We start from the raw sequence: 57,671 nt of genomic DNA, 5'->3' as shown, positions 1-57,671 counted from the left end.
TGATGCTGGATGATGCCGACCAGATCGAATGGTGCAACGATGTGGCCGAGCAGCATTTGGGCCTCAATGCGCGGCGCGACGTGCGCCAGCGCATCACCCACCTGATCCGGCGGCCGGAATTCGTCCAGTACCTGCACTTGCAGCGTTTCGATGAACCGCTGGTGATGCGCGACATGGGCGAGCACAAGCGCAGCGTGATCGCTGTGCAGATCCTGCCTTACGGCGAAAGCCGCAAGCTGGTGCTGACACACGACATCACCAAGCTGGAGAACACCGAGGCGATGCGCAGGGATTTCGTCGCCAACGTCTCCCACGAACTGAAGACGCCACTGACGGTGCTGACCGGCTTCCTGGAAACCGTGCGCGACCTGCCCGTGTCGGAGCAGGATCGCAACCGCTACCTCGACATGATGCTGGTGCAGTCCATGCGCATGCAGCACCTGGTCGAGGACTTGCTGGTGCTGGCCAAGCTGGAAAGCGACGAGCAGCCGCCGAGCCAGGACCGGATCGACCTGGCCGAGCTGGTTGCGCATCTCGTGCACGACGCCGAGGCGCTGTCCCAGGGCGGGCACCAGATCTCCGCGCAGATCGATCCGGCCGTCACGATCCGCGGTGCGGAGCGTGAACTGCTGTCGGCCTTCGGCAACCTGGTTTCCAATGCGGTGCGCTATACGCCGGAGGGCGGGCGCATCAGCATCGCGCTGAGCTACGAGAATGAGCACGCCATTTTCTCGGTCACCGATACGGGCCTGGGCATTGCCGCCGACCATATCCCGCGCCTCACCGAGCGTTTCTACCGGGTCGACCGCAGCCGTTCGCGCGACACCGGTGGGACCGGCCTCGGGCTCGCCATTGTCAAGCATGTGCTGTCGCGCCACCATGCCGACCTGCGCATCACCAGCGAAGTGGGGCGCGGCAGCGTGTTCCGCGTGGTCTTCCCGGTTGATCGCAGCGGCTATATGCCTAGCGCCTTGCCGCGGCCAGGACAGTCGCCGCAGAAGGCGGCCTGAGCGAGCCACCCGCTCGCGGCGGCGTGCATGGCACGGCGCACGCGAGGCGCGCCGTGCCGACCTCACCACCCTCAGGCGCTGCCGAACAGGGCCAGCAGGTCGTTCTGGCTGACGTGCGGCTGCTTGGACTTGGTGTGCTTGCGGATGTAGCTGCCGTCGGACTGCATGATCCATGCGGAGGCATTGTCGTGCAGATGCACCCGCAGGCTCTCCTTGATGACCCGTGCCTTCAGTACTTTGTCCAGCACCGGGAATGCCACCTCGACGCGACGGAACAGGTTGCGGTCCATCCAGTCCGCGCTGGACAGGTAGACCACCTCCGTGCCGCCGGCCAGGAAGTAATAGACCCGGTGATGCTCGAGGAAGCGCCCGACGATGGAGCGCACCGTGATGTGCTCCGACAGGCCCGGCACCCCTGGGCGCAGCGCGCACACCCCACGGATGATCAGGTCGATCTTCACGCCAGCGCGCGATGCCTTGTACAGCTCTTCGATGATGGATGGTTCCAGCAGCGCATTCATCTTGGCCATGATGCGCGCGGGCTTGCCGGCACGGGCGTTGCGGGCCTCCGCGCGGATATGCTCCACCAGATTGCTCTGCATGGTGAACGGCGACTGCCACAGGTGATTCAGGCGGATGGTGCCCGCAGTGCCCGTTAGCAGCTGGAACACATGCTGGACGTCCTCGCAGATCTTCTCGTTGGCGGTGAGCAGGCCGAAATCGGTGTATAGCCGCGCGGTGCGCGGATGATAGTTCCCGGTGCCCAGGTGCGCGTAGCGGCGCAGCTTGAACTGCTTGCTCTTGGCGCCTTCCAGTTCGCGGCGCACCATCAGCAGCATCTTGGCATGGCACTTGTGGCCAACCACGCCATAGACCACATGCGCGCCGGCGGATTCGAGCCGCTCGGCCCAGTTGATGTTGGTTTCCTCGTCAAAGCGCGCCAGCAGTTCCACCACCACCGTGACTTCCTTGCCATTGCGCGCCGCGGTCATCAACGCCTCCATCACCGGCGACTCGTTGCCGGTGCGGTAGACGGTCTGCTTGATGGCTACCACGGCAGGGTCGACGGCGGCCTGCTGCAGCAAGTCGAGCACCGAACTGAAGCTCTCGTAGGGATGGTGCAGCAACACGTCCTGCTGGCGGATCGCGTCGAACATCGAAGCGCCGGGCGCAAACACCTTGACCGGCGCCGGCACGTGCGGCGGGTACTTGAGGGCGGGGCGGTCGACCAGGTCGGGGATCTGCATCAGCCGCACCAGGTTGACCGGGCCGCTCACGCGGTACACGTCCTGCTCGCCCAGGCCGGATTCGAGCAGCAGGCGGCGCGCCATGGCCGGCGGGGTATCGGACGAGATTTCCAGGCGCACGGTGTCGCCGAAGTGGCGGGTCGGCAGCTCACCTTGCAGTGCCTCGCGCAGGTCCGTGATATCGTCCTCCGACACGAACAGGTCAGAGTTGCGGGTGACGCGGAACTGATAGCAGCCGTTGACCTTGATAGCGGGGAACAGCTCATGCACGAAGGCTTGCATGAAGGACGACAGCAGCACAAATCCGTAGGGATAGCCCGAGAGTTGCTCAGGCATCCTGACTACGCGCGGCAGCGCGCGGGGCGCCTGCACGATGGCCAGGTCGGCCTCCCGGCCGAAGGCATCCTTGCCCGATAATTCAATGACGAAATTCAGGCTCTTGTTGAGCACCCGCGGGAAGGGGTGGGCCGGGTCCAGCGCGATCGGCGTCAGGACCGGGCCGAGTTCGCGTGTGAAGAAGCTGCGAGCCCATTCGCGCTGCGCCTCGTTCCAGGTGGAGGCGAGGTGAAAGAACACCCCTTCTTTCTCCAACAGGGGGAAAATCACGTTTTGCAGCATGTCATACTGCATGGTCACCAGCTTTTGCACGCGCTCCGTGACAATCTGGTATGCCTGCTGCAAGGAAAGGCCGTCGGGTGTGATGCCGGAAGGATTGTCACGCATCTGCTCCTTCAAGCCGGCCATGCGGATCTCGAAGAACTCGTCCAGATTACTTGAAACAATACAGATGAATTTCAGACGTTCGAGCAGTGGCACGCTGGCGTCAGCTGCCTGTGCCATGACTCTCGTATTGAATTCCAGAATGCCCATTTCGCGGTTGAGCAGCGTGCCGGGTGGGCTTGTCGACATAGGCATGACCTTCTTTTGGTAATGCGGCGACTTTTTCATAGAATCATGTCAAATTGATGACAATGTGATTTTGTCACGATGCAGACATGATAAAGACATATTTTCTACGGTTGGGCGAACCTGACTGCCCGACACCGTTATTTATGCCGCGGCTTGCGGCTTTTACCCACATTCCCCTACCGCGATGAACCAAACCCCTCGCTTGCTGGCCGCCGTCGACATGGGCTCAAACAGCTTCCGCCTGATGATCGGGCGGGTGGATGAGAGCTTGACCGCATCCGGGCCGGCCAGCCAGCTATTCCAGGTCGATGCGCTGCGCGAGCCGGTGCGACTGGCCGCGGGCCTGACGCCGGACAAGTACCTGGACCAGCCTGCCCGCCGGCGTGGCATCGACGCCTTGCGGCGTTTCGGCGACCGACTGCGCGATTTCTCCCCTGACCAGGTGCGGGCGGTGGCAACCAATACGCTGCGGGTAGCCAAGAACGCGTCGGAATTCCTGATCGAGGCCGAACACGCGCTTGGATTCCCGATTGAGGTGATTGCCGGGCGCGAAGAAGCGCGGTTGATTTACCTGGGCGCCTCGCACGATGCGCCGGCCTGTGCGGGCAACCGGCTGGTGGTCGATATCGGTGGCGGCTCGACCGAGTTCATCATCGGCAGCGGCTACACGTCCAAGCTGATGGAGAGCCTCTATATCGGCTGCGTCTCGCACAGCCGCCAGTTCTTCCCCAGCGGCAATGTCGATGACTACGCGATGAAGCAGGCGGAACTGGCCGCGCGCAGGGAGATCCAGGTGCTCGTGCGCCAGTACCGGGCGGCCGGCTGGCAGCAGGCGGTGGGTTCGTCGGGTACGGCGCGCGCGCTGGCCGAACTGATCGAGCTCAACGGCATGAACGACAACCCGGCCGAGCACGGCATCACCCGCGAAGGGCTGGAGCGCCTCAAGCGCGCGCTGGTCAAGGCCGAGAACGCCAACCGCGTCAAGCTGGTGGGCCTGAAGGCGGACCGTATCCCCGTGCTGCCAGGTGGTCTGTCGATCATGCTCGGCGTGTTCGCCGAGCTCGACATCGATCGCATGGACGTCACCGATGGCGCGCTGCGCCTGGGCGTGCTGTACGACCTGCTGGGCCGCACGCACCACGAGGACATGCGTACCATCACCGTGGATCAGTTCATGCGCCGCTATGGCGTCGACCGCGCGCAAGCCCAGCGCGTGCGCCAGGCGGCGCTGGGTTTGCTGGCGCAGTTTCCCGAGCCGCGCAATGAGCGCCGCGACGACAATCTGGCACTGTTGGGCTGGGCCGGCGGGCTGCATGAGATCGGCATGACCATCTCGCACAGCGGCTACCACAAGCACTCGGCGTACATCGCTACGCACGCCGATATGCCGGGCTTCTCGAAGACCGACCAGGCACGGCTGGCAACGCTGCTGCTCGGGCATGCCGGCAAGCTGGGCAAGCTTTCCGGCAGCGGCAAGTTTCTGGACTGGCGGATGCTCTTCAGCCTGCGCCTGGCGTTCGTGCTGTGCCGGCGCCGTGCCGACGAGCCGCTGCCCGAGATCACCGTGGGCCAGCGTTCGGATGCGCTGGACGAAGGTTTCGAGGTGCGCTTGCCCAAGGCCTGGATCGAGGCCAACCCGCTGGTCGAATACAGCCTTGCGCAAGAAGCCGATGAGTGGGAGCGCATCGGCAAGCGCTACAAGGTGGTGTACGCCTGAGCCAAGCGCGGGGGCGGCCAGATGGCGGCCCCCGCTTCGATCAGCAGGCCAGGCAAATGCGGGCGGCGAGCGCCCGCACAGGCTCAGGCGTCGCGGTTCAGCCCAAGGAAGTGGCGCGCATAGCGGGGGTTCATGTCGTTGACGCGCAGCAGCGTGAGGAAGTCCGCCACGTTGAAGTCGGGATCCCACGCCGGCATGCCGCAAATTCGCGCGCCTAGCCGCAGGTAACCCTTGATCAGCGCCGGCGGCTCTACGTCCAGCGTCTGATTGAGTTCGTCGATCGGCAGAGGCAGGCGCGGGAACGCGTGATATTCGATCGGCGCCAGGGCGCGCTCGGCGAATACCCGGTACAGGCTGGCCGCATAGTGGCCGCCATCGCTCATCGGCACGCTGGCGCATCCCAGCATCGACTCGATGCCCCAGCGCTGCAGGTACTCGCCCAGGCCACCCCACAGCGCCATGATCACGCTGCCCGAGCGGTAGTCGCGGTGCACGCACGAGCGGCCCAGTTCCACCATCTTGGGCTTCAGGTGAGCCAGGCGCACCAAGTCGAATTCCGACTCGGCATAGAGGCAGCCAATGCGCTTGGCCTGGTGGGGCGCCATGACGCGGTAGGTGCCGACCACCTTGAGCGTGGCCGTATCGCGCACGATCAGGTGGTCGCAATAGGCGTCGAACATATCCACGTCGAGTTCAGGCCTCGACGGGTTCAGCCTTGCGCCCATTTCTTCGGCGAAGACCTTGTAGCGCAGGCGCTGCGCTTCTTCTACTTCATCCTGGTGGCGCGCCCACGCCACGCTGAAAGCAGGCTGGTCATGCGCTTGTTCATGTGCTTGTGCAGGTTGCTGGCGATGAAGACGCCTCCGCGCCGAATGGCCTGACAGGCCACTGGGCAGGGAATCGAACAACGGCTGGGTGGGCGTCGGGAGCTCTCGCATCAGTATGTCCTTTCGGTGACGAAACTGTTGCGGTCGAATGTAGAGATGGCAGGTGACAGTGCCGTGAAGCAGTCGTGACGGTTCGGTGACGGCAGCCCGGAAAGCCAAGCCGCGCCGTTGCGGGGTGCCAAAAAATGCTAGAGAAATTCCGGATTGATGACAGCGCGCAACACGACCTGCGATTCACTTTCGCGCGTGCGCCCCGACAGCCACCAGATGCCGCTCTTGCGCACGCTCCAGTTCATTTCCGAGCCTGCCAGCAGCAGGCTGGCAAGTTGGCCAAGCCAAGGCTGGTGCCCGACCAGCACGGTGTGCTCGGCGCCTTGGGGCCAGTCGACCGCGGCCAGCACCGCGCTGACATCGGCACCCGGGGCAAGCTCGGGCAACACCTCTGCGTTCTCGCGCAGGGCCGCGGCGGTTTCGCGCGTACGCAGGGCCGGGCTGCAGACCACCCGCGTACCGGGAGGCAGATGGCTGCGCAACCATGCGGCGGAGGCATCCGCCTGCTTATGTCCGCGTTTGGTCAGGGCGCGTTGCAGGTCGGCATTGCGGGAAAAGCCAAGCGCGCCAGACAACTCCTCGGCTTCGGCATGACGCCACAGGATCAGGTTCATGAGAGCGGTGTGCTCAAGCTAAAGGGGAAAAGGGAAGGGGGGAAACGGGAAATGGATATGTCGAGTATGGCCACGCGCGCAGGTGCGTGCAAGACGGGCAAACACCGGGCGGGAACGCAGCATGGCACTGCCAAATGACACGCATGTTGCGAGCCATACATGGCGGAAGCTGCGGCAGCCTGGGGTGAAGCGATTGGGGTGCGATGGCCGGCAAGCCATCGGCATCGACCAGTGCTCCAGGCCTGAGGCGTCAGGATGGAATAGCCATCATGATTGTTTCACTGGAGCCGCGTATGCACGATGCGCGCAGGTGGCAATGGCCAGATGTTTCCCAGGGCGGGACCGCCGCGATGCGGTGCCCTGGAATGCGGTCTGGCGCAACGCTCGCCGGGGGGGGGGCGAGTGTGGAAGACGATCAGACTTTGTGGCGGAAGTTGATGCGGCCCTTGGTCAGATCGTAGGGCGACATTTCCAGCGTCACGCGGTCACCAGCCAGAATGCGGATGCGGTGCTTCTGCATCTTGCCCGAGGCATAGGCCCAGATTTCCACGCCGTTTTCCAGCGTCACGCGGTAACGATTGTCCGGCAGGGCTTCCGAGACAACACCGCCAAATTCGATAAGTTCTTCCTTAGCCAATCTTCTTCCTTTGCGGCAGCCTTGGGCTGCATGAATTTAGGTAAATCCGGTGAGGCGAGCGCCGGCATGCCGGCATGCCTGCATGCTCGCGAGGTCCGGGTGCCAGCAGTGACAAGCGCCGGCTTGCTTGGTTGCGCCTTGAAGTTGCGGGAGGCAAGCTGACCCGGACCGGCACGGCAAAAAAGCGCGTGCAAAAAGTCCACGTTAGGGAATCGCCAGGGGGCGCGTCAGTGCCCGGCCGATTGCCTTGCCGGTTGCGGCCCAAGCCAATGCGGCCGTGCTACCGTGATAGGCGCGGGGGCAATGAAGCGGGCAAGATGTTCCCGGTGGCTTGCCGAACCGCGCTGGATACTGCGCTGCAGTGTGATGGCTGCATTTCTCGGCAAGAGCGCCCGGTTACAGGGCATGCTGCATAAACCCCGGGCTAACGCGCGATTATATCATGGGTGTGCAGTTGAGGCGTGGCGCGCGCTCGGTCGCCTTACCCGGATATGGCCGCGAAAACAAGAGAAAAAGCCCGCCGCCGGGTGGGGTGCGGGCTTGAAAGTGGTGCGGGCGGCTCGCGGCCCCGCCCGCTGCCAGTGTCTGTGTTTCAAGCCCGCAGGGGATCCCATATTCATGGCATTGCCATTGGGTTGCGGTGCAGTGAGGTGGGCGCCCGGCGCAGTGGCCGGCACTGGCCCGGACAAATTCAGGCGACAAAAAAAGGCTTAGACCTTACGGTCTAAGCCTTTGATCTTATTGCTAAATACTGGTCGGGGCGACATGATTCGAACATGCGACCCTCTGATCCCAAATCAGATGCGCTACCAGGCTGCGCTACGCCCCGAAGCCGTGGATTGTAGCCTGGCGGCGGGGCCGGGGTCAAATTTTACTTTTGCATCGGCCAAGCGAGGCGCCGCCCGATGTGGGGGGCGCCTCAGCATTTGATGGATAAAAGGTTCGCTTGACTTGGTCGCAAGCGCTGACATAATCCGCACACCGCAGCGGCCAGGCCCCGCGCCCGGTCAGGCGCGGCAATCCGTGCCGCTTGCGGGACTGGCGCCGAACATGAGAATAAGAGTGCCCTCGCCACGATCGCGAGGCCCAGCCCCTGTCCGCCGGGGTGCATGAAGACGGTCAGATGCTTAAAAAGAAAGAATGGCGAAAACCTCGGGTCCGCGCGGGTCCCGGGGCGCATGGTGGCGTGACGGAACGCTGCCTGCCAAGTTGGACGGGGAAATCATGTTTCAGTCGCAGGTTAGTGTGCTGGTCGCCGGCCTATTCGGGTTGCAGATGGCGGTGGTGTTCGCAGTCTTGCAGCGCACACCCGGCATGGGCCGCGCCGGTTTGAATTCTTGGGTGGCCGGCGCGTTGCTGGTCACCGCAGCCACCGTCTTGCTCGCTGCGCAGGACTATTTGCCGGAATGGCTTACGCTCAATCTGGTGGATCTGGTCATGACGGCGGCTTTGTCCTCGATGGTCTACGGCACGCGCCGCTTTTTCGGCAAGCGCGGGGGTGCGGTTGCGCTCTGCTTGCTGAACCTTGCCGTGCTGGCCAACGCCGCCTACTTCGATTGGGCGGGCGTGTCGCCGGCAGAACCGGCGCTCGTCTTTATCCTGGCCAATACCTATCTTCCGCTGTTGTTGCTGCGCGTGGTGGCGCCGCAAGTGCGCGCCAAGCGCGGCACCGGCCGCCTGGCGGCGCTGTCGCTCGGGCTGATCGCGCTCGCTTGCGCGGCCATGGGCCTCTATCAAGCCATTGACCTCAGGCTGCTTCCCGCTGGCCTTGCCTGGCTGGCAAAGCGCCCGTCCCGGGAAACCTTTGCCGTCCTGCACGCCTTTGGCATTGTCAGCCTGGCCGTGAGCTTTGCGCTGCTTGCCCACGATAGCCTGCGCCGGCGTCTGGAGCGCCGCGCCAGCTATGACGACCTGACCGACGTCCTGTCGCGCGGGCCCTACTGGGAGGCGCTGGAAGAGGCCTGCAAGCAAGCGGACCGCCAGCAACGCCCGCTGACCGTGGCGTTCATCGACCTGGATCATTTCAAGGCCATCAACGATCTCTATGGCCATCTGGCCGGCGACAGCGTGCTGCGCCATTTCAGCGGCTTGCTGCGCAAGACCGTGCGCGCGGACGATTTCGTCGGCCGGTTGGGTGGGGAAGAGTTTGGCATCGTGATGCCCAACACCGCGCTGGACCAGGGCCGGGCCATCAGCCTGCGCCTGAGCGCGCTGGTGCGCACCACACCGTGCCCGTCCGAGCCGGATGCGATTTCCTACACGGTAAGCATCGGCATGGCAGAGCGGCTGCCGGGGGAGGGGGCGGATACGCTCATGCGCCGCGCCGACAATGCCCTCTACGATGCCAAGACCATGGGGCGCAACTGTGTGTCCACGCAGCCCATCGAGCGGCTTGCCGGCATGGCGACGCCGCCGCGAATGCGGGTTTCGCAGGCATCCTGAGCCGGGATATGCCAGGCCCCACGCCAACACGGTAGGATCGGCTGCAGGGCTGAGGTAGAATACCGGGCTTCGCATGCCAAGCGCGCAGCAGCACGTTCAGCGGCATGCCAAGTCCTCTGCATTTCGGTAGTTCTTCCTGTCCGCCCTTAGCTCAGTTGGATAGAGCACTCGCCTTCTAAGCGAGCGGTCACACGTTCGAATCGTGTAGGGCGGACCATTTTCTCCCGCATTCCCCAGCATTCCCCATCGCTCAGAGGGGCCATCGTCGCATCGCGAACTCAGGCGAGGTGCTGCCTATGGCCGACAGTCCGGTCTAATATTTCGGGGCTGCCGTGGCTTTTTCTGGCTCGGCGCGTTTCCCGAGGCTATTCCCATGGCGAAGTTCAACACAGGTGCGGGCAGGAAGCTGCGTTACTGGCTGGCCGGTGGCGCGTGCCTGTTGATGCTGGCCGCCATTGCACGCCATGTCTTGTTCCTGGTGGTCGAGGAGGATGCGTTCGAGCCCAAGCCGGCCGGCGCGGCCGGTGCGATGACGCCGGATCGCCTGGGCGTCGCATCGCGCCAGTTCGCGTTTGCCAGCGGCGCGCGCATGCTGCGCGCCTCCTGCGTCCTGGCGCAGGGCGGCGACGCCCCCGCCTTGCTGATCTACCACGGCGACGAGGAAAACTTGTCGGACTGGGCCAGCGCGCAGGCGCTGCTCTACCGCGACGGGATCTCGTCCTGCGTGTTCGACTACAGCGGCTATGGCGCTAGCAGCGGCAAGCCCGGCGTGGTCAACCTGCATGAGGACGGCCTGGCCGCATATGGGCAGTTCCTCGCCATGACGCCGCGAGCCAGCCGGCGCTATGTGATGGGTTTTTCGCTGGGTTCCGGGGTGCTGCTGGATGTGATCTCCGCCTTGCGCCCGGCGCCCGCTGGCCTGGTGATTGCCGCTGGCTTCACGTCCGCACGCGAGGCGGCGGTGCTGACCGGGCGGGTGCCGGAGTGGATAGCCAGGCTGCTTCCCGAGCCGTGGGACAACGAGGATCAATTGCGAAAATCAAGGCTGCCGCTGCTGCTTGTGCACAGCCGCGCGGACGAGGTGATTCCCTTCGCGCATGCCGAGCGGCTGGAGCGCGCGGCCTGCGGTCCTCGCCGGCTGGTGGCGCTGTCGGCGCTGCCGCACGATGCGGCGATCCAGTCGGAGCGCCAGGAAGCGTTCTGGGCGCCTATCGTCGCCTATCTGCGCTCGGGCCGACTGGCCGGGGAGGGCGCCGAATAGGCCGCGCGCACGCCGTGCCGCCGGGGGGGCACGAAAAAGGGGCGTCGGCCAAAGCCGCACGCCCCTTTTTAGCGATGGCCGCCGTGAGAGGCGGCCGCGCCGGTATTACGCTTCTTCGGGCAGGCTCGCGCCTACGGTATTGAAGCCGGCGTCCACGTAGGTGATCTCGCCGGTCACGCCGCTGGACAGGTCCGACAGCAGGAAGGCGGCCACGTTGCCAACCTCGTCGATGGTCACATTGCGGCGCAGCGGCGCTGCCTCCTCGATGTGGCCCAGCAGCTTGCCGAAGCCCTTGATGCCGGAAGCGGCCAGGGTCTTGATCGGGCCTGCGGAAATGCCGTTGGCACGAATGCCGCGCGGGCCCACCGAAGCGGCCAGGTAGCGCACGCTGGCTTCCAGCGATGCCTTGGCCAGGCCCATGGTGTTGTAGTTCGGGACCACGCGCTGCGCGCCGAGGTAGGTCAGTGTCAGCAGCGAGGCCTTGTCAGACAGCATGGGCAAGGCGGCCTTGGCCAGAGCGGGGAAGCTGTAGGCCGAGATGTCGTGCGCCACACGGAAGGACTCGCGCGAAAGACCTTCCAGGAAGTCGCCAGCGATGGCCTCGCGCGGCGCGAAGCCGATCGAGTGCACCAGGCCATCGAGCTTGTCCCAGCTCTGGCCGAGCCCGGCGAAGGTGGCGGCAATCTGTTCGTCGTCGCCAACGTCGCATTCGAATACCAGGCTGCTGCCGAATTCCTTGGCAAAGTCGTTGATGCGGTCCTTGAACCGTTCGCCGACATAGGTGAAGGCTAGCTCGGCGCCTTCGCGCTTGCAGGCGGTTGCGATGCCGTAGGCGATCGAGCGATTGGACAGCAAGCCGGTGATCAGGATTCGCTTACCTGCGAGAAATCCCATAACTTCTCCAATGATGTTCGAGGTGGACGGGCACGTTTCGTGCAACGGCGTCCGGGCTGCGGCGCGCACCGCGCGGCGGCTGCTTTGCAGCAGGCTGACGACCGGCAAAACAGCGGTGCCGCATACTGGAATGTCCGGATGGCTGGATGCCGGCCGAACCCATGTAAAATTGTCTCATAACTTGACCGCGCCGCCGAAGGCTGCGGACGATCCGATTCAGGTGGAGGACCCAAACCGGATGCATATTCGCGCACGTAGACCGCTTCAGGCGGCATGGCAGCGCTTCCGCACATTTGCGGCGCTGGGCTGTGGATTCGTAGCCCTGTGTACCGCGGGTTTTCCCTTGTCGGCTGGAGCCGCCCATGGCTTCGCACAGTATGGCGGCCTCAAGTATCCCGCCGATTTCACCCATTTCGACTACGCCAACCCGGACGCGCCACGCGGCGGCACGCTGACGCTCGCCAACCCGGACCGCCGCACCAGCTTCGACAAGTTCAACCCGTTCACGCTCAAGGGTACCTCCGCCCCGGGCGTGAACACGCTGATGTTCGAGTCGCTGTTGATTGCCAGTAGCGATGAAACCGCCAGCGCCTATGGCTTGCTGGCGGACGACGTGACCGTGGCGCCGGACGAACTGTCCGTTACCTTCCACATCCGGCCGCAGGCGCGCTTCAGCAACGGCGATCCTGTGCTGGCCAGCGACGTCAAATACTCCTACGACATGCTGATGAGCAAGGCATCCAGCCCTGGCTACCGCAGCATGTGCACCGACGTGAAAGCCGTCACGGTGGTGGATTCGCGCACGGTACGGTTCGATTTCAGGCAGCGCAACATCGAGCTGCCGCTGATCGTTGGCTCCTTGCCGGTCTTCTCCAGGAAATGGACCGCCACGGTGTCGTTCGACAAGCTGACCTTCGAGGATCCGGTGGCCAGCGGGCCCTACCTGATCGAGCGCTACGATGCCGGACGCGGCATCACCTTCAAGCGCGATCCGTCGTACTGGGGCAAGGACCTGGCGGTGCGCCGCGGCACGTTCAACTTCGACCGGGTGGTCTATCGCCTGTACAAGGACGAGACAGCCAAGCTCGAAGCCTTCAAGGCTGGCGAGTTCGATGCGATCGTCGAGTACAAGGCCAAGAGCTGGGCTAAGAGTTATGAGGGCAAGCGCTTTTCCAACGGCGAACTGATCAAGACCGATTTTCCGCACCGCAACGGAGCCGGCATGCAGGGCTTCGTCATGAATATGCGCAAGCCGATGTTCCAGGACGTGCGGGTGCGGCAGGCCCTGATCCTGGCGCTGGATTTCGAGTGGCTCAATCGCCAGCTGTTCTATGGCGCGTATCGCCGCCTCGATAGCTGGTTCTCCAACAGTGAGCTGGCCGCCAGCGCCACGTTCGACGGCCGTCCCGGCCCCGGCGAGCTGGAACTGCTGGAGCCGCTGCGCGCGCAGCTGGCGCCCGAGGTATTTGGCCCCATCGTGGCGATGCCCACCACCAATCCGCCGCGTTCGCTGCGCGACAACCTGCGCGATGCGCGCCGGCTGCTGGCCCAGGCCGGCTGGACCTTCGAGGATGGTGCACTGCGCAATGCCAAGGGCGAGCCCTTTGTCTTCGAGTTCCTGGACGACGGCGGGGCCATGAGCCGCGTCATCACCACCTACGTGCGCAACCTGGAGAAGCTGGGCATCGAGGTGAACCAGCGCACCACCGATTTCGCGCTGTACCAGAAGCGGCTGGAAGACTTCGACTTTGACATGGTGTCGATCCGTTTCCCGGATTCGCAGAGCCCGGGCAACGAGCTGCGCGACCGCTTCAACAGCGAGGCGGCGGGCACGCCCGGCTCGGACAATCTGTTTGGCCTGAAATCGCCGGCGATCGACCGCTTGGTGGACAATGTCCTGCACGCCCATACTCGCGAAGAACTGGTCAATGCCGGGCGCGCGCTGGACCGCGTGCTGATGCACGGCTACTACATTGTGCCCAACTGGTATAGCGCGTCGCATCGGGTGGCATACCGAAAAGAGCTGGTCTATCCGCAGCGCCTGCCGTACTACTACACGGCGGAAGGCTGGATCCTGAGCAACTGGTGGCGTGCCGATGCCAAGCCAGCCGCTCAATAAGCGCGACAAGGAAACAAGATGCTCGCCTATCTGCTCAAGCGCGTACTGTTGATGATCCCGACCCTGCTCGGCGTCATTACGCTGACGTTTGCGGTGATCCAGTTCGTGCCGGGAGGCCCGGTCGAACAAATGATGCTGGAGCTCAAGGGGCGAGGTGGCGGTGGCGGCGAGGCCAGCGGCGGCGGCGCGGAGTATCGCGGCCGGCGCGGCGTTGACCCCGACAAGATCAAGGAAATCCAGGCCTTGTACGGCTTCGACAAGCCGCCGCTGGAGCGCTATTTCATGATGCTCAAGCGCTTCGCCCGGTTTGATCTGGGGCAGAGCTATTTTCAGCACCGCAGCGTGTGGGAGCTGGTGAAGTCGAAGATGCCGGTCTCTGTCAGCCTGGGCCTGTGGACGTTCTTCCTGACCTACCTGATATCGGTGCCGCTCGGCATATCCAAGGCGATCCGGGCGGGCAGCCGCTTCGATGTCGTGACCAGCATGGTGGTGCTGGTGGGTTATGCCATTCCAGGCTTCGTGCTGGGCGTGTTGCTGTTGGTGCTGTTCGGAGGCGGCACCTTCGTGCAGTGGTTCCCCTTGCGCGGCCTCACGTCGGACAACTGGGACCAGCTCACGCTGATGGGCAAGGTGATGGATTACCTGTGGCACCTCGTGCTGCCGATCACCGCCTCGGTGGTGGGCAGCTTCGCGGTCGTCACTATGCTGACCAAGAACGCATTCCTGGAGGAGATCCGCAAGCAGTACGTCCTGACCGCCCGCGCCAAGGGGCTGGCGGAGCGCCGCGTGCTCTGGAAACACGTCTTCCGTAACGCGCTGATTCCGCTCGTGACCGGTTTCCCGGCTGCCTTCATCGGCGCTTTCTTCACCGGCTCCCTGCTGATCGAAACCCTGTTTTCGCTCGACGGGCTTGGCCTGCTGTCCTACGAGGCGGTGCTGCGGCGGGATTATCCTGTTGTGCTGGGCACGCTCTACCTGTTCACCTTGATCGGCCTGGTGACGCGGCTGATCTCCGACGTTTGCTATGTGATGGTTGACCCGCGCATCCACTTCGAGGCGGTGCACCGATGAAATTCAGCTCGCGCGCGCTCCCCAACGGGCTGCCGCATTCCCTGTCGCCGCGCCAGCGCGCCTGGCAGCGCTTTCGCCGCAATCGCCTGGGCTACTGGAGCCTGATCCTCTTCGTCGCCATTTTCCTGCTGAGCATGGTCGCCGAGACCTTGTCCAGCGATCGGCCGCTGGTGGTGAAGTACAAGGGCGAGTGGTATTTCCCCATCGTCAAGACCTATGCCGAGAGCACCTTCGACGGGGACTTTCCCACCAAGGCGGACTATCTCGATCCGTTTATCCGCGACCGCATCACCAGCAACGGCAATTTCGCCATCTTCCCGCCCAACCGGTACTCGTACGACTCGATCAACTATTTCTCCAAGGAGCCAAATCCGGCGCCGCCTTCCGCGGAGAACTGGCTGGGCACCGATGACCGCGGGCGCGATGTGCTGGCGCGGCTGCTCTATGGGTTCCGCGTTTCGGTGCTGTTCAGCCTGGCGCTGACGTTGATCGGCGTGGTGATCGGCACCTTGACGGGCGCGCTGATGGGTTTCTTCGGCGGGCGCTTCGACCTGATCTCGCAGCGCGCCATTGAGATCTGGAGCTCGATGCCCGAGCTCTACCTGCTGATCATCTTCGCGTCCATTTTCACGCCGAGCCTGGCGCTGTTGATCATCCTGCTTTCGCTGTTCGGCTGGATGGGCTTGTCCGACTACGTGCGCGCCGAGTTCTATCGCAACCGCTCGCTCGACTACGTCAAGGCGGCGAGGGCGCTGGGACTGTCCAATGTGCAGATCATGTGGCGCCATATCCTGCCCAACAGCCTGACACCGGTCATCACCTTCCTGCCATTTCGCATGAGTGCGGCCATCCTGGCCCTGACCAGCCTCGACTTCCTCGGCCTTGGCGTGCCACCCACCACGCCGAGCCTGGGCGAGCTGCTGGCGCAAGGCAAGGCCAACCTCGATGCCTGGTGGATCTCCCTGTCGACCTTTGCCGTACTAGTGGTGACGCTGCTGCTGCTGACGTTCATGGGCGATGCGCTGCGCGACGCCTTTGATACGCGCCTGGGCCTGGCCCAGCTGCGCGGCCGTGTCGAGCCGAAGGCGCCAGAGGGTTCTCCCGCGGCCGAGGCGGCGTCATGAGCGCAATGCAACAAGCCACGCAGGTCACACTGGCCACGCAAGCCAGCGCCAACGATCCAATGCAACCCGTGCAAGCCAAGGGGGATGCCGGCGGCCCGCTGATGTGCATCGAACGCTTGTCAGTCACTTTCGGTCATGGTGAGGATGCCACCCGGGCGGTGCGCGATGTCAGCTTCGACCTGCGTGCCGGCGAGCGCTTCGCGCTGGTGGGCGAGTCAGGCTCGGGCAAGACTGTCACGGCGCTGGCCATGCTGCGCCTGGTGGACGATGCGCGTTACCAGGGCTCGGTGCGCTTCGAGGGGCGCGACCTGCTCAAGGTGTCGGAGCGCGAGATGCGTGGCATCCGCGGCGCTGACATTGCCATGATCTTCCAGGAGCCGATGACCGCGCTCAACCCGCTCTACACGATCGGCAACCAGATCGTGGAGACGCTGGCGTTGCATGAGGGCCTGGACCGCCGCGCGGCGCGTGAGCGCGCCATCGCGCTGCTCGAGCGTACGGGCATCAGCGACGCGGCGCACCGTTTCGACAGCTTTCCCCACCAGCTTTCGGGCGGCCAGCGCCAGCGCGCCATGATCGCCATGGCGCTTGCCTGCCGGCCCAAGCTGCTGCTGGCCGACGAGCCCACCACGGCGCTGGACGTCACCATCCGGGTGCAGATTCTGGAGTTACTGCGCGACCTGCAGGCGGAGTTCGGCATGGCCGTGATGTTGATCACGCACGACCTCAACCTGGTCCGGGCCTTCGCCCAGCGAGTGGGGGTGATGGAGAAGGGCGTGCTGGTTGAGGTTGGCGAGACCGCCTCGGTATTCGCGGCGCCCCAGCATCCCTATACCCGCAAGCTGATCGACAGCCGGCCGCGGCGCGAGGTGCTGCCGCTGGTGCCGCTAGCTCCCGTGTTGCTGGAGGCGCGCGGCTTGTGCGTGAACTATGCGCGCAAGCGCCGTGGCCTGGCAGGATGGTTTGGCCGCGACCAGTTTGCCGCCGTCAAGGACGTGAATTTCTCGCTGCGCGAGGGCGAGACTATCGGCATCGTGGGCGAGTCGGGTTCCGGCAAGACCACGTTGGCCCATGCCGTGCTGAACTTGCAGCGCCGCAGCGCCGGGGATATCCAGTTCCTGGGCAAGAGCCTGGACGAGGTCTCCCGGCGCGAGCGCAGCACCTTGCGCTCGCGCCTGCAGGTGGTGTTCCAGGACCCGTTCGGCTCGTTGTCTCCGCGCATGACCATCGAGCAGATCGTGGGGGAGGGCCTTGCCCTGCACCAGCCTGGCTTGTCGCGTGATGCCATGCGCCAGCGCGTCACCGAGGCGCTGCGAGAGGTTGGCATGGACCGCACCGCCCTGGGGCGGTATCCGCACGAGTTCTCCGGCGGCCAGCGCCAGCGCGTCGCCATTGCCCGCGTCCTGATCCTCAAGCCACAGGTGCTGGTGCTCGACGAACCCACATCGGCACTCGATGTGTCCATTCAGCAGCAGGTGCTGGCGCTCCTGACGCAGTTGCAGCGCAAGTACAACCTGAGCTATCTCTTCATCAGCCACGACCTCGCGGTGATCCGCGCCATGGCGCACCGCGTCATCGTGATGAAGTCCGGCGAGGTGGTCGAGGCGGGCGATACCGAGACCGTCCTGGGTGCTCCGCAGCACGCATACACCCGCAAGCTGATGATCGCGGCAGAAATTGGTGCGAGCGATCCGACACTGCCGCAAATTGGTGCAGGCGCACTCAGGGTGTCACCCGATTGACTCGCGGTTGACATAATCAAACCGAGAAAGCATCTGCGACTTTCGTCGTATAGCCTTGATTGCAAAGCGTTTTATTTGAATTTTGTAACGAACTTTGACATGTGGATGACAACCTTATACCATCCGGCGAGAACTATTTTCGGGGGTGGTTCGCGCGTCGCTTATGCGTGTGGCGAGTGGTTTGCATCACTTGGTCCGCTTTTTGCGTGCGAGTCATCCCATTGATTTCAAGCCCGCCCGGTGCGTTTTCCCGGGGCCGGTCAAGAACGATTCATCAGGAGAACCAATGCAGCGAATGCTTCATTCCCTGGCGCGCGGCGCCGTAGGAATTGCCATTGCCTGCGGTGCCACTCTATCGAATGGAGTGCTGGCTGACACGGTCTTCAAGGATCCCGATGCCCGTATCGATGCACGTACCGAACTGAGTGCGGACCCCCATCCGGAAGGCAAGCGTGGCTTGCTCTCTTCGGTCATGAGTTCCACCAGCCATGTGGCCAGCAAGGCCGGCGACCTGGTCATGAATGCCCTCGGGCTGATTGGCGTGCGCTACCGCTTCGGAGGCAACAGCCCCGAATCGGGCCTGGACTGCAGCGGCTTCGTTCGCTACGTGTTCAATGACACCTTTGGCTTCGTGCTGCCGCGCCGCTCGGTCGAGATGAGCCAGGTCGGCACCACCGTGGCATCCAACGACCTGCGCCCCGGCGATCTGGTGTTCTTCAACACCATGCGCCACACCTTCTCGCACGTTGGCATCTATATCGGCGACAACAAGTTCGTGCACGCACCGTCCACCGGCAGCAAGATCCGCGTTGACGACATGCGTGCCTCGTATTGGGTGACGCGCTATAACGGTGCGCGCCGTATCGACGACGCGCCACAGGACAGCGGCAGCGCCAACAACCTTGGCAATATGGTCGAGACCCTGAAGCGTTTCGATCCGAATGCAGTGAACCGCCCGCTCTACGGCGGCTGACCGGCGCGCGGACGCGGTCCGCGCCAGTCAAGGAAAAAGGACTGCCACGCAGTCCTTTTTTCGTTGGTGCTGCCGGCTCCCTACTGCGCGGCTACGGTGCCGGCGGGCCGCAGCCGCGACTGGGCGAGCTTGTCGCGCAGGTTCGCCATGACGGCGGCGGCGGCTTGCTCGCCGGCCAGGATGGCACGGTTGCGTGAGTTGAAGTCGCTGCCGCCCATGTCCGGCAGGTCGGGGCGGATCACGATGTCGGCCCGCGCCAGCGCCATCTTGCTGATCGACTGCCCCATGATGGCGGTGGTCTGCAGCAATACCCCGCTCTGGCCATTGCTTTTCTGGCTGGAAGGCTCGGCGGAGATATTCACGGCAATCACGAAGTCCGCGCCCATGGTGCGCGCGGAGTCCACCGGCACGGGCTCGACCAGGCCGCCGTCCACATAGTCGTGTCCCTGGATCGAGACCGGCTGGAACACCCCCGGCACGCTACTCGACGCGCGCACCGCCTGGCCTGTGTTGCCGCGCCGGAACAGGATGCCCTGGCCCGTCTTGAGATCGGTGGCGACGATGCCCAGCGGCAGCTTCATGGACTCGATGGGGCGATTGGCGATCAGCTTGTTCACATAGTTCTGCAGCGCCTCGCCCTTGAGCCAGCCGCCGAAGCGGGTGCCGAAGGGCAGGGCCCAGTCGGCGATGGCAGCTTCGTCCATCGTCAGCGCCAGCTTGTTGAGCTGGAAGCCGCTCATGCCAGACGCGTAGAGCGCCGCGACCACCGCGCCAGCGCTGGTGCCGGTGACGAGGTCCGTGTGGATGCCTTGCGCCTCCAGCGCCTTGATCACGCCGATATGGGCGAAGCCGCGCGCGGCGCCGCCGCCTAGCGCCAGGCCGATCCTGATCGGGCGGGGTGGCACCACAGGCACCAGGGTCGGCGCGGCCGGTGTTTCCGGCGTGGCGGAGAGGGTGCCCGGCTTGGGGCCAAAGGAGCAGGCCGCCAGCAGTGCTGCCGCGCCGGCGCCAAGGAAATTGCGTCGTTGCATGGATAACCGAGGGAAGGGAAGTGGCGCATTAGGCGCGGCCAGCGTCGCGACGGCGGGAATGTGCCGTCCGCGCTAGCTACGCGCCCAGCGCGACAGCATTCAGACCGGGCAGAGCATAAATGATTCCGCGCGGCCGGGCACCCCGGCGCCGGGTGGGGCGGGATGCCACGCCCTGCTTGCTATAATGTGGCGATCCTACACCCAGGCCTGCGCGCATTCGTGCGCGGGCTTTTTTGTTTCATTCCTCTATGACACAACAACGCGTCCGCACCCGCTTCGCGCCGAGCCCGACCGGCTTCATTCACCTCGGCAATATCCGCTCCGCGCTCTATCCCTGGGCCTTTGCGCGCCGCATGAAGGGCGATTTCATCCTGCGCATCGAGGACACTGACGTCGAGCGTTCTTCGCAGGAGTCGGTGGACGTGATCCTGGAAGGCATGGCCTGGCTCGATCTCGATATCGACGAAGGCCCGTTCTACCAGATGGAGCGCATGGACCGCTATCGCGAGGTGGTCAAGCAGATGCTGGACAGCGAGCTGGCCTATCCCTGCTACATGAGCACCGAAGAGCTGGACGCGCTGCGCGACGCGCAGCGCGAGCGCGGCGAGAAGCCGCGCTACAACGGGTTCTGGCGTCCCGAGCCGGGCAAGGTCCTGCCGGCGCCGCCGGCCGGCGTGCAGCCGGTGATCCGCTTCAAGAACCCGATTGGCGGCAGCGTGGTCTGGGACGATGCGGTCAAGGGCCGGATCGAAATCTCCAACGACGAACTGGACGACCTGGTGATCGCGCGCCCGGACGGCACGCCGACCTATAACTTCTGTGTGGTGATCGACGATCTCGACATGCGCATCACCCACGTGATCCGCGGCGACGACCACGTCAACAACACCCCGCGCCAGATCAACATTATCCGCGCACTGGGTGGCGTTGCCCCCGTGTACGCGCACTTGCCGACCGTGCTCAACGAGCAGGGCGAGAAGATGAGCAAGCGCCATGGCGCCATGCCCGTGACCGGCTACCGCGACGAAGGCTATCTGCCCGAGGCCGTCCTTAATTATCTGGCCCGCCTGGGCTGGGCACATGGCGACGCCGAGATCTTCTCGCGCGAGCAGTTCGTTGAATGGTTCGACCTGGAGCACCTGGGCAAGTCGCCGGCGCAGTACAACCCGGAGAAGCTGGCCTGGCTGAACAACCACTACATCAAGGTAGGCGACAACGCGCGCCTGGCCGGCTTGACCCAGCCGTTCATCGAGGCGCTGGGCGGCAAGGTGGAGGGCGCAAGCCTGGAGGGTGTCATCGGGCTGGTGAAGGACCGTGCCAATACCCTGAAGGACGTGGCTCAGGCCGCGCTGCTGTTCTACCGTGGCGAGCCGCAGCCGGATCCGGCGCTCAAGGCAGAACACCTCAACGCCGACATCCTGCCGGCACTGCAGGCCCTGGCCACGCGGCTGGCGGCACTCGGCGAGTGGAAGCGCGAGGAGATCAGCGCGGCCTTCAAAGCGGTGCTGGCCGAATTCGGCCTGAAGATGCCCAAGCTGGCTATGCCGGTCCGCCTGCTGGTGGCGGGGCAGTTGCAGACGCCTGCCATTGATGCCGTGCTGGAGTTGTTTGGGCGCGATACGGTGCTGCGCCGCATCCAGGCCGGGCTAGCCTGAAATAATTTGAAGAAATTCCTGACAGGGGCTTGCGCTCCTGTCAGGAATTCAGCATAATCTTGTTCTCCCTGCAGCGCGGACAAAAACCAAGCGGGCAAAACAGATGGAAGCGATAAGAAGTAATCCCGCAGTAATGTGGATCGCAGAAAAAAGTTAAAAAAGGGGTTGCAAAAAAGCAAGGTTGTTTATATAATCTTGTCTTCGCTGAAACGAAGACAACAAACGCGAAACGCTGCGAAAGCAGCGGTAGCAAAAAGAAGTAGGCGGTAACGTAGTACCATGGGGCTATAGCTCAGCTGGGAGAGCGCTTGCATGGCATGCAAGAGGTCAGCGGTTCGATCCCGCTTAGCTCCACCAAAATGCCGGAAGTTTCGAGTGTGATAAATCGAGGCTTCCAGGGTGTTGTGAAGGTCTGGTTGTTGAGATTTTCACAGTGCCAGACGAAATAAGTCGAAAGACAAGTTTCTGTCCCCATCGTCTAGAGGCCTAGGACATCACCCTTTCACGGTGAGTACAGGGGTTCGAATCCCCTTGGGGACGCCAAATAACGAACGTAACCAAACGTTCGAGTTGTCGTCGAAAGCATCGCTGTCGATGATAAGTAAGAGTATGGAGTGGTAGTTCAGTTGGTTAGAATACCGGCCTGTCACGCCGGGGGTCGCGGGTTCGAGTCCCGTCCACTCCGCCAAAACTAAACCCGCATGGTTATGCCATGCGGGTTTTTTCTTTTGCTGTCCAGCATTCTCTCGAGCAGTTTCCGATAATCCCTGCTACTTGATTCAGTTCGCGCGCGATGGTTGCGCGGCGACATTATGTCGGGCCTCGCCTGCTCACCGGGCAGGCATTATCACGCTGTGGCTGGCGGCGGTCCGCCCTTGTTCGGCTATATGCCCTCGTCGCGGCGGAGATAATCCATCCGCTGCGTGTTCCAGGCTTGCTCAGATTGCACGGCGCCGGCTGACTGTGGCGAAGTAGCGCACCAGCAGCGAGCCGGCGATGGCCAGGCTGATGCTGTTAGCCAGCCAGAACCCCGCGGCTCCCCGCGTGAAGGCGGGCAGGGCGTCGATCAGGCCAAAGCCCAGCACGTAACCGCCCCCCAGGCCGACTCCCCAGAGAGACGCCGCGTAGATCAAGGTCGGCACCAGTGCGATCTTGTAGGCGCGCAGGATGAATGCCGTCATGACCTGGACTGCGTCGAATGCCTGGTAGAAGGCGATGAACAACATGAGAGGAAGGGCGGCGCGTACCACTGCAGGATCCTTGGCGTAGGCATGCAGCAGGGGTTCTCGCAGGATCCACAGCAGGCCACCGACCATGATCGCCAGCGTAGCCGCCAGGCAGATGCCGTGGCGGGCAATGCGGCGTGCGCTGTCCTGGTCGCGCGCGCCGATGGACTGCGCTACCAGGGTGGAGGTGGCGATCGCCAGCGACAGCGGCAGCATATAGGCCACCGCCCCCAGGTTGGCAATGATCTGGTGGCCAGCCAGCACCACGGTACCCATGCGCGTGATGAAGATCGACATCAAGGTAAACGAGGTGATCTCGATCAGGTAGGTCAGCCCCATCGGCACGCCCAGGCGCAACAGTGCCCGGATCGGCCGCGCTTGCGGCCACGCCCAGCTGGAAAAGATCTGCAGAGTGCGGTAGGCCGCGTTGCGCCGCAGGATCATGATGCCGGAGATGCACCAGATCCAGCTGATCAGCGCCGAGGCCAGCGCGCAGCCCGGCCCGCCCATCGGCGCCAGGCCGAAGCCACCGTCGATGAACCAGGCATTGAGCGGAATCTTTACCACCAGCCCGACGAGCTGCAGTACGGTCACCATGACCGGGCGCGACAAGGCGTTGTTGAGTGCCGAGTAGATGCGAAAGCCCAGTGCGGCCGGCAAGCCAAAGGCCTGGATATGCAGGTAGTGCGTTGCCTTCTCGACCAGCTCCGGCGGTGCCTGGGCAAACTCCAGCAGCGGGCCGGGGAACAACAGCAGCAACATGCCGGGGATCGCCAGCGCCAGTCCCAGCCAGGCGGCCTGTCTGACTTCATTGCCAATTTCCGCCGCGCGCCCGGCGCCATGGAGCTGACCGGCGATCGGTGCAAGCGCCTGCAGCACGCCCATCAAGCTGATGTAGACCGTGATGTAGATGGACCCGCCCAGCCCCACGGCGGCCAGGTCGATGGCAGAGGCTCGCCCGGCCATGATGGTGTCGATCACGCCAAAGGCGATCACCGCAAGCTGGCCGACCAGGACCGGTGCGGCCAGCACGGAAATGCGGCGGATATCGTGGAACATGTTCATGCGGGCAGGCGTGGCGCCGCCACCTCAGGGGTGGCTTGGCAGCCGACGTCCGGGCAGGCTGGGCCGGGGCGGCGCGACCCGGGACATATCGACCAGGCGATACATGCGAAAACGCTCGTCGCGATCGGAGGGGCGCCGGCCTTCCCAGATCAGGCGCCATTCAAAGTGCGAGATGCTGGTAGGTTCGCCGTAGTCGACCGGGTCGTGGCGCAGCAGGACGTCGCAGCCGTCATCCGGGCCGCCGAAGCGGATATGGCCGAAATAGGCAAACGACGCCAGCTGCGCGTCGCCCATACGAATCGGCTGCACACAGTTATACGCCGTGGGCAGCGCCATCGAGGCGGCCTGGGCCACGTCGCGATAGGTCTTGCCGTAGTTGATCGATGGCAACCACAGCGTCATGGCCAGCACCCACATCAGCGTGGTGCCAGCGGCCGAGATCACCACCGGGCGCCAGATCTGCTTAGGCGCGCGCGACAGGCGCCAGCGCACGATCAGGATCCAGGCTGCCGTCACCAGCAGCGCATAGACGATCGCACTGACGGTGAAGTCCTGCTGGAAGCCCGGCAGCAGGCGGTAGATATTGGCGGCGACGCGCGGAGGCTGGCCCGTCGTCCTGGCGATCCACATGAACCAGACGAAGCCACCGAAGATGGTGAAGAACAGCAAGGCGAACCAGTCGATCGCGTTGATGGCGGCGCGCGTGAGCGTCGGCAACCCGAACGCGGCAAGCACGGCCATCGGCGGCAGCAGTAGGATGAACTGTACGTCGCCCGGCGCACGCAGCAGAAACAGCAGCAGCAGCGGTGGCAGCAGCATCGCCAGGGGCAGCGCCACATGCGGCGCACGGCGCATGCCCGACCAGCTCAGCCAGGCCCAGCAGGCAATTGGCCACACCGGCCAGGTAAACAGCAGCAGGTTGCGTGCGATGAAGTTGAGCGCAGCGGCGTTCGGCGCGCCGTAGGTGCGGCGATCGTAGCGCGACCACTCGCGGATGAAAGTCACGGCGTCGTTGTGGTCGGTCGCGCCGAAGTAGGCGGCGGCCATCCAGGCTGCCACCAGCGCCAGCGCCAGCGGCACGCTTGCCAGCAGCACGCGCGGCAGGGGCAGGGGCTTGCAGGCCAGGCCGCAGATGATGACCGACGCCAGCAAGACCAGCGGGATGACCGGCCCGCTGGACAGGGTCAGTGCGCCCAGCCCGACGCCCAGCCAGATACCACCCTGGATTGGCTTGTCCAGGCTGCGGACCATGCCATACAGGCTCATGGCGACAAAGCAAACTTGCCCAACCTGTGGCGTGGTTTCGTGGCCGCGCATGGCCAGGCCTACGCAGGCCAGGAAGATCAGCAGGGCGCCGTCGGCCAGCGTGCGGCCGTAGTCGCGCGCGTTGGGCTGGCCGCCAAAGACATAGGCGAAAGGCTGCACCTCGGCGCGCCGGCCGAGCAGGTAGGTTGCGTACCAGATCAGTGAGCAGGTGCCGAAGTAAAAGAGTGCCGTGGCGATGCGCGACGCGTCCGGCGCGCCGAGCCAGCCGCCAAACAGGCGGATCATCAGGGCGCCAACCCAGAATACCAGCGGGCCGTCTTCACCATAAGGGCGGCCCACGATATTGGGCATCAGCCAGTCCTGGGTGCCGCCGGTGGCCAGTTGCCACATTACGCCGAAGCCAGCCGCATCCTCGTTTTTCCACGGATCGCGGCCGAACAGGCCAGCCAGGCCGTAAATGATGCAGATGGCCAGCAACAGTGCGCGCGGAAGCGTACCGGTGGCGGCTGCGGTCAGGTGGACACGGGAAGTCTTGGCTGCGCTCATTGATTGGAGGGTCTAGGGGGCCGCCGGGGCGGGGCGCTCCCGGTTAGCTGCGTCCGGAGGGCGCCGGTTGGTGCCGATCGCGCGGAGGCTGCAAAAGCAAAGAGGCAGCCGATGCTGCCTCTTTGCTTGGGTGCGCGGCGCCGGAGCATTTTGTCCGAGGCCATGCAGCGAGCGGGCTCGCGGCGAATTACTTCGCGGTGAGCTTGTTCAGCTTGCTGCCGAACTTCTGGCGGAACTTCTCGACGCGGCCGGCCGTGTCCATGATCTTCTGGGTGCCGGTGTAGAACGGGTGCGATTCCGACGACACTTCGATCTTGGCCAGGGGGTATTCCTTGCCGTCGCGGGTGATCGTGTCGCGCGTCTGGATGGTCGAGCGGGTCACAAAGCTGAAGTCGTTCGACACGTCGAGGAATACGACTTCGCGATAATTCGGGTGAATGCCTTCTTTCATGGTGTTTCCTTTCAGGTTGGGTAGCCAGTCCGTTGTTTGCCGTGCTGCTGCTGCTGCCATTGCCAAAAGCGCGAAAAAAAGCGCCAGAAACTGGATGCGCTGATTGCACTGGCAGCGTTGCGGCGAACGAACCACTTGCCGATAACGGACAATCCGGGATTATCGCAGAAAAACAAAAAGCTGGGCAAGTTTTGAGTGCGCGATGCGCACGGCGGCCGAGGGTGGCGAAAGGTTGGTCTTCGATCACATTGAGGCCGGATCCTGGCGATAAAACGCCGCGAGTGAATCATAGAGAACCGGCCAGTGCCTGCGAAGGCCGGTCGGCTCGACAAAGAAGGTCTCCGAGGCCACGGCGAAGAACTCGCTTGGCGCCTCGCAGCCATATGGGTCGATCACCCGCAGCGCCGGCGGCAGCCGTTCCGGATGGTCCCAGGCATGGTCGGACTGCTGCTCGCAGGCGTCCGCGAAGCGGTCGTACTCGGTAAGGAAGGACTCGGCCCATTGCTCGCGGTCGATGCCCGGATGGAGCACGCGTGAGAAGGGCGGCACGCCGTCCGGCTCGCCGTCGAGCATGTCGAGCTTGTGGGCGAACTCGTGGATGACTACGTTGTAGGTGTCATCGGGGTGGTGGGCATGGCGTGCATTCAGTCCGGCGCCGGGGGTCTGCACATCAGGCCAGGAAAGGATGACCGGTCCGTGTTCCCAGGCTTCACCACTGGCTTCCTCGACCACGCCATGCACCAGCCCGATCTCGTCCTCGACGGTGCGGCGGATGACGAAGTCACCGGGGTAGAGCACAATGCCGCGCCACCCGCGATACCACTCGATGCCCAGCTTGAGAATGGGCACGCAGGCTTGCAGCGCGACGCTCGTCACCATCTCGTCGGTGAGCGGCAGGTCGTGCGCGGTTGAGTATTCCTTGTCGGCGATGAACAGGGTGGCGAGCTCGCGCAAGGTGGCGAGATCGGCGGCGCCATAGCGCTGCACGAACGGCAGCGTGGCCACCGTGTGCGCCCACAGCGCATCGGGAATGGCGTAGTGTTCGAGTTTGCGCACGCGCGAGCGCGCACGCAGGAAGTGGCTCAGTCGGCCGAACATGGGACTCCTGCAGGCACGGGGCGGAAATGCAAAAGGGCGCGCCGAGGCGCGCCCTTCCAGTGCATTGCCAGCGCGCGAACCGCAGCGCGCGGCATAGCGAACGATCAGCCGCCTCTGCGCATCATATCGAAAAACTCGGCGTTGTTCTTGGTCGCCTTCATCTTGTCGAGAATGAACTCCATGGCCTGCACTTCATCCATGTCCGAGATGAACTTGCGCAGCACCCAGACCTTTTGCAGGATCTCGGGCTTGATCAGCAGTTCTTCGCGGCGCGTGCCGGACTTGTTCAGGTTGATCGACGGATAGACGCGCTTTTCCGCCAGGCGGCGTTCCAGGTGCACTTCCATGTTGCCGGTGCCCTTGAACTCTTCGTAGATCACGTCGTCCATGCGGCTGCCCGTTTCGATCAGCGCGGTGGCGATGATGGTCAGCGAGCCGCCTTCTTCCAGGTTACGCGCAGCGCCGAAGAAGCGCTTGGGGCGTTGCAGCGCGTTGGCGTCCACACCACCAGTCAGCACCTTGCCCGAGGCCGGCACCACCGTGTTATAGGCACGTGCCAGGCGGGTGATCGAGTCCAGCAGGATCACCACGTCGCGCTTGAGTTCGACCAGGCGCTTGGCCTTTTCGATCACCATTTCAGCGACCTGCACGTGGCGGATGGCGGGTTCGTCGAAGGTCGACGCCACCACTTCACCGCGCACCGAGCGCATCATTTCGGTCACTTCTTCCGGGCGCTCGTCGATCAGCAGCACGAACAGGTCCGCTTCCGGATGGTTGTTCGCAATCGCGTGGGCGATGTGCTGCAGCATCACGGTCTTGCCGGACTTGGGCGAGGACACCAGCAGGGCGCGCTGGCCACGGCCAATCGGCGCGATCATGTCGATGATTCGGCCGGTGATGTTTTCCTCGGCGCGGATTTCGCGCTCCAGCGTCAGCGGCCGGTTCGGGTGCAGCGGCGTCAGGTTCTCGAACATGATGCGGTTCTTGACCGCTTCAGGCGCTTGACCGTTGACCTTGTCCACCTTCACCAGTGCGAAATAGCGCTCGCCGTCCTTGGGGGTCCGTACTTCGCCCTCGATCGTGTCGCCGGTATGCAGGTTGAAGCGGCGGATCTGCGAAGGGCTGATGTAGATGTCGTCCGTGCTTGCCAGGTAGGAGGTCTCGGGCGAGCGCAGGAAGCCGAAGCCGTCCGGCAGGACTTCCAGGGTGCCGTCACCAAAGATGATTTCGCCCAGCTTGGCGCGCTTCTTCAGGATCGCAAACATCAGCTCCTGTTTGCGCATCCGTTGTGCGTTGTCGATCTCGAGGGTCGCGGCCATTTCGAGAAGCGCAGACACGTGAAGCGATTTGAGTTCTGTCAGGTGCATAGACGAGGGGTACAGAGGCGCCCGGACGGGCTGGACCTAAAGGAGGGGGAGGAAATGAGCGAACGCTCGGGGAAGTTGTTGATGCCATCTTAGCACAATCCGGACGGTGCGCCAGGGAAGGCGCACGCACGTCGGATTGTGGCTACACCGGGGGAGCGCCTGATGGCGCCGCGCCCCGGGCCGGCGTATTACAGATTGCCGTCGAGGAATGCGGTCAGTTGCGACTTGGACAGCGCGCCGACCTTTTGCGCGGCAACCGCGCCATTCTTGAACAGGATCAGCGTGGGGATGCCGCGAATGCCGAACTTGGCCGGCACTTGCTGGTTCTCATCGACGTTGATCTTTGCGATCTGCAGCTTGTCGCCGTAGTCTTTGGCCACTTCGTCCAGGATTGGGGCGATCATCTTGCAAGGACCGCACCATTCTGCCCAGAAGTCGAGCAGGACAGGCTTGTCGGACTGGAGCACGTCTGCGTCGAAGGAGGCGTCGCTCACATACTTGATTTGTTCACTCATGGCGGAAAACCTCTGGTTTCGCTCTGTTTAATTTAAAGGCGGGATTTGCCGAACCGCTACATTACACGAGTTTGCGCCTACCCGTAGGCGGGCGCCTTACCCGGTGCGGGCTTGTCCCGAGCGACGGGACAGCCATGACTGGCGGGATGTTGCTCATATATTACCAGTTGATGGGAATTCAATACCCTGCTCATCAACCTCACGGTGCGCTGCCGTACGCGGAGATGAAACCCGGCCGATGCGGCTGCGTGTAGCGCCATTCTGCCCGCGAATCCAAGCCTGGTGGGTTCATTGTATTAATCGGCGCAAGAGCTTTTATCAATCGGGGGCCGCGCCGAAGTTCGCCGAGAGGTGCTCGATGTGTGACTTATAGGTAACGCCATTTATGCTTCGACATGCGGCGCGAGGGCTTTGCGCAAACGCAATCCAATGCGATGCAAAGGTCGCGCGGCGCCCCCGGGCGCGTAGAATGGAATCATGCGCCCGGCCTCGGCCCGGCGCCTTCCCGCGCAACAGACAAGGCTACAGACCATGACGCCAGACACCCCTTCCAAGCCGGATCCGCAGCAACCCCCCGAAGTGGAACACTTGAGCGACGCGCTGGAGCACATCAATGCGGCAGTCGAGCAGGAGAGCATTGCCGGCGGCGCTGCCAAGGGCCTCCTTTACAGCGTCATAGAGACCCTGGGCGCGCTCGTGGGCGACCCCGACCTGCCAGAGCACGCACGCTCCGGCTACCAGGGCCTGCTGGAGACCGCGCGCGAAATCCGCTCGCGCCTGGAGGCCGGCAGCCACTGAAGGTTCTCCGGGCTCTGAGGGCATCGCGCATCCCGTGCGCGATGCCCGGCTGTGCGCGCTGACCGGCGCGCGCTTTCTCGCCATGGCATCCGATCCGGCCGTCACTCTCGCTTCATGACCTCGCTGCAATTTCGTCCCGGCCCCGACTTCCTGCCGCAGGCCGCCGCCGCGGCCTGGTATTTCCTCGACCATTGCGGGGAGCAGCAAGCCGCCGCGCATGTGGTGGTGCCCACCGCGGCGCAGATCCCCGGCGTGCGCCAGGCGCTGGATGCCGCCGCGCGCGCGGCCGGCAAGCCGCGGCTGCTGCCGCGGGTCGTCACCATTGGCCACTGGCTGCTCGACTTGCCGCCCGACCCGATCCCGGTGCGCAGCCATGCGGCGCGGCTGCTGGCCGTGCAGCAGGCCATCCGTGCGCAGGACTGGCTGCGGCGCGCATTTGGCGCGCAGACCGAGGCCGCGGCGTGGGGGTTGGCGCAGACGCTGCTCGCCATCAGCGATGAACTGAGCGCGCGCTGGCTCGACGATGACGCCATCCGCGATGAAGACGTCGATGGGGACGATCGCGCGGCCCTGCTGCAGGGCGCGCTGGAGCGGACCTACGCGCATCTGTCTTCCCGCTTCCTCGGTGAGGAGGCGCGCATCGTGATGGCCTTCTGGCAAGCCTTGTCCGGCCCGGACGATCCGCTGCCCGCGCGCCGGCGCGCGCTGCACCGGCTGGCCCAGCACCTGGACGGCCCGGTCATCTGGCTCGGGCCAACGCCGCCCCAGCCGATCGAGGAAGCGTTCCTGCGGCAGGCCGCCGAGCTCGTGCCGGTGATCCGCATCGGCTACGACTGGACTGCGCAGTCCGCGCAGGCGCCGAGCGGCGCGCTTGATGCCGGTTTGGGCGATGAGGACGGGGAGCCCGACTGGTACGACACCTTGCTGGCACTGTGGCCCGAGGCGCGGCTGCCTGGCCCGAATGAAGCTGCCGCGCGCCGCGCGCCACGCAGCCTGCCGGCCGAGCGCCCGCGCGTGCGCGTGATCGGCAGCGCGCGCTTCGAGGACGAGGCCGGCGCTGCCGCCGGGCAGCTGGTGCAGTGGCTCAACGAAGGCCGCCGCCACGTGGCGCTGGTGGCGCACGATCGCGTAGTGGCGCGGCGCGCGCGCGCGTTGCTGGCGCGTGCCGGCGCGCCGGTGCGCGACGAAACCGGCTGGAAGCTCTCGACCACGCGCGCCGCGGCTGCGCTGATGCGATGGTTCGACCTGCTCAACCAGGACGGCGATACCTCTGCCCTGCTCGACCTGCTGAAGAGCCCGTTTTGCCTGCCAGACTTTGCATTGCGCGGGGAGGCCATTGCCGCGCTGGAGCGGCAGATCCGGCGAGACGGCATCAGCGGTGGCTGGCGCCGCTTGCAGCAGCGCTTCCGCCCCGATACGGCTGACCAGGCCAGCGGCGATGGCAATGCCGGCGACGCCGCGCAAGACGACGCGCGCCGCGCCGCCCGGCAGGCCGCTTGCGAGCTGGTGCAGCACCTTGCGGCCGAAGCCGGCGCCTGGCCGCGCGGCAACGCACAGCACCCGGTCTCGACCTGGCTGGAACGCCTCGATGCCACGCTGGATGTGCTCGGCATGCGCGAGGCCTTGTCTGCCGACGATGCGGGCACACAACTGCTCGATGCGCTGGCGCGTCTTGCCGACCTGCCGCAGGACGAGACCGGTGCGCTGGCCACACTCGATCTCGGCGAATTCCGCTCCATGCTGTCAGCCTTGCTAGAGTCGGTTGCCTACAAGGAGCCCTCGGCCAGCGGCGCCGCGCGCATCACGATCCTGCCGCTTAACGGCGCGCGCATGCGCCGCTTCGATGGGGTCGTGGTGGTGGGGTGCGATGACACGCAGCTTCCCTCCAGCGCGGCCGAGCTGATGTTCTTCTCCAACCAGATGCGGCGTGAGCTCGCACTGGAAGACCGCGAGGTGCGCTTCGCCCAGCAGGCGCGAGACCTGGCCGAGGTCCTGCTGAACAACGACGACGTGGTGCTCACCTGGCAGCGCCTTGGCGCGCGTGGCGAGCCCAAGCATGTGTCGGGCTGGATCGAGCGGCTCAGCGCGCTGTGCGCGCGCGCGGGCGCGCCGATCGAGGCGAGCGCGTTGCCGGTGCTGCACGAGACCTTCGCCGAGGTGGACGGCATGCCCGCGCCGGCGGCATCGGAGCTGGTGCCTTCGCGCTGGAGCGCGCAGGCGTACAACATGCTGCGCCGCTGCCCCTACCAGTTTTTTGCCGGCCGCATGCTCGGGCTGGCGGGGCTGGAAGTCGTCAGCGACGACCTGGAAAAACGCGACATCGGCGAGCTGCTGCACCGCGTGCTGCTGCGTTACCACCGCGAAGCCTCGCAGGACGGCTTGCGCCGTGAAGATGCTCGGCTGGCGCGCCTGCGCGAGATTTCCGATCACGAGTTCGGCGCGCTGATGAAGGAAGACGGCAACGCCATCGGCTACTACCGCCGCTGGTGCGAAGTGCTGCCATCCTACGTGGCATGGCAGGCGGAGCGCGAGGCGCAGGGCTGGTTCTGGGACGATGGCGAGCTCGATGCCACTGTCGACCTGCCCATGCCCGACGGCCAGCCGCTGCGCGTCAATGGCCGCATCGACCGGCTGGATCGCGCGCGCGACGGCAGCCGCGCGGTGCTTGATTACAAGACCCAGACCGTGCTGCGCTTGAAGCGCAAGGTCGGGGACGTGGAAGAGGATTGCCAGTTGCCGTTCTATGGATTGCTGCGCGCCGACGTTGCCGCTGGCAGCTGGGTGGCGCTCGAAGGCGCGAAGGACGGGCCGCCGGCGCCACAGCGCGAAGTGAGCCTGCCTGACTTCGACGCCGCAGTGGTGTGGCTCGAACAACAATTGCGCAGCGACGTGATGCGCCTGCGCCAGGATGCGCCGTTGCCGGCCTTCGGGGACGCCAGCGCGTGCACCTACTGCACCGCCCGCGGCTTGTGCCGCAAGGGCTTCTGGGAAAGCACGGCGTTGCCGCCGGGGATAGGGGGCCGCGCATGAGCATCCACGCCTATTTGCGCGATGGCCAGCCGGTGGCCGAGGCCGAGTTCACGCGCGCGGCCTGCGACCCCGCCAGTTCCGTGGTGGTCGAGGCTTGCGCGGGCAGCGGCAAGACCTGGCTGCTGGTGGCGCGCCTGCTGCGCCTGCTGCTGGCCGGCGCGGCGCCGCACGAGATCCTCGCCATCACCTTCACGCGCAAGGCCGCGGAGGAAATGCGCGAGCGCTTGCTGGAAGTGCTCGCGCAGCTCGCGCGCGACGATGACGACGCGGTGATCGCCGCGCTCACGCAGCGCGGGCTGTCGCCCGATGCCGCACGCGCCGCGCTGCCGCGCGCGCGCGGCCTGCATGCACAGGTGCTGGCCGCGCCCGGGCGCATGGCCATCGATACCTTCCATGGCTGGTTTGGCACGCTGCTGCGCGGCGCGCCGCTGGCGTCGGGCATCGTGCCGGGCGCCACGCTGCGCGAAGATGCACTGCGCATGAAACGCGAGGCCTGGGCGCCGTTCTGGCAGGCCCTGGCCACGCCGCCGTATGCCAACCTGCGCGCAGCCTTCGAGCGGCTGGTGGATGCCATCGGTGAGTTCCAGGCGCGGGCCTTGCTCGACGCCATGTTCCATGCCCGCAGCGAGTGGTTTGCGTTCCGCGAAAGCGCTGATCCCGCCGAGGCGCTCGCCGCGGACCTGGGCGAGGATGCCCAGGTCGACGTGCTGCTGGACGTGCTGGCCGATGACGGCTGGCTTGACGCTTGCCAGGGCCTGGCGTCGCAACTGGGCCGGGGCGGCAAGACCGAGCAGGCTCACGCTACGCGCCTGGCCGATGCGATCCTGGCGATCCGCGCGTGGCGCGAGGCGGGCGCCGAAGGGGGCGAGCCGGCCGAGCGCACCTTCGCGATATTGCGCGACGCGTTTTTTACCGCCGCCGGCAAGCCGCGTTCGCTACGCGCCACCACGGCGCTGACCAAGGCACTGGGCGGCGAGGCGATGGTCGATGCGTTCCTCGCCGAGCACGGCGACATGTGCGCCGCGCTGGAGCAGGTCGCGCAACGCCGCTGCGAGGCCGCGGTGCTGGCGGTCAACCTGGCGCTGTACGAACTGGGCGATGCGCTGCTCACGCGTTACCAGCACCATAAGTCCGAACAGCGCGCAATGGACTTCGCCGACCTCGAGTGGCTGGCCGCGCGGCTGATGCGCGACGAAGAGACCGCGACCTACCTGCAGGTCCGGCTCGATGCGCGCTACCGCCACCTGTTGCTTGACGAGTTCCAGGACACCAACCCGCTGCAATGGCGCATCCTGCAGGGCTGGCTGGCCGGCTACGCAGGCCTGGGCGAGCGGCCCACGGTATTCCTGGTGGGCGACCCCAAGCAATCGATCTATCGCTTCCGCCGCGCCGATGCGCGCCTGTTCCAGGCCGCCGGCGAGATGCTGCAGTCGGGTTTCGGTGCCACCGTGCTGCGGACCAACCGCACCCGCCGTAACCGCCCGGAAGTGCTCGATTGGGTCAACGCGGTGTTCGACACCGCGCGCGCCGACGGGCGTTATGCGCTGTTCGAGACGCAGACGACCGCGCTGGACGAGCCCGGCGGCCCGGTGTGGCTGTTGCCGCTGGTCGAGCCCGAGGCGGAGCCGGCACCGCAGGACGATGCGGCTAGCGATGACGATACGGCCGCGCGGGATCCCGCCACGCACCGCGATACGCTGACGCAGCCGCGCCAGCACGAGGGCGATTCGCTGCGGCTCGAAGAGGGCCGGCGCGTGGCGGCCTGGCTAAAGCATGTCCGCGCCACGGTGCCGGTTGCCGACAGCGATGGCCCGCGGCCCGCGCGCTGGAGCGATGTGCACTTGCTGGTGCGCCGCAAGACCCATCTGGCGGAGTACGAGCGCGCTTTCCGCGAGGCTGGCATTCCCTGCCTGAGCCCGCGCCGCGGCGGTTTGCTAGCCACGCTGGAAGCGCTCGACCTGTCCGCGCTGCTGGCGTTCCTGATGACGCCGGAGTCTGACCTGGACCTGGCCCATGTGCTCAAGAGCCCGCTGGTGGGCGCGACCGACGAGGACCTGATCGCCATCGCGCAGATGGCCCAGGCGCGCGAGCCGCGGCCAGGCTGGTGGGCCTGCCTGCGGGAGCAGGGGCTGCCGGAGTTCGGCAGCCCGGCACTGCGCGATGGCGTCGCGCGCCTGCGCCACTGGCTGGAGGTGGCACCGCATCGGCCGGTGCATGACCTGATCGACCACATCTACCATGGCGGCGAAGTGCGCCGGCGCTATGCCGAGGCCGCGCCGGCCGAGATCCGCGACCAGGTACTGGCCAACCTCGATGCCTTCCTCAAGCTCTCGCTCGACCTCGATGGCGGGCGCTACCCGAGCCTGCCCAAGTTCATCGACGAGTTGCAGGAAATCCGGCGCGGCGAAGAAGGCGAAAGCCCGGATGAAGGCGGCATGGCCGATAGTGCCGAAGACGCGCAAGGCGAGGCCGATGCCGACGACGCCACCGACAATGCGCTGGACGCGGTCCACATCCTCACCGTGCACGCCGCCAAGGGGCTGGAGGCGCCGTTCGTCGTGCTGCTGGACGCCAACCACAGCGACGCCGCCGCGGACCGGAGCGGCATCCTGATCGACTGGCCGCCGTCCTCGGCCGTGCCGGTGCATTTTTCCGCCTATGGCAAGCGCAGCACGCGCGGGCTCGCTCGCGCGCCGTTGTTCGAGGCTGAGGCTGCCTTGGCCGAGCGTGAGAACTGGAACCTGCTCTATGTAGCGATGACGCGCGCGCGCCAGGGGTTGCTGGTGAGCGGCGTCAAGGGGCGCGCATCGCGCAGTGCCGACAGCGCCGAGGGTAACCGCGAGATCGCCGGTAGCTGGTATGCGCGGCTGTTGGCAGCCGGGGTCGGCGCGGAAGTCGAGCCGTTCCCGGCGGCGACCGCGCAGGACGTGGCGGATGCCGCCGCCAGCCATGATGCGCGCGTGCGCTTTACCGATTTTCGGCAGCGTTACCGTGAGGCGGCCGAGAGCCTGGCGCCGGTGCTGGCGTGGGAGGACGAGGAAGCGGAGCAGGGCGCCGCCACGGGCGAGGACGGCGACCACACGATCGTGTTCGATGCCGACGCGGCGCGCCATGGCGAACTGCTGCACGCGCTGCTGGAACGCGTGACGCGCTACCCGGAGGCGTTCGAGGGCCTGCCTACGCCCGAGGTGGTGATGCGCTGGTTCCCGCTGGCAGGTGCCGGCACGGCGCAGGCGCGCACGCTGTGGCGGGAGCAGGCGCATGCCGCGGTCGAAGGCGCGCGATTGATGCTGGAGGCGCCGGCATTGCGGCCGTTGCTGTTCCCGCAGGGCGCGCTCAGCGCCCGCAACGAGGTCGAGCTTTACGATGCGCGCGGCCGCCTGCTGCGGATCGACCGCCTGGTGGAGTTTGCCGATCGGGTGGTGATCATCGACTACAAGCTGCGCCTGCTGCCGCAGGAGCACGCGGCCTACGCGCAGCAGCTCGCGGGCTATGTGGCAGCGGTCAGGCCCATGTTCCCCGGGCGGCGGGTCGAGGCCGGCGTGGCCACGGCCGACGGGGAGTGGATTGCGGCGGATGCGCTGCAAACGTCGCGCCAGGGCACGCTGTTCTAAGCGAGTCCTGGATCATGGAAAACGGGAGGGCATTGCGTGGATGCGGATTCAGCGAGGCCCTGCCGAACACTATGCCATCGGCAGCCTGATGCGCAGACTTGAAGAAAGCGCGATGATGCGAGGGGAGGTTACTGCCGGACAACTGCGGCTGGATGGCTGCGGAATACAGCTGGGGGATGTTAGGGGGACGAGCCTGACCCTCGGCACTGGCGGAAAACGGCTGTGGCTGCTTCGTTCCCGACCTGACCAGGTTGACCGCGCCACCATGCGAGGAGGCCCGTCCGGTCGGCATTGTAACCCAGCGCGGGCGGGTCCGGCAGTTTTCCGCGAAATTGATTGCGTAAATTGATTGAGTCGCTTGATTGAGCCATGCAACCCAGACACCTGTGAGATCCACGATGAATGCCAAAGACCAGATGCTCCGCGCCACGCTGCCGCCCCAGGACATCTCCACGGAAGTCCTGCTGGAGAAGTACGCCAAGGGTGAGGAGGCGACCGCTGCCGACGTGCGCCAGCGGGTGGCGCGCGCGCTGGCCGAGGCAGAGCCCGAGGCGCAGCGCGCGCAATGGGCTGAGCGCTTCCTGTGGGCGCAGGAGCAGGGCTTCGTACCGGCGGGGCGCATCAACTCGGCGGCCGGCACGCGCATCGAGGCCACGCTGATCAACTGCTTCGTGCAGCCGGTGGGGGACTCCGTGTCCGAGGTGCGTGACGGCAAGCCGAGCATCTACACCGCGGTGGCGCAGGCGGCGGAGACCATGCGGCGCGGCGGCGGCGTGGGCTACGACTTCTCCGCGATCCGCCCAGCCGGTGCGCTGGTGAGGGGCACGCACTCGCGCGCTTCGGGGCCCGTGTCGTTCATGAAGGTGTTCGATGCTTCCTGCGCCACGGTGGAATCTGCCGGTTCGCGCCGTGGGGCGCAGATGGGCGTGCTGCGCTGCGACCACCCGGATATCGAGACCTTCATCCACGCCAAGGACCGCGGCGAGCTGACCAACTTCAATATCTCGATCGGCGTCAGTGATGACTTCATGCGCGCAGTCGAGGCCGATGGCGAGGTCGAGCTGGTGCACGAGGCCGAGCCCGCGGCGGAAACCATTGCCGCGGGCGCTTACCGGCGCGACGACGGCCAGTGGGCCTATCGCCGCGTGCCGGCGCGCCAGTTGTGGGACCAGGTGATGCGGGCTACCTACGACCATGCGGAGCCCGGCATCCTGTTTTTGTCGCACATCAACGACGACAACAATCTCTATTACTGCGAGCGCATCGAGGCCACCAATCCTTGCGCAGAGCAGCCGCTGCCGCCCTATGGCTGCTGCGACCTCGGCTCGATCGACCTGACCCGTTTCGTGCGCCAGCCCTTTGGCGCGGACAGCCGCTTTGATTTCGAAGCCTTCGCCGAGGTGGTGCGGCTGGCGGTGCGCATGCTCGACAACGTGCTCGATATCACCTACTGGCCGTTGCCGGAGCAGCAGGCCGAGGCGCACGCCAAGCGGCGCATTGGCCTGGGCTTTCTCGGGCTGGGCAGCGCGCTGGTGATGCTGGGCATCCGCTATGACGCCGAGGCGGGGCGCGCGCTGGCCGCGCGCATCGCGCAGACCCTGCGCGACACTGCCTACCTGGCATCGGCCGGGCTGGCGCGGGAGAAGGGCGCCTTTCCCCTCTTCAAGGCCGAGGCCTACCTGGCCAGCGGCTTCGCGCGGCGCTTGCCGGGCGCGGTGCGCGAAGCCATCGGCCGCGACGGCATCCGCAACTCGCACCTGCTGTCGATTGCCCCGACCGGCACCATCACGCTGGCGTTCGCCGACAACGCGTCCAACGGCATCGAGCCCGCTTTTTCGTGGACCTACAACCGCAAGAAGCGCATGGCCGACGATAGCTACAAGGTGTTCGAGGTGGCGGACCATGCCTGGCGCCTTTATCGCCACCTCGGCGGCGATATGGCGCAGTTGCCTGACAGTTTTGTCACGGCGCTGCAGATGTCCGCGCTCGATCATATGAAGATGCTCGAGGCGGTCCAGCCCTATATCGACACCAGCATCAGCAAGACAGTGAACGTGCCTGAGGATTATCCATACGAGGCCTTCCGCAACCTTTACCTGGAAGCCTGGCGCGCGGGGCTGAAGGGGCTTGCCACCTACCGCCCCAATAGCGTGCTGGGCGCGGTGCTGTCGGTGACGCCGCCGCCGGCCGGCGCCCAGGCTGCGCCCGCCATGCCCGCTGTGACGGACGACCCGCTGCGCAAGCCATTCGCGAGCCGGCCCGTGGGCGACCTCGAAGGGGTGACCTCCAAGGTCGAGTACATGACCTATGAGGGGCACAAGACGGTCTACCTGACGGTCAATTTCATGCGTGTGGCCGGCCAGCTTGACGGCAAGCCGGTGGCCGTGGAGCGTCCGGTGGAGTTTTTCATGCCGGCCGGGCAACGCAACGACGGCCAGCAGTGGATCACGTCCACCATGCGGCTGCTGTCGATGGTGGCGCGTTCCGGGGGCTCGATCGCCAAGGCCTTGGCCGACATGCGCAATGTCGTATGGGATAAGGGCACGGTGCGCTATGGCACGCTGACGCGCCAGGACGGCACCGAGGTGCCGCGCTTCCACGATTCCGAGGTGGCGGCGATCGGGTATGCCCTGCAGCGCATCCTGATCAAGCGGGGTTTCCTCGATGCCGAGGGCATCCAAGTGCCGGTGGCGGCGCTTGCGGCCCGCCTGGCCGGGCTGGAAGGGCTGGAAGGGCCTAGTGGGGGTGCCGTTGACCGTGGTGGCGCGGCCCCGGCAGCGGGTGGCGCTGGCATGCCGGCCGCCGGGATGGGGCTGCGTTCGGGCAAGCCGTGCCCGGAGTGCGGCGCCCATGCCCTGCACAAGGTCGATGGTTGCGCCAAGTGCGCCAACTGCGGGTATGTCGGGGAATGCGGCTAGGGGCCTGGGGCGCAGGGCAACACACCTGGCCACCCTGTGAAGCGGGCGTGAATCCCGCCTGAACGACGGCCGCCTTTTGCTACAATCGCCGCCATGAGTTATCAAGTGCTAGCGCGCAAATGGCGCCCCCGGGATTTCACCACGCTGGTCGGCCAGGAGCACGTGGTCCGCGCGCTCACGCACGCGCTGGAACAACAGCGGCTGCACCATGCCTACCTGTTTACCGGCACGCGGGGCGTCGGCAAGACCACGCTGTCCCGGATTCTCGCCAAGGCGCTGAATTGCATCGGGCCGGACGGCACGGGCGACATCACCGCGCAGCCTTGCGGGGTGTGCAAGGCCTGCACCGAGATCGATAGCGGGCGTTTCGTCGACTATATCGAGATGGACGCGGCCTCCAACCGCGGTGTCGATGAAATGGCGTCGCTGCTGGACAAGGCGGTGTACGCACCCACGGCGGGGCGCTTCAAGGTCTACATGATCGACGAAGTGCACATGCTGACCAACCACGCCTTCAACGCCATGCTGAAGACGCTGGAAGAGCCGCCCGCGCACGTCAAATTCATCCTGGCCACCACCGATCCGCAGAAGATCCCGGTCACGGTGTTGTCGCGCTGCCTGCAGTTCAACCTCAAGCAGATGCCGCCGGGCCATATCGTCAGCCACCTCGACCACGTGCTGGGCGAGGAGGGCATCGTGCGCGAGCCCAATGCGCTGCGCCTGCTGGCCCAGGCCGCCCACGGCTCGATGCGCGACGCGCTGTCGCTGACCGACCAGGCCATCGCCTACAGCGCCGGCCAGGTGTCCGAGGCCGCCGTGCGCGGCATGCTGGGCGCGATCGATCAGAGCTACCTGGTGCAGTTGCTGGATGCGCTGGCCGCCGAAGACGGCCCCGCCATGCTGGCGGTAGCGGACGGCATGGCGGATCGCAGCCTGTCGTTTGCCGGCGCCTTGCAGGACCTGGCCTCGCTGCTGCACAAGATCGCGCTGGCGCAGGCGGTGCCGGCCTCGGTCCAGGAAGAGTGGCCGGAAGCCGCCGAAGTGCGCCGCTTTGCCGCAGCCTTCGATGCGCAGGAAGTGCAGCTGTTCTACCAGATCGCCAACCTTGGTCGCAGTGAGCTGGCGCTGGCGCCCGACGAGTACGCGGGCTTCACCATGACGCTGCTGCGCATGCTGGCATTCCGCCCGTCGGCCAGCCCCACGCCTACGGTGGCGCAGGGTGGCGGCCAACCGGCGCCGCGCACGCGCGGAGGCGCTGCGCCGGCGGCACGGGTTGCGGCAGATACGGCCGCAGCCAGCGCCGCCGCGGCGCCTGTTGCTCCGAGCTTGCGTGCGGCCGCGCCGATGCCGGCCGCCGATCCCTCGGCAGCGCAGGCACAACAACCCGCGCCGGCAGCACCCGCAAGGACGCTGAGCCCGGCTCCGGCAGCCGTCGCGCCGGCAACCGCTCCCGCCAGCGCGGCACCGATGTCGCCGGCCCGTGCCGCGCTGGCCGCGGCGCGCCTGGCCTCCGCCGCGCGCGCAGGGGGCAGCCCGCGCATGCCGCCGCCTGCCGCTGCCCCTGCTGCGCCGGCCGCGCGCCCGCCCTCGGCCCATCCCTTGCGTCCGCCCGGCCCACCCGTTGCGGTGTCGAGGCCGGCGGCCCCGGTGCCTGCCGCTCAGGCCACAGCCCCGGCGCGCCGGGAGCCTGTGCCTGCACGGCAAGCCGCCTCGGATGCGCGCGATGTCCGCGACAGCGGCCCGAGCGACGACGTCCCGCCGTGGGAACACGCAGGCAGCAGCGACGTACCGCCCTGGGAAGACCTCCCGCCCGACCTGCCCGTGATCGGGCCATACGACAGCGATCCCGAGCCGATGCCGTCGCGCCAGGCCGCGCTCCGGCGCGAACCTGCCCCGCGCGCCGCGCCGCCCGCCCCCGCCCCCGCTGCCGTGCAAGCTGCTCCGGCCGAGCCGGTGGCTCCGGTGCGGCTCACGCCGCCCAAGCCGCCGGCGGCCGGCGAAGATGGCACGCCGCCGGTGTTCACCGGCGCGTGGCCGGCACTGGCTGCCAGCCTGCCGCTCAAGGGCCTTGCGCAGCAACTGGCCTACCAGAGCGAGCTTGTCCAGGTCGTGGGCCGTACCTTCCACCTGCGCGCGCCGGTGGCGCCCATTACCGAGGCCGGCGTCGTCGAACGCCTGCAGCAGACGCTGGCCGAGCACCTCGGCGCCGAAGTGCGGGTGCAGTGCGAGATTGGCGCGGTGGCCGATACCGCCGCCGCCGCGGATGCGCAGGCGCGCGCCGAGCGCCAGCGCGAAGCGGAGGCCACCATCGAGGGGGATCCCTTCGTGCAGGGTCTGCTGCGCGAGTTCGGTGGCACGATCCTGGAGGGATCGATCCAGCCGCGCGCTGCCTGACCTCTTGTTTCGCCAGGCCGCCGGCGCCCATGACGCGCGGCGGCCCGTAACTTCTATCCAAACGCTAATCAGGAGCACTCCATGATGAAGGGCCAACTGGCCGGGCTGATGAAGCAAGCCCAGCAGATGCAGGAAAACATGAAGAAGATGCAGGAGCAGCTTGCCCTGATCGAGGTCGAGGGCCAGTCCGGCGCCGGCCTGGTCAAGGTGGTGATGACCTGCAAGAACGACGTCAAGCGCGTCTCCATCGACCCCAGCCTGCTCGCCGAAGGTGAAGACAAGGAACTGCTGGAAGACCTGGTCGCCGCTGCGTTCAACGACGCCGTGCGCAAGGCCGAGGCCACCTCGCAGGAAAAGATGGGCTCGATGACCTCCGGCCTGCCGTTGCCCCCGGGCTTCAAGCTGCCGTTCTGAGCCTGACACGGAGCCCGCATGATTCTCGAATCCGCAGTGCTGCCGGTGCGCCCCGGCCAGGAAGCCGCCTTTGAAGCGGCCTTCGGGCAGGCGCGTCATATCATCGCGGGCATGCCGGGCTTTCTTGGGCTTGAGTTGCATCGCGGCATCGAGCAGCCATCGGAGTACCTGCTGACAGTGCGCTGGCGCACGCTGGAAGACCACACCGAGGGTTTTCGCGGCTCGCCGGAATACCAGCAGTGGAAAGCCTTGCTGCATCATTTCTATGAGCCGTTTCCCGCCGTGCTGCATCACTTGCCGGTGGTGAGCATGACTGCATCCGGGGGGGCGGCATGAAGGGTGCGCCCCCGACCTCGCTGCAGGCGCTGATCGAGGCGCTGCGGGTCTTGCCGGGCGTGGGGCCGAAGTCCGCCCAGCGCATGGCTTACCACCTGCTGCAGCACGACCGCGAGGGTGCCCGCAAGCTGGGCGACGCCTTGCGCGGTGCGGCCGACGGCATCAAGCATTGTTCGCGCTGCAATACCTTCACCGAGCAGGAAATCTGCTCGACCTGCCTAGACGAGCGGCGCGACGCCTCGCTGCTGTGCGTGGTGGAGACGCCGTCCGACCAGATCATGATCGAGCAGACGCTGACCTACCGCGGCCAGTATTTTGTGCTGATGGGCCGGCTCTCGCCGCTTGACGGCATCGGCCCGCGCGAAATCCACCTGGACCGGTTGCTGGCGCGCGCCACCGACCCCGCCATGGGCGGCCCGGTGACGGAGGTGATCGTCGCCACCAATTTCACGAGCGAAGGCGAGGCCACGGCGCACTATGTTGGCGAGATGCTGAAAGCGCGCGGCCTCAAGGTGTCGCGCCTGGCGCGCGGCGTGCCAGTGGGCGGCGAGCTCGAGTACGTCGATGCCGGCACCATTGCCCGCGCGGTGATGGACCGGCGCACGGTGTAGCCGTGCCCGATCGCATTGCCATGCCCGGGTCCGTGCGCAGGGCCGCAACCGCATGAATCTCGCCCGTTTCGACCTTGTCACGCTTGGCCTGTTCGTGGCCGTGGCCCGCCAGGGCAGCATTTCCGCCGGCGCGCGCCAGTCTCACCTGGCGGTGGCGGCTGCCAGCAAGCGCATTTCCGACCTGGAGGCCGCCGTTGGCGCGCCGCTGTTCTTTCGCCATGCGGCCGGGGTGCAGCTGACCGAGGCCGGGCAGGCCTGCTTCCATCATGCGCTGACCATCCTGCAGGACGTGGAGCGCATGGCCGGCGTGATGTCGGACTACGCCAGCGGCGTGCGCGGCCAGGTGCGTGTGTGCGCCAATACCTCGGCCATCACGCAGTTCCTGCCCGACGACCTGGCGACCTTCATGGCGCTGCATCCCACCATCCGCATCGAGCTCGAAGAGCAGAACAGCAGCGAGATCGTGGCCGCGCTGGTGGAAAACCGCGCGGACGTGGGCATCTTTGCCGACCGCACGCCCAGCGCGGGCCTGGTCACGGTGGAGTACCGGCAGGACGAACTGGTGCTGGTTACGCCGCCGGGCCATCCGCTGTCCGAGCGCGGACCCGTGCGCTATGCGGACACGCTGGAGTATGACTTCGTCAGTTTGCCGCAGGTCACCTCGCTGGCGGCTCGCTTGCTGGAGGAAAGCAGCCGGCTGGACCGGCCTTTCCGCTTGCGCATCCAGGTGCGCAGCTTCGACGCCATGTGCCGCATGGTGATGGCTGGGTTGGGCGTGGGTGTGCTGCCGCGCATCGCGGCCGAGCCGCATGTGCAGTCGATGGGTTTGTCGCTGGTGGGGCTGCAAGATGCGTGGGCCCGCCGCACGCTGCTGATCGGCATGCGTGACCCCGCGGGGCTGACGGTGTCCGCGCGGCTGCTCATCACCCATCTCTGCGGCGACCGCGCGCCGTTCTGAAGCCCTGGCGGGCTTTGTCGTGGCTCGGTCGGGGCTTTCGCGTTCCGAGAAGGCCCGCTTCTCCGAATGCCGATTCCGCCAGCCGCCCGGCTGGGGCACACTGCGTCGAAACAAGGCGCGCTGCCAGCTGCGCCTGCCGCGGCGCTTCCCAACGGCATGCGCCTGCTGTAACCCACACCGCACGGAGACACCCCCGCCATGGCGCGACAGATCCTTGAAGGCATTCGGGTCCTCGAACTCGGGCAACTGATTGCCGGCCCCTTCGCCGCCAAGACCCTCGCCGATTTCGGCGCCCACGTGGTCAAGGTGGAGCCGCCCGGACACGGCGACCCGCTGCGCAAATGGCGCATGCTTTACGAGGACACCTCCGTCTGGTGGGAAGCGCAATCGCGCAACAAGCAATCCATCTGCATCGACCTGCGCAATCCGGAGGGGCAGGCCGTGGTGCGCAAGCTGGCCGCCGAGGCTGACGTGCTGATCGAGAACTTCCGTCCGGGCACCATGGAAAAATGGGGCCTGGGCTATGAAGCGCTGCGCGCGGAAAACCCCGGCCTGATCATGGTGCGCGTGTCCGGCTACGGCCAGACCGGCCCGAAGAAGGACGAGCCGGGCTTTGCGGCGGTGGCCGAGGCCATGGGCGGCCTGCGCTACCTCACGGGCGAGCCGGGCCGTGCCCCGGTGCGCGCCGGCCTGTCGCTAGGCGACACCATTGCTGGGCTGCATGGCGCGCTCGGCGTGCTGCTGGCGCTGTACGAGCGCGATGCGCGCGGCGGTGAAGGGCAGGTGATCGACGTGGCGCTGTACGAGTCGCTGTTCAACCTGAGCGAAAGCCTGCTGCCGGAGTATTCGGCGTTTGGTGCCGTGCGCCAGCCGGCTGGCGGCGCCTTGCCTGGCATCGCGCCGTCCAACGCCTATCCCTGCGCCAGTGGCGAGTACGTGCTGGTGGCCGCCAACGGAGACGCCATTTTCAAGCGCCTGATGCACGCGATCGGCCGCGCCGACCTGGGCGACGACCCGGCGCTCGCGCGCAACGACGGCCGCGTGAAACGCGTCGACGAGATCGATGCCGCCATCACCGCGTGGACCCGCACGCAAAGCGTGGAAGACGCGCTGGTGGTGCTCAAGCAGGCCGAAGTGCCATCCGGGCGCATCTACACCGTCAAGGACATCTCGGAAGACCCGCACTACCGTGCGCGCGGCGTGATCGAGAGCGTGACCGCGGCCAGCGGCCTGAGCGTCGAAGTGCCGGGCATCATCCCCAAGCTTTCGGCCAGCCCAGGCGCCATCCACGACCGTGCGCCCACGCTGGGCGAACACACGGACAGCGTGCTGGCGGCGGCCGGCTTCGACGCTGCCACCATCGCTGACATGCGCGCACGCGGGGTGGTGGCATGAACGCGTCATCCATGCTGCGCGGCCCGGCCCGCATCGAGATCAACGAAGTCGCACCGCGCGACGGCCTGCAGATCGAGCCGGCCGTGGTGCCGACCGATGCCAAGGTCGCCTTCCTCGACGCCTTGTCCGCCTGTGGCTTTGCACGCATCGAAGCCACGTCGTTTACCTCGGCCAAGGCCATCCCCGCGTTGGCCGATGCCGAGGCGGTCATGCTCCGCATGCAGCGCGGCGCGGGCGTGCGCTACACCGCGCTGGTGCCGAACCTGCGCGGCCTGGAGCGCGCGTTGTCGTGCCGGCCCGATGAGCTCAACCTGGTGATGTCGGCCAGCGAGACGCATAACCGCGCCAACCTGCGCATGACGCGCGCCCAGTCGCAAGCGCAGTTGCTGGCCATGGTCGAGGCGGCTAACGCGGCAGGTGTGCCGGTCAATGTTTCGCTGTCCACCGTGTTCGGCTGCCCCTTCGAGGGCGAGGTCGATGCCGATGCCGTGATGGCGCTGGCCGAGTCCTTCGCCCATGCCGGCGCGGCCGGTATCACGCTGTGCGACACCACCGGCATGGCGTATCCCACGCAGGTGGCGGCGCTGTGCGAGCGTTTCCAGCGAAGCCTGCCGCAGGCGGGCCTCACCATTCACCTGCACAACACCCGCGGCATGGGCCTGGCCAACGCGCTGGCCGCCTGGCAGACAGGCGTGACCCGCTTCGACGCCGCCGCCGGCGGTCTCGGCGGTTGCCCCTTTGCGCCCGGCGCCAGCGGCAACGTCAGCACCGAAGAGCTGGTGCATATGTTCGATGCCATGGGCGTGGACACCGGCGTGGACCTGGCGCGCCTGCTCGACGTGGTGGCGGGCTTGCCCGCGTTGGTCCAGCGTGACACCGACAGCCAGTTGCTGCGCGCGGGCACGCGCCTGCGCACGCACCAGGCGCCGGCCTGGCTGGCCGAGCATTTCGTCGGGCAGGGCTGACACCGGGGCTGATGCCAGGGCTGACAGCGGGCCCGCCGCAAGAATCCCGAAAGACGGGTGCGCACCGCACGGCGAGAGCTGGCGGGCGCTGAACAGAAAACCAAAATCAACAAGCACCAAGCAGGAGACACTTCATGCCTCGCAATCCGGCATCCGCCATCGCACGTCCCCAATCGTTCCAGTGTGCATCCGGCGCGCGCCGCAAGACGCTCGCCGCCGCCGTGGCGCTGGCTGCCGCCGGCCTGGCCGGCACCGCCGCATGGGCGCAGGACGGCGCCTACCCGACGCGCCCGGTCACGTTGGTGGTGTCCGCCGCTGCCGGCGGCACGACCGACCTGGCCGCGCGCATGATCTCCGAGCCCCTGTCCAAGGCCCTCGGGCAGCCGGTGGTAGTGGACAACCGCCCCGGTGGCTCGGGCGGCATTGCCGCGCAGACGGTGGCGCGCGCCAAGCCGGATGGCTACACCCTGATGGTGCAGTACTCGGGCTACCAGGTCATCTCGCCGCTGCTGGTGAAGAACGCGTGGGACCCTGTGAAGGATTTCTCCCCGGTCGCCAACATCCTCTCGGCGCCGCAGGTGCTGGTGGTGCGCCCGAGCTTGCCGGTGAAGACGCTCAAGGAACTGGTGGCCTATGCCAAGGCCAACCCCGACAAGCTCAACTACGCGTCGTCGGGCAACGGCTCGCTGCAGCATGTTTCCACCGAATTGCTGAACCAGATGGCCGGCATCCGGATCACCCATGTCCCATACAAAGGCACCGGCCCGGCCATGACCGACCTGCTGGGCGGTTCGGTGGATCTCACCATCACCACGCCGCCGCCCCTGATGGGGCATATCGCGGGCGGCAAGCTGCGAGCGCTGGTGGTCACCAGCAAGCAGCGCCTGCCCAGCCTGAAGGACGTTCCCTCCGCGCCGGAAGCGGGCTACCCCGATCTCGATGTGTCGTCCTGGTTCGCCATGTACGCGCCGGCCGGCACGCCCAAGCCGATCATCGACAAGCTCGCCGGCGAGATCGAGCGCATCATGCAGACCGAGGCTTTCCGCAAGAAGGCTGAGGAGCTCGGCGCCGAGGCGAAGTTCATGGGCCCGCAGCAACTCGCGACCTATCAGCGCAACGAGCTGGTCCGCTGGGCCAAGGTCATCAAGGCGGCCGACATCCACGCGGAATGATGCCTGCGCCCAGGGCGCAGACAGTAAGCCGGCCGAAAGGCTCGCACTGTATCTTCGATGCCCACACGCTGGCGCGGACGCCGGCGTGGCATAGGTGTTGATCCCGATGCGGCCCTTTGCGGCATCGGCTAGCATCGCAGCTTGCCGCTGCGCGGCACTACGCAAGCCGTAGCACATGCGGCATGCATCAGCGCGAGACGTGCAGTTGACGGGTAATCAGGTAGGAGAGAAAAATGTATAACAAGAAATTCTGGAAGCAGGCGCTGCTCGCGCTGGCGCTGTTCCTTGCGGGCTGGTTCACCTTTGGCGGCTACGCCCAGGCACAGGGCAAGCCCGAGAAGACCAAGGTCACCATCGCCGTGGGCGGCAAGAACCTGTTCTATTACCTGCCGCTGACCATTGCCGAGCGCCTCGGCTACTTCAAGGATGAAGGGCTCGACGTCGAGATCGTCGACTTCGCCGGCGGTGCCAAGGCGCTGCAGGCCGTGGTGGGCGGCAGCGCCGATGTGGTTTCCGGCGCCTACGAGCACACTATCAACCTGCAGGCCAAGGGCCAGCAGTACCAGGAATTCGTGCTGCAGGGCCGCGCCCCGCAGATCGTGCTGGTGGTCTCCAACAAGACCATGCCCAACTTCAAGTCGGTGGCCGATCTCAAGGGCAAGAAGATCGGCGTGACCGCGCCGGGCTCCTCCACCAACATGATGGCCAACTTCGTGCTGGCAAAAGCCGGCCTGAAGGCATCGGACGTCTCCTTCATCGGTGTCGGCGCCAGCGCTGGCGCGGTGGCGGCCATGCGCTCCGGCCAGATCGACGCGATGGCCAACCTCGATCCGGTGGTGTCGATGCTGACCCAGAAGAACGAAGTGCACATCGCCTCTGACACCCGCACGCTGAAGGACACCCAGGCTGTCTTCGGCGGCAATATGCCGTCGGGTTGTCTGTACGCGTCCACCGCCTTTATCCAGCAGAACCCGAACACCACGCAGGCCATGACCAACGCCATGGTGCGCGCGCTCAAGTGGCTGCAGAAGGCAGGCCCGTCGGACATCGTCAAGACCGTGCCGGAAAGCTACCTGCTGGGCGACCGCGCGCTGTACCTGTCCGCCTGGGAAAAGGTCAAGGAAGCCATCTCGCCGGACGGCACCATGCCGGCCGACGGTCCCAAGACCGCGCTCAACACGTTGCAACAGTTCGACCCGGACCTGAAGGGCAAGGCCATCAAGCTGGAAAACACCTTCACCAACACCTTCGTGCAGAAGGCGAACGCCAAGTACAAGTAAGGCATCGCCTGCGCCCCGGGTGCCGGCGGCCCGCTGCGTGCAGCGGGCCTTTGCATTGGCGCTTGCCGATGCCATCCATGGCATCCGGCGCGCCGTCCTGAACCTGTTCCCACGTCATTACTATCGCGCGGAGCCAGCGTGCCTGCATTCGCACCCGTTGCGCCATTCAGCACCGTATCCGCCAAGAGCCTGCCATGAGCACTCCCGCACTTTCCCTCGACAACGTCACCTGCACCTTCGTCTCCCGCGACGACCGTAGCCAGCGCTATACCGCCGTCAAGGAGACCACCCTGGACATCCAGCCCGGCGAGTTCGTCTCCGTGGTGGGGCCGACCGGCTGCGGCAAGTCCACCTTGCTGAATGTGGGGGCCGGCTTGCTGCAGCCTTCGATCGGCGAGGTACGGGTGTTCGGCGAGCCGCTGCGCGGCATCAACACCCGCGCCGGCTACATGTTCCAGGCCGAGGCCCTGATGCCGTGGCGCAGCGCGCTCGACAACGTCATTGCCGGGCTTGAGTTCCGCGGCATGGCGCGTGCCCAAGCGCAGCGGGAGGGCGAGGCCTGGCTGCGCCGCGTCGGCCTGGGCGGGTTTGGCGACCGCTATCCGCACCAGCTCTCCGGCGGCATGCGCAAGCGCGTGAGCCTGGCCCAGACGCTGATACTGGATCCGGACATCATCCTGATGGACGAGCCATTCTCCGCGCTCGACATCCAGACCCGCCAGTTGATGGAAAACGAGGTGCTGGAGTTGTGGGCGGCCAAGCGCAAGGCAGTACTGTTCATCACCCACGATCTTGACGAGGCCATCGCCATGAGCGATCGCGTGGTGGTGCTGTCGGCCGGTCCCGGCACGCACCCGATCGGCGAGTTCGCCATCGATCTGCCGCGTCCGCGCGACGTGGCCGAGATCCGCAACCATCCCCGCTTCATCGAGCTGCACGCGGCCATCTGGGACGTGCTGCGCGAGGAAGTCCTCAAGGGCTACGCGCAGCAGCGCAAAGTGGCCTGAGATGGCACGGCGCGCTTCGTTCCCATTCAATCCGGTCTGATTTCAATTCGAGTTTCGATTCCCATGGCTTTCCGTCCCGACTCCAAGGGCATGCTGCGATTCTGGCAGCTGCTCGTCCTCGTTGTGATCCTCGGTGCCTGGCATGCCGCCACGCGCTCGCAGCAGGTCGCCTTCTTCTTCGGTGAGCCGCTGATGGTGGCCCAGCGCATCTGGAACTGGTTCGTGGTCGAGCGCGACATCTACGTCCACCTCGGCGTGACCCTGATCGAGACGCTGCTGGCCTTCGGCATCGGCACGGCCGCGGGCCTCGGCGTTGGACTGTGGCTGGCGCTCAGCCCGCTCACCTCGGCCATCCTCGACCCCTATATCAAGGCGATGAACTCGATGCCGCGCGTGATCCTGGCGCCGATTTTCGCCGTCTGGTTTGGCCTGGGCATCTGGTCAAAGGTGGCGCTGGCAGTGACGCTGGTGTTCTTCATCGTGTTCTTCAACGTCTACCAGGGCGTCAAGGAAGTCAGCCCCGTGGTGCTGGCCAATGTGCGCATGCTGGGCGCGAACCGCAAGCAGCTGCTGCGCCATGTCTACCTGCCGAGCGCGACCAGCTGGGTATTTTCCTCATTGCATACGTCAGTTGGCCTGGCCTTCGTGGGCGCGGTGGTGGGCGAGTACCTGGGCTCGGCGCGTGGCGTCGGCTACCTGATCCTGCAGGCCGAGGGCACCTTCGACATCAACACCGTGTTTGCGGGCATCGTGGTGCTGACCGCGGCGGCGCTGATGCTGGATACGCTGGTCGGCAGCGTAGAGAAGCGGCTGATGAAGTGGCAGCCCAAGAGCGGGGAGACCGAGCGGCTGTAAGCCAGCTGTCGGCCTGGAGTCCGGACGATGGCGAGAGCGAGCCGGAGCACGGTGGAAGTTGGTTGAAATTATTGTTTTACAATAATATTTGTTTGTAAAGCAATCATTTCTACATAGAATCACGGCTTGCTCATCGTCGCCGGAGTTGCCATGCATCCCCCTGTTTCCTCACGCATCGTCGGTGTCAGCCAGCGCCTGGCTGCGCTGAGCCTGCTGGTGGTGGTCATGCTGTTGCTCAACGCTGCCAGTTGGCTGGTGCCGGTGGTTGCGCGCCCCGGTGGCCTTCGCTTTGGCCTGAGCGAGCGGATCGTGTCGCGGCTTGCGCTGGACCTGGTCAGCGACCTGGAGCAGGAACACCGCCAGTTCGTCTAAACCAGCGTGATGCCCAATGCTGAGCGCGGCGCGCACGCCACGCGCCGCCGGCAGTGGCTGATCGTGGTGGCACTGGTGCTGGTGGCGCATGGGCTGGTGCTGGGTCCTGTGCCCTGGCCGGCACGGCAGGCCTCGCTCTCGTTGCCTCGGCAGGGCGAGCAGGACCGGCGGGCCATGCAGTGGGTGGCTGTGTTGCCGTTCACCAGGCCGCCCACGCCCGCTGCCACCGCCAAGCCCGCTGCATCCTCCCGCAAGTCGCAGGCCTTGTCTGCGCCTCGGCCTGAGCGCGCGTCCGCTGTTGCGGATCGCGCCGCGCTGGCAACAAGGCCTGGCCGGGAGCCGGTCGCAGCGATGGCTTTGCCGCCCGGGGCGGGCGCACCTTTCAACCGTTCGAGCGCGGCCGGTGTGCCCATGCTGCCGCTGGCACCGATGCGTTCCGCAGATCCGGCATCTGCCAACAGCGTGGCGCGGGACAATATCGCCCGCAGTCGTCAGCGGGGCGAGGCCGTTTTCGAGCGCGCTGCCTCTGACGCGATGGCCTCGCCTGCGCAGCGGCTTGCCGCGGGCGTGGCCGCGGCCGCGCAGGGCGAAGCGCTTGTCGAGTCTCAGGTGGGCACGAATCGCACCGCGCGCGTGCGCAGCGCGGCAGGGACTTACTGCTTGCGCATGAAGGATCCAAGCCTGAAGGTCGATCCGTTTCGACAGGAGCTGGCGCTGCCGGCCAATTGCCCGCCTTAGAGGCCATTTCAAAAAGATCCTGGCGTCGTTGCGCAGCCTTGGCCGATCCAGTTGCACTGTCTGCGGCCGCGCGCCTGGCCAGAACCGCTTCGCTTCATTTTGAAACCTCTTGATGGTTCCGCCAGCTTTGGCGCGACGCGAGCCCGGCCCCGGCGCCCGCCACCGCGGTCACCGCAAAGCGCACGCTGACGGTCAGGCCGCCGCCGGGGGTATCCTCAAGCGCTACCGTGGCGCCATGGGCGCGCGCGATCTGGCGCACGATCGGCAGGCCCAGGCCGCTGCCGTCCTGCTCCGAGGTGGATTCGCCGCGATAGAAGCGCTGGAATACCTTGTCGCGTTCGCCGGCGGCAACGCCCGGGCCGCTATCCACCACTTGCAACAACGGCTGGTTCTCCGGACCCGCCACGCGGACCGTCACCTGCGCGCCGGGGCCGGCATAGCGGATCGCGTTATCCACGAGGTTGCCGGTCAACTCCCACAGCAGTTCCGCTTGCCCCAAGACTTGCACCGGCGCATCGGCTTCGAAGCCCAGGTCGACCTGGCCGGCCCGCGCCACCGGTGTCCATTCGAGGGCCACGTCCCTGGCCAGCGTATCTAGGCGCAAAGGCAGCAATGCCGGCGCGTAGCCGCTGTCCGGTTCCAGGCGCGATAGCGAAAGCAGTTGCTGCACGCCCTTGGCGGCGTGGCGCACGGTATCGTGCAGCGGCCTTACGTGGCGAAGGATGCGGTCGCCATCGCGCTCGCGCAGCGCCAGTTCCGACTGCGCCTGCATGATGGCCAACGGGGTCTTCAACTGGTGGGCGGCATCGGCAAAGAAGCGCTTGCGGGCCAGCAACATGCGATGCAGGCGTGCGACGTACTGGTTGATTGCCTCGACCAGGGGCTTCATTTCGGCGGGCAGGTCTTTTTGCTCCAGCGGCGCCAGGTCGTCGGCGCCGCGTTCGGCCACCGCGGCGCTGAGCCGGTGCAGTGGCCGCAGGCCGCGCCGCACGCCGAACCACACGATGCCCAGCGCCAGCGTGACCAGTACCATTTCCTGTTGCAGCGAGCCGGCCAGGATCTCGTGCGCCAGCGACTGGCGCGGCTCGATGGTCTCGCCGACCAGCACCCAGACCAGCCGCGCCTGCCCCGACGGCATGTCGCGCACCGGCAGCGGCTGCGCTGCCATGCGCACCGGCTCGCCGCGGAAAACGGCGTCGTAGAAGACGGTCTTGTAGAGCGGCTGCTTTGGCGCGGCCGGCATCGGCAGGTCGTCGTAGCCGGTCAGCGTGGCGCCGTGCTCGTCGCGAATCACATAGTAGATCCGGCTGCCGGCCTCGGACTCGAAGATTTCCAGCGCCAGGTAAGGCACGTCGATGGCGAGGCGGCCCTCATGCAGGCGGATGCCTTCGCGCATCGATTTGAGCGAGGCTTCCAGCGTGCGGTCGAACGCCACGTGGGCGGCGTCCATCGCACGGTGATAGGTCATCCATGCGTCCATTGCCAGCAGGGCGAGCAACGGCAGCAGCAGCCAGAGTGACAGTTGCAGGCGCAGGTTCGGGACTCTCATCGGGCAGCCGGCGTGGCCATGTTCGCTTGCGCGCCGGCATCGAGCAGGTAGCCCAGCCCGCGCAGGGTCACGATGGCCACGCCGCTGCCTTCGAGCTTCTTGCGCAGGCGGTGCACGTAGATTTCGATGGCGTCCGGGTTGACCGATTCGTCGATGCCGAAAATCTTCTCCGACATGGCTTCCTTGTTGACAGCGCGTCCGTCGCGCAGCATCAGCACCTCAAGCACGGCGCGCTCGCGCCGGGTCAGCGCCAGGGGCTCGCCGCCCAGCACGAAGGCGCGGCTGACGCCGTCATAGCACAGCGGGCCACATTGCAGTTGCGTGCTCTCGTGACCAAAGCTGCGGCGTATCAGCGCGCGCGCGCGGGCCTCCAGCTCAGACAGGTCGAACGGCTTGGACAGGTAGTCGTCCGCACCAAGGTTGAGCCCCTTCACACGGTCTTCGACCGAGCCGTGCGCGGTCAGGATCAGCACGGGCATGGCATTGCGCCGTTGCCGCAGGCGCCGCAGCACCTCCAGGCCATCGAGCTTGGGCAAGCCCAGGTCGAGGATGACCAGCGCGTAGTCCTGGGTCGAGAGCAGGTGATCGGCTGCGCGGCCATCGTGCATACAGTCCACGGCGAAGCCCGCCTGGCTGAGCGCCTCGACCAGGGCATTCGCCAGCATCACATTGTCTTCAACGAGCAGGATTCGCATTCTCTTGGCGGGCAGGGCGCCCAGGTGAAATCGGTAAAAGCGGGGAGGGCCGCGAACGCGGGCCGCGCTGAGAAATACAGGTATCCGGCCCGACTTTGAAACTAGGGAAACCCCCAACCCCGAACGCGGGCGCGGCGATGAAATCCGTCGAATTTCGAAAGCGAACTGAAAGTGCGCCTGCCATACCATGCGTGCCATCCCGGGCGCCTGCCCGGACATCACCACAACAATCACACGTCACAAATCACAAGAGGAGACAGCATGAAGCTGAAATCGATCGCGCTGGCGGCAGTCGGCATGAGCCTGGCCGGTGGCGCTGCGGCGCAATCCAGCGTGACCCTGTACGGCATCATGGATGCCGGCATCGAATACACCAGCCATGCCGGCCCGAATGGTTCCGTGCTCAAGATGACCTCGGGCGGCAAGAACACATCGCGCTGGGGCATGCGCGGCAGCGAGGACCTTGGTGGTGGGCTCAAGGCACTGTTCCAGCTGGAGAGCGGCATCGCCATCGATACAGGCCGGCTGGATTCCGACGGCACGCTGTTCGATCGGCGCGCCATTGTTGGCTTGTCCGGCAAGTACGGCCAGGTGGTACTGGGCCGCACCTTCACCACCACCTACGATTTCATGCTGCCGTTCGACCCGATGGGCTACGCGCCGAATTACTCGTGGGCGACCTCGGCGACCGCTACCGGCGACCGCAAGGATGGCCTGTTCTCGCGCGCGTCCAACGCGATCCGCTACGACGGCACTTTTGGTGGCGTGAAGCTGGGCGCCACGGTGGCACTGGGCGAAGTGGCCGGCAGCTTCAAGCGTTCGTCCAAGTACGATCTCGGCGTGGGCTACAGTGCCGGCGGCTTTGCCGCGGCCGCCACCTGGGACCGCCAGAACGGCGCAGGCACCAGCACCACGCCCGCCGATGTCACGGACTACATTCAGGGCATCCACGCTGGCGCCAGCTATGACTTCGGCGACCTGAAGCTTTACGCGGGCTACCGCAACTACAAGCGGACCTTCACCACGGCAGCCGCGTCTCACCGCAGCGATATGTACTGGGGCGGCGCGTCGTATGACTTCACGCCGGCGTTCACGTTGTATGGCGCGGTCTACAAGCAGAATATCAAGGGCGGCAGCGATGCCGATCCGATCCTGTTCTCGATGCGCGCGCAGTACGCGCTGTCAAAGCGCACCACGGCTTACCTGTCGGGCGGCTATGCCAAGGCGCGCAACGGGCAGAATGTGAGCTTGTCCCGGGACTTCATCGGCTATGCAAACAATCAGGTGGGGGTGACCGCCGGCTTGCAGCATCGCTTCTGATGCGCGCGGTGGTGGTTGCGTGAAACGCCTCTGAGCAAAAAAAAAGCGCCTGGTGCTACGGCCCCAGGCGCTTTTTCTGCCCCTGCACGGCGCCAGAGGCGCGCAACGTCAGGGCACGATGACGATCTTGCCGGTGACCTTGCGGGCTTCCATGTCCTTCAGGGCTTGCGGCGCCTGCTCCAGCGGGTAGCGCGCGGAGATATGCGGGCGGATCTTGCCCTCCTTCATCCAGCCCAGCATCTGCGCCATGTTGGCTTGGTTGGCCTTGGGCTCGCGCCGCGCGAAGTCACCCCAGAACACGCCCACCAGCGAGGCCCCCTTGAGCAGCGCCAGGTTCAGCGGGAGCTTGGGGATTTCGCCATTGGCGAAGCCCACCACCAGGTAGCGGCCGCGCCAGCCGATCGAGCGGAAAGCCGGCTCAGCGTAGATGCCGCCGACCGGGTCATAGATCACGTCGGGGCCGCGGCCATCGGTCAGCGCCTTCACGCGTTCGCGCAGGTCTTCGGTGCTGTAGTTGATCAGCGCATCGGCGCCATGGTCCTTGCAGACCGCGAGCTTTTCGTCGGTGGAGGCGGCAGCGATCACGCGCGCGCCGATGGCCTTGCCGATTTCGATGGCCGCCAGGCCCACGCCGCCAGCAGCGCCGAGTACCAGCATGGTCTGGCCCGCCTTGAGCTCACCGCGGTCGATCACCGCGTGGTGCGAGGTGCCGTAGGTGAGGGTGAAGGCCGCGGCGGTCTCGAAGTCGATGCCCGGCGGCATCGGCACCACGGCGGCAGCGGGGGCCTTGGCCTGCGAGGCGAACGCGCCGTTGCCCAGGTAGGCGATGACATTGTCGCCGGGTTTGACGTGCGTCACGCCCTCGCCCACCGCGTTGACCACGCCGGCCAGTTCCGAGCCGGGTGAGAAGGGCAGTTGCGGCTTGGCCTGGTATTTGTTCTGGATGATGAGGACGTCGGGGAAATTCACGCCAGCCGCCTTCACGTCGATGACGACTTCGCCCGCGCCGGGCACCAGGTCAGGCAGGGTTTCGAGCACCAGCGAATCAGGCGGGCCCCAGGCTTTGCAAAGTACGGCTTTCATCATGTCTCCGGTGATATGTTCGATGCCCGGCAGAAGACGGCGCAAAAGGGTGCATGCGCGGTGCACGCGTGGTCCATGCCAGTTGCGCCAGGCAGGCCCGGGCAAGTGTAGCGCAAAAATAGCACGATCGTTCTGTTACAAGCTGGCGAGGCGCCGGCGGGTACTGGTTTTGCGGCAGGATTTGCACTGCGGACAGGCCGCTTGCGGCAGCCTTGTCAGGTACAATCCCGGCCATGCATATCCTCCTCGCAAACGATGACGGTTACCTGGCGCCGGGGCTAGCCGCGCTACATGCCGCGCTGGCGCCGCTGGCGCGCATCACGGTGATTGCACCCGAGCAAAATCACAGCGGTGCTTCCAACTCGCTGACCTTGCAGCGGCCACTGTCCATCTATGAAGCCCGGGAGGGCGTGCAGAAAGGGTTCCGCTTCGTCAACGGCACGCCGACCGATTGCGTGCATATCGCGCTGACCGGCCTGCTGGACGAGAAACCCGACCTGGTGGTGTCCGGCATCAACCAGGGCCAGAACATGGGCGAGGACGTACTGTATTCCGGTACCGTCGCCGCCGCCATCGAGGGCTTCCTGCTCGGCATTCCCTCAATCGCCTTTTCGCAGGTGGACAAGGGCTGGACCCATCTTGACGCCGCCGCGCGCGTGGCACGCGACATCGTCGAGCGCTATATCGCCAGGCCCTCGGCCGAGCCGTTCCTGCTCAACGTCAATATTCCCAGCCTGCCGTTTGAACACCTCAAAGGCTACCGTGCCACCCGGCTCGGCAAGCGCCATCCGTCCCAGCCGGTGATCACGCAGGTCAACCCGCGCGGCGATACCAACTATTGGATCGGCCCCGCCGGCGACGCGCGCGATGCGAGCGAGGGCACGGATTTCCATGCCACGGGCGAAGGCTTCGTGTCGCTGACCCCTTTGCAGCTGGACCTGACTCATCGCGGGCAGCTCGAGCAGATCAACCAGTGGCTGGCATAAGCTCTTGCCCGCGTAGTAGCCGGCCGTCATGAGTTCCGTCCCGCGTCGCCCAAAATTTCCCCTGTCGCTGGACGCGGTGGTCGAGCGCAAGCCCGCGCCGGCGCGTACCGCTGGCATGCCTGCCGTGGGCGGCGCGCGCGGCGCGGCGATGGCCGCCAAATCGCGCGCGGCCAAGGCGCCTGCTGCGCCCACCCCGGCAGCGAGCGCCGTGCAGGCGCGCGCCAGTGCCGCCACGGCGGGCGGTGGCGGCATGGCCTCGGAAC

General features: G+C 66.0%; 45 protein-coding genes, 5 tRNA genes and 1 other RNA gene (2 of these 51 cut by a window edge). 34 read left to right on the top strand and 17 right to left on the bottom strand.

Going from position 1 to position 57,671, the window contains the following annotated elements; all coding sequences use genetic code 11:
• Positions 1-1,010: the 3' portion of a phosphate regulon sensor histidine kinase PhoR gene (phoR, locus tag RR42_RS13440; protein WP_043347574.1), read on the top strand. Its footprint begins 334 nt before the window's first position; the window shows 1,010 of its 1,344 coding nt (coding positions 335-1,344); the start codon falls outside the window, past its left edge; its stop codon occupies positions 1,008-1,010.
• Between the two features lie 71 nt (positions 1,011-1,081).
• Here phoR and ppk1 read toward each other — a convergent pair whose 3' ends face one another.
• Positions 1,082-3,205 carry a polyphosphate kinase 1 gene (gene ppk1 / locus RR42_RS13435; protein ID WP_082054897.1) on the bottom strand — a complete coding sequence of 708 codons (2,124 nt, stop codon included), beginning with the start codon at positions 3,203-3,205 and terminating at the stop codon, positions 1,082-1,084.
• A gap of 145 nt (positions 3,206-3,350) precedes the next feature.
• On the opposite strand from ppk1, the gene ppx reads away from it, so the two are divergent.
• Positions 3,351-4,883: an exopolyphosphatase gene (ppx, locus tag RR42_RS13430; RefSeq protein WP_043347570.1), complete on the top strand. Its 1,533-nt coding sequence runs from the start codon at positions 3,351-3,353 to the stop codon at positions 4,881-4,883.
• 83 nt (positions 4,884-4,966) lie between these two features.
• On the opposite strand, the gene RR42_RS13425 is transcribed toward ppx, so the two are convergent.
• From RR42_RS13425 to RR42_RS13410, 4 genes are all read right to left on the bottom strand, one after another.
• Positions 4,967-5,821, bottom strand: a complete 855-nt coding sequence (locus tag RR42_RS13425) for a GNAT family N-acetyltransferase (RefSeq protein WP_082054896.1) — start codon at positions 5,819-5,821, stop codon at positions 4,967-4,969.
• Between the two features lie 137 nt (positions 5,822-5,958).
• Complete coding sequence (locus RR42_RS13420) at positions 5,959-6,435, bottom strand: SixA phosphatase family protein (RefSeq protein WP_043347564.1); 477 nt, start codon at positions 6,433-6,435, stop codon at positions 5,959-5,961.
• Positions 6,436-6,850: 415 nt separating this feature from the next.
• Positions 6,851-7,072: a translation initiation factor IF-1 gene (gene infA, locus RR42_RS13415; protein ID WP_006157708.1), complete on the bottom strand. Its 222-nt coding sequence runs from the start codon at positions 7,070-7,072 to the stop codon at positions 6,851-6,853.
• A gap of 752 nt (positions 7,073-7,824) precedes the next feature.
• Positions 7,825-7,901 (bottom strand) — tRNA-Pro (locus RR42_RS13410).
• A 395-nt stretch (positions 7,902-8,296) separates the two neighbouring features.
• On the opposite strand from RR42_RS13410, the gene RR42_RS13405 reads away from it, so the two are divergent.
• The 3 genes from RR42_RS13405 (at position 8,297) to RR42_RS13395 (ending at position 10,775) form a co-directional block, all read left to right on the top strand.
• Positions 8,297-9,514: a GGDEF domain-containing protein gene (locus tag RR42_RS13405; protein ID WP_043347560.1), complete on the top strand. Its 1,218-nt coding sequence runs from the start codon at positions 8,297-8,299 to the stop codon at positions 9,512-9,514.
• A gap of 140 nt (positions 9,515-9,654) precedes the next feature.
• Positions 9,655-9,731: transfer RNA gene (locus tag RR42_RS13400), tRNA-Arg, on the top strand.
• 156 nt (positions 9,732-9,887) lie between these two features.
• Complete coding sequence (locus RR42_RS13395; RefSeq protein ID WP_052494623.1) at positions 9,888-10,775, top strand: alpha/beta hydrolase; 888 nt, start codon at positions 9,888-9,890, stop codon at positions 10,773-10,775.
• Positions 10,776-10,880: 105 nt separating this feature from the next.
• Here the strand turns inward: RR42_RS13395 and fabI are convergent, their stop codons facing one another.
• Positions 10,881-11,669: an enoyl-ACP reductase FabI gene (gene fabI, locus RR42_RS13390; RefSeq protein ID WP_043347558.1), complete on the bottom strand. Its 789-nt coding sequence runs from the start codon at positions 11,667-11,669 to the stop codon at positions 10,881-10,883.
• Positions 11,670-11,907: 238 nt separating this feature from the next.
• Here fabI and RR42_RS13385 point away from each other — a divergent pair, with 238 nt between their 5' ends.
• The 5 genes from RR42_RS13385 to RR42_RS13365 all read left to right on the top strand — a co-directional run bounded on the left by RR42_RS13385 (position 11,908) and on the right by RR42_RS13365 (position 18,698).
• A complete protein-coding gene (locus RR42_RS13385; RefSeq protein ID WP_043352064.1) occupies positions 11,908-13,788 on the top strand; it encodes an extracellular solute-binding protein in 1,881 nt (626 codons plus the stop codon).
• Between the two features lie 18 nt (positions 13,789-13,806).
• A complete protein-coding gene (locus RR42_RS13380; RefSeq protein ID WP_043347554.1) occupies positions 13,807-14,859 on the top strand; it encodes a microcin C ABC transporter permease YejB in 1,053 nt (350 codons plus the stop codon).
• Complete coding sequence (locus RR42_RS13375) at positions 14,856-15,983, top strand: ABC transporter permease (RefSeq protein ID WP_043347552.1); 1,128 nt, start codon at positions 14,856-14,858, stop codon at positions 15,981-15,983. The genes RR42_RS13380 and RR42_RS13375 overlap by 4 nt, the downstream gene beginning before the upstream one ends.
• Positions 15,984-16,042: 59 nt before the next feature.
• Positions 16,043-17,725 carry an ABC transporter ATP-binding protein gene (locus RR42_RS13370; RefSeq protein ID WP_052494800.1) on the top strand — a complete coding sequence of 561 codons (1,683 nt, stop codon included), beginning with the start codon at positions 16,043-16,045 and terminating at the stop codon, positions 17,723-17,725.
• 286 nt (positions 17,726-18,011) lie between these two features.
• Entirely contained in the window at positions 18,012-18,698 is a 687-nt protein-coding gene (locus RR42_RS13365) for a C40 family peptidase (protein WP_043347549.1), read from the top strand.
• A gap of 80 nt (positions 18,699-18,778) precedes the next feature.
• On the opposite strand, the gene RR42_RS13360 is transcribed toward RR42_RS13365, so the two are convergent.
• Positions 18,779-19,729, bottom strand: coding sequence for a patatin-like phospholipase family protein (locus tag RR42_RS13360; RefSeq protein ID WP_043347546.1), 951 nt, complete (start codon positions 19,727-19,729; stop codon positions 18,779-18,781).
• Between the two features lie 248 nt (positions 19,730-19,977).
• Between RR42_RS13360 and gltX the strand changes: the two genes are divergently transcribed.
• From gltX to RR42_RS13340, 4 genes are all read left to right on the top strand, one after another.
• Complete coding sequence (gltX, locus tag RR42_RS13355) at positions 19,978-21,384, top strand: glutamate--tRNA ligase (RefSeq protein ID WP_043347543.1); 1,407 nt, start codon at positions 19,978-19,980, stop codon at positions 21,382-21,384.
• Positions 21,385-21,665: 281 nt separating this feature from the next.
• A tRNA-Ala gene (locus RR42_RS13350) sits at positions 21,666-21,741 on the top strand.
• 110 nt (positions 21,742-21,851) lie between these two features.
• Positions 21,852-21,927, top strand: a tRNA-Glu gene (locus RR42_RS13345).
• 68 nt (positions 21,928-21,995) lie between these two features.
• A tRNA-Asp gene (locus tag RR42_RS13340) sits at positions 21,996-22,072 on the top strand.
• A gap of 250 nt (positions 22,073-22,322) precedes the next feature.
• Here RR42_RS13340 and RR42_RS13335 read toward each other — a convergent pair.
• From RR42_RS13335 to trxA, 6 genes are all read right to left on the bottom strand, one after another.
• Complete coding sequence (locus tag RR42_RS13335; protein ID WP_063778416.1) at positions 22,323-23,675, bottom strand: MATE family efflux transporter; 1,353 nt, start codon at positions 23,673-23,675, stop codon at positions 22,323-22,325.
• A 24-nt stretch (positions 23,676-23,699) separates the two neighbouring features.
• A complete protein-coding gene (locus RR42_RS13330) occupies positions 23,700-25,487 on the bottom strand; it encodes an ArnT family glycosyltransferase (protein ID WP_043347540.1) in 1,788 nt (595 codons plus the stop codon).
• Between the two features lie 187 nt (positions 25,488-25,674).
• Complete coding sequence (locus tag RR42_RS13325) at positions 25,675-25,938, bottom strand: type B 50S ribosomal protein L31 (RefSeq protein ID WP_006157720.1); 264 nt, start codon at positions 25,936-25,938, stop codon at positions 25,675-25,677.
• Between the two features lie 243 nt (positions 25,939-26,181).
• Positions 26,182-27,036: a M90 family metallopeptidase gene (locus tag RR42_RS13320; protein ID WP_043347538.1), complete on the bottom strand. Its 855-nt coding sequence runs from the start codon at positions 27,034-27,036 to the stop codon at positions 26,182-26,184.
• Positions 27,037-27,140: 104 nt separating this feature from the next.
• Positions 27,141-28,403 carry a transcription termination factor Rho gene (rho, locus tag RR42_RS13315; protein WP_043347534.1) on the bottom strand — a complete coding sequence of 421 codons (1,263 nt, stop codon included), beginning with the start codon at positions 28,401-28,403 and terminating at the stop codon, positions 27,141-27,143.
• 188 nt (positions 28,404-28,591) lie between these two features.
• Positions 28,592-28,918, bottom strand: a complete 327-nt coding sequence (trxA, locus tag RR42_RS13310) for a thioredoxin TrxA (RefSeq protein WP_010814265.1) — start codon at positions 28,916-28,918, stop codon at positions 28,592-28,594.
• Positions 28,919-29,449: 531 nt separating this feature from the next.
• Between trxA and RR42_RS13305 the strand changes: the two genes are divergently transcribed.
• The 3 genes from RR42_RS13305 (at position 29,450) to RR42_RS13295 (ending at position 36,360) form a co-directional block, all read left to right on the top strand.
• Complete coding sequence (locus RR42_RS13305; protein WP_043347532.1) at positions 29,450-29,716, top strand: hypothetical protein; 267 nt, start codon at positions 29,450-29,452, stop codon at positions 29,714-29,716.
• A 114-nt stretch (positions 29,717-29,830) separates the two neighbouring features.
• Complete coding sequence (locus RR42_RS13300; protein ID WP_043347529.1) at positions 29,831-32,746, top strand: PD-(D/E)XK nuclease family protein; 2,916 nt, start codon at positions 29,831-29,833, stop codon at positions 32,744-32,746.
• Positions 32,743-36,360 (top strand): UvrD-helicase domain-containing protein, encoded by a 3,618-nt coding sequence (locus RR42_RS13295; RefSeq protein ID WP_043347527.1) that lies wholly within the window; start codon positions 32,743-32,745, stop codon positions 36,358-36,360. The genes RR42_RS13300 and RR42_RS13295 overlap by 4 nt, the downstream gene beginning before the upstream one ends.
• A 183-nt stretch (positions 36,361-36,543) precedes the next feature.
• On the opposite strand, the gene ffs is transcribed toward RR42_RS13295, so the two are convergent.
• An RNA gene (gene ffs / locus RR42_RS38120) (signal recognition particle sRNA small type) lies at positions 36,544-36,642 on the bottom strand.
• 116 nt (positions 36,643-36,758) lie between these two features.
• On the opposite strand from ffs, the gene RR42_RS13290 reads away from it, so the two are divergent.
• The 14 genes from RR42_RS13290 to RR42_RS13225 all read left to right on the top strand — a co-directional run bounded on the left by RR42_RS13290 (position 36,759) and on the right by RR42_RS13225 (position 51,775).
• Complete coding sequence (locus RR42_RS13290) at positions 36,759-39,278, top strand: adenosylcobalamin-dependent ribonucleoside-diphosphate reductase (protein ID WP_043347524.1); 2,520 nt, start codon at positions 36,759-36,761, stop codon at positions 39,276-39,278.
• A gap of 93 nt (positions 39,279-39,371) precedes the next feature.
• Positions 39,372-41,672: a DNA polymerase III subunit gamma/tau gene (locus RR42_RS13285; RefSeq protein ID WP_043347521.1), complete on the top strand. Its 2,301-nt coding sequence runs from the start codon at positions 39,372-39,374 to the stop codon at positions 41,670-41,672.
• Between the two features lie 81 nt (positions 41,673-41,753).
• Positions 41,754-42,086, top strand: coding sequence for a YbaB/EbfC family nucleoid-associated protein (locus tag RR42_RS13280; RefSeq protein ID WP_006157727.1), 333 nt, complete (start codon positions 41,754-41,756; stop codon positions 42,084-42,086).
• An 18-nt stretch (positions 42,087-42,104) separates the two neighbouring features.
• Positions 42,105-42,422: an antibiotic biosynthesis monooxygenase family protein gene (locus tag RR42_RS13275; RefSeq protein WP_043347520.1), complete on the top strand. Its 318-nt coding sequence runs from the start codon at positions 42,105-42,107 to the stop codon at positions 42,420-42,422.
• Positions 42,419-43,033, top strand: coding sequence for a recombination mediator RecR (recR, locus tag RR42_RS13270; RefSeq protein WP_043347517.1), 615 nt, complete (start codon positions 42,419-42,421; stop codon positions 43,031-43,033). Before RR42_RS13275 ends, recR begins: the two co-directional genes overlap by 4 nt.
• 52 nt (positions 43,034-43,085) lie before the next feature.
• Positions 43,086-43,991, top strand: a complete 906-nt coding sequence (locus RR42_RS13265; RefSeq protein WP_043347514.1) for a LysR family transcriptional regulator — start codon at positions 43,086-43,088, stop codon at positions 43,989-43,991.
• Positions 43,992-44,189: 198 nt separating this feature from the next.
• A complete protein-coding gene (locus RR42_RS13260) occupies positions 44,190-45,386 on the top strand; it encodes a CaiB/BaiF CoA transferase family protein (RefSeq protein WP_043347511.1) in 1,197 nt (398 codons plus the stop codon).
• Positions 45,383-46,351: a hydroxymethylglutaryl-CoA lyase gene (locus RR42_RS13255; RefSeq protein ID WP_043347508.1), complete on the top strand. Its 969-nt coding sequence runs from the start codon at positions 45,383-45,385 to the stop codon at positions 46,349-46,351. Before RR42_RS13260 ends, RR42_RS13255 begins: the two co-directional genes overlap by 4 nt.
• A gap of 134 nt (positions 46,352-46,485) precedes the next feature.
• Positions 46,486-47,523: a Bug family tripartite tricarboxylate transporter substrate binding protein gene (locus RR42_RS13250; protein ID WP_082054895.1), complete on the top strand. Its 1,038-nt coding sequence runs from the start codon at positions 46,486-46,488 to the stop codon at positions 47,521-47,523.
• A 233-nt stretch (positions 47,524-47,756) separates the two neighbouring features.
• A complete protein-coding gene (locus RR42_RS13245; RefSeq protein WP_043347505.1) occupies positions 47,757-48,803 on the top strand; it encodes an ABC transporter substrate-binding protein in 1,047 nt (348 codons plus the stop codon).
• A 194-nt stretch (positions 48,804-48,997) separates the two neighbouring features.
• Complete coding sequence (locus RR42_RS13240) at positions 48,998-49,810, top strand: ABC transporter ATP-binding protein (RefSeq protein ID WP_043347502.1); 813 nt, start codon at positions 48,998-49,000, stop codon at positions 49,808-49,810.
• Positions 49,811-49,873: 63 nt separating this feature from the next.
• A complete protein-coding gene (locus tag RR42_RS13235) occupies positions 49,874-50,665 on the top strand; it encodes an ABC transporter permease (protein WP_043347500.1) in 792 nt (263 codons plus the stop codon).
• Positions 50,666-50,815: 150 nt separating this feature from the next.
• Entirely contained in the window at positions 50,816-51,037 is a 222-nt protein-coding gene (locus RR42_RS13230) for a hypothetical protein (RefSeq protein WP_043347497.1), read from the top strand.
• 9 nt (positions 51,038-51,046) lie between these two features.
• On the top strand, positions 51,047-51,775 hold the full coding sequence (locus tag RR42_RS13225) for a hypothetical protein (RefSeq protein ID WP_043347494.1): 729 nt from the start codon (positions 51,047-51,049) through the stop codon (positions 51,773-51,775).
• A gap of 94 nt (positions 51,776-51,869) precedes the next feature.
• On the opposite strand, the gene RR42_RS13220 is transcribed toward RR42_RS13225, so the two are convergent.
• On the bottom strand, positions 51,870-53,324 hold the full coding sequence (locus tag RR42_RS13220; RefSeq protein WP_052494622.1) for a sensor histidine kinase: 1,455 nt from the start codon (positions 53,322-53,324) through the stop codon (positions 51,870-51,872).
• Entirely contained in the window at positions 53,321-54,019 is a 699-nt protein-coding gene (locus RR42_RS13215) for a response regulator (protein WP_043347491.1), read from the bottom strand. Before RR42_RS13215 ends, RR42_RS13220 begins: the two co-directional genes overlap by 4 nt.
• A 261-nt stretch (positions 54,020-54,280) precedes the next feature.
• On the opposite strand from RR42_RS13215, the gene RR42_RS13210 reads away from it, so the two are divergent.
• Positions 54,281-55,339 carry a porin gene (locus tag RR42_RS13210; RefSeq protein ID WP_043347487.1) on the top strand — a complete coding sequence of 353 codons (1,059 nt, stop codon included), beginning with the start codon at positions 54,281-54,283 and terminating at the stop codon, positions 55,337-55,339.
• Positions 55,340-55,447: 108 nt separating this feature from the next.
• Here RR42_RS13210 and RR42_RS13205 read toward each other — a convergent pair whose 3' ends face one another.
• A complete protein-coding gene (locus tag RR42_RS13205) occupies positions 55,448-56,422 on the bottom strand; it encodes an NADPH:quinone oxidoreductase family protein (protein ID WP_043347483.1) in 975 nt (324 codons plus the stop codon).
• Positions 56,423-56,655: 233 nt separating this feature from the next.
• Here RR42_RS13205 and surE point away from each other — a divergent pair, with 233 nt between their 5' ends.
• Both surE and RR42_RS13195 read left to right on the top strand, forming a co-directional pair.
• Positions 56,656-57,408 carry a 5'/3'-nucleotidase SurE gene (surE, locus tag RR42_RS13200; protein WP_043347480.1) on the top strand — a complete coding sequence of 251 codons (753 nt, stop codon included), beginning with the start codon at positions 56,656-56,658 and terminating at the stop codon, positions 57,406-57,408.
• 28 nt (positions 57,409-57,436) lie between these two features.
• On the top strand, positions 57,437-57,671 hold the 5' portion of the coding sequence (locus RR42_RS13195; protein ID WP_043347478.1) for a protein-L-isoaspartate(D-aspartate) O-methyltransferase. 662 nt of this gene lie beyond the right edge of the window; the window shows 235 of its 897 coding nt (coding positions 1-235); it begins with the start codon at positions 57,437-57,439; its stop codon lies beyond the right edge, outside the window.

It is taken from the genome of Cupriavidus basilensis (assembly GCF_000832305.1).
Taxonomy (GTDB): domain Bacteria; phylum Pseudomonadota; class Gammaproteobacteria; order Burkholderiales; family Burkholderiaceae; genus Cupriavidus; species Cupriavidus basilensis_F.
The sequence above is the reverse complement of the archived record's forward strand: the minus strand, read 5'-3'. Positions and strand labels throughout refer to the sequence as shown.

Excerpts from the sequence above, each read along its gene's own strand:
- RR42_RS13385 (WP_043352064.1), top strand. The coding sequence starts at position 11,908 with ATGCATATTCGCGCACGTAGACCGCTTCAGGCGGCATGGCAGCGCTTC.
- RR42_RS13235 (WP_043347500.1), top strand. The coding sequence starts at position 49,874 with ATGGCTTTCCGTCCCGACTCCAAGGGCATGCTGCGATTCTGGCAGCTG.
- RR42_RS13305 (WP_043347532.1), top strand. The coding sequence starts at position 29,450 with ATGACGCCAGACACCCCTTCCAAGCCGGATCCGCAGCAACCCCCCGAA.
- RR42_RS13365 (WP_043347549.1), top strand. The coding sequence starts at position 18,012 with ATGCAGCGAATGCTTCATTCCCTGGCGCGCGGCGCCGTAGGAATTGCC.
- RR42_RS13320 (WP_043347538.1), bottom strand. The coding sequence starts at position 27,036 with ATGTTCGGCCGACTGAGCCACTTCCTGCGTGCGCGCTCGCGCGTGCGC.
- RR42_RS13205 (WP_043347483.1), bottom strand. The coding sequence starts at position 56,422 with ATGAAAGCCGTACTTTGCAAAGCCTGGGGCCCGCCTGATTCGCTGGTG.
- RR42_RS13325 (WP_006157720.1), bottom strand. The coding sequence starts at position 25,938 with ATGAAAGAAGGCATTCACCCGAATTATCGCGAAGTCGTATTCCTCGAC.
- RR42_RS13375 (WP_043347552.1), top strand. The coding sequence starts at position 14,856 with ATGAAATTCAGCTCGCGCGCGCTCCCCAACGGGCTGCCGCATTCCCTG.
- RR42_RS13300 (WP_043347529.1), top strand. The coding sequence starts at position 29,831 with ATGACCTCGCTGCAATTTCGTCCCGGCCCCGACTTCCTGCCGCAGGCC.
- RR42_RS13280 (WP_006157727.1), top strand. The coding sequence starts at position 41,754 with ATGATGAAGGGCCAACTGGCCGGGCTGATGAAGCAAGCCCAGCAGATG.
- RR42_RS13370 (WP_052494800.1), top strand. The coding sequence starts at position 16,043 with ATGCAACCCGTGCAAGCCAAGGGGGATGCCGGCGGCCCGCTGATGTGC.
- RR42_RS13215 (WP_043347491.1), bottom strand. The coding sequence starts at position 54,019 with ATGCGAATCCTGCTCGTTGAAGACAATGTGATGCTGGCGAATGCCCTG.
- RR42_RS13330 (WP_043347540.1), bottom strand. The coding sequence starts at position 25,487 with ATGAGCGCAGCCAAGACTTCCCGTGTCCACCTGACCGCAGCCGCCACC.
- RR42_RS13275 (WP_043347520.1), top strand. The coding sequence starts at position 42,105 with ATGATTCTCGAATCCGCAGTGCTGCCGGTGCGCCCCGGCCAGGAAGCC.
- trxA (WP_010814265.1), bottom strand. The coding sequence starts at position 28,918 with ATGAGTGAACAAATCAAGTATGTGAGCGACGCCTCCTTCGACGCAGAC.
- rho (WP_043347534.1), bottom strand. The coding sequence starts at position 28,403 with ATGCACCTGACAGAACTCAAATCGCTTCACGTGTCTGCGCTTCTCGAA.
- RR42_RS13240 (WP_043347502.1), top strand. The coding sequence starts at position 48,998 with ATGAGCACTCCCGCACTTTCCCTCGACAACGTCACCTGCACCTTCGTC.
- RR42_RS13230 (WP_043347497.1), top strand. The coding sequence starts at position 50,816 with ATGCATCCCCCTGTTTCCTCACGCATCGTCGGTGTCAGCCAGCGCCTG.
- RR42_RS13260 (WP_043347511.1), top strand. The coding sequence starts at position 44,190 with ATGGCGCGACAGATCCTTGAAGGCATTCGGGTCCTCGAACTCGGGCAA.
- RR42_RS13225 (WP_043347494.1), top strand. The coding sequence starts at position 51,047 with ATGCCCAATGCTGAGCGCGGCGCGCACGCCACGCGCCGCCGGCAGTGG.
- RR42_RS13425 (WP_082054896.1), bottom strand. The coding sequence starts at position 5,821 with ATGCGAGAGCTCCCGACGCCCACCCAGCCGTTGTTCGATTCCCTGCCC.
- RR42_RS13220 (WP_052494622.1), bottom strand. The coding sequence starts at position 53,324 with ATGAGAGTCCCGAACCTGCGCCTGCAACTGTCACTCTGGCTGCTGCTG.
- RR42_RS13360 (WP_043347546.1), bottom strand. The coding sequence starts at position 19,729 with ATGCAACGACGCAATTTCCTTGGCGCCGGCGCGGCAGCACTGCTGGCG.
- ppk1 (WP_082054897.1), bottom strand. The coding sequence starts at position 3,205 with ATGAAAAAGTCGCCGCATTACCAAAAGAAGGTCATGCCTATGTCGACA.
- RR42_RS13250 (WP_082054895.1), top strand. The coding sequence starts at position 46,486 with ATGCCTCGCAATCCGGCATCCGCCATCGCACGTCCCCAATCGTTCCAG.
- gltX (WP_043347543.1), top strand. The coding sequence starts at position 19,978 with ATGACACAACAACGCGTCCGCACCCGCTTCGCGCCGAGCCCGACCGGC.
- RR42_RS13245 (WP_043347505.1), top strand. The coding sequence starts at position 47,757 with ATGTATAACAAGAAATTCTGGAAGCAGGCGCTGCTCGCGCTGGCGCTG.
- RR42_RS13335 (WP_063778416.1), bottom strand. The coding sequence starts at position 23,675 with ATGAACATGTTCCACGATATCCGCCGCATTTCCGTGCTGGCCGCACCG.
- ppx (WP_043347570.1), top strand. The coding sequence starts at position 3,351 with ATGAACCAAACCCCTCGCTTGCTGGCCGCCGTCGACATGGGCTCAAAC.
- RR42_RS13265 (WP_043347514.1), top strand. The coding sequence starts at position 43,086 with ATGAATCTCGCCCGTTTCGACCTTGTCACGCTTGGCCTGTTCGTGGCC.
- RR42_RS13255 (WP_043347508.1), top strand. The coding sequence starts at position 45,383 with ATGAACGCGTCATCCATGCTGCGCGGCCCGGCCCGCATCGAGATCAAC.
- RR42_RS13295 (WP_043347527.1), top strand. The coding sequence starts at position 32,743 with ATGAGCATCCACGCCTATTTGCGCGATGGCCAGCCGGTGGCCGAGGCC.
- RR42_RS13395 (WP_052494623.1), top strand. The coding sequence starts at position 9,888 with ATGGCGAAGTTCAACACAGGTGCGGGCAGGAAGCTGCGTTACTGGCTG.
- surE (WP_043347480.1), top strand. The coding sequence starts at position 56,656 with ATGCATATCCTCCTCGCAAACGATGACGGTTACCTGGCGCCGGGGCTA.
- RR42_RS13285 (WP_043347521.1), top strand. The coding sequence starts at position 39,372 with ATGAGTTATCAAGTGCTAGCGCGCAAATGGCGCCCCCGGGATTTCACC.
- RR42_RS13405 (WP_043347560.1), top strand. The coding sequence starts at position 8,297 with ATGTTTCAGTCGCAGGTTAGTGTGCTGGTCGCCGGCCTATTCGGGTTG.
- RR42_RS13380 (WP_043347554.1), top strand. The coding sequence starts at position 13,807 with ATGCTCGCCTATCTGCTCAAGCGCGTACTGTTGATGATCCCGACCCTG.
- fabI (WP_043347558.1), bottom strand. The coding sequence starts at position 11,669 with ATGGGATTTCTCGCAGGTAAGCGAATCCTGATCACCGGCTTGCTGTCC.
- RR42_RS13210 (WP_043347487.1), top strand. The coding sequence starts at position 54,281 with ATGAAGCTGAAATCGATCGCGCTGGCGGCAGTCGGCATGAGCCTGGCC.
- RR42_RS13420 (WP_043347564.1), bottom strand. The coding sequence starts at position 6,435 with ATGAACCTGATCCTGTGGCGTCATGCCGAAGCCGAGGAGTTGTCTGGC.
- recR (WP_043347517.1), top strand. The coding sequence starts at position 42,419 with ATGAAGGGTGCGCCCCCGACCTCGCTGCAGGCGCTGATCGAGGCGCTG.
- RR42_RS13290 (WP_043347524.1), top strand. The coding sequence starts at position 36,759 with ATGAATGCCAAAGACCAGATGCTCCGCGCCACGCTGCCGCCCCAGGAC.